The sequence below is a fragment of the Klebsiella sp. FDAARGOS_511 genome (genome assembly GCF_003812845.1).
GTDB lineage: Bacteria > Pseudomonadota > Gammaproteobacteria > Enterobacterales > Enterobacteriaceae > Klebsiella > Klebsiella grimontii.
Window position 1 is genome coordinate 6,005,866 of the sequence record NZ_CP033824.1, and the last position, 57,671, is coordinate 6,063,536.

The 57,671-nt window shown below is 55.5% G+C and carries 41 protein-coding genes and 4 pseudogenes (2 of these 45 only partly in view); 29 read left to right on the forward strand and 16 right to left on the reverse strand.

The features are described 5' to 3' along the window. From irp1 to ybtA, 3 genes and pseudogenes are all read right to left on the reverse strand, one after another. Window positions 1–6,052, reverse strand: partial view of a yersiniabactin polyketide synthase HMWP1 gene (gene irp1, locus EGY08_RS30155; protein WP_123829365.1) — the 5' portion only. Its footprint begins 3,425 nt before the window's first position; only the first 6,052 of its 9,477 coding nucleotides appear in the window; it begins with the start codon at window positions 6,050–6,052; its stop codon lies beyond the left edge, outside the window. Window positions 6,053–6,138: 86 nt separating this feature from the next. Then, window positions 6,139–11,731 (reverse strand): annotated as a pseudogene (locus EGY08_RS30160) (amino acid adenylation domain-containing protein). 183 nt (window positions 11,732–11,914) lie between these two features. After that, on the reverse strand, window positions 11,915–12,874 hold the full coding sequence (gene ybtA, locus EGY08_RS30165) for a yersiniabactin transcriptional regulator YbtA (protein WP_123829366.1): 960 nt from the start codon (window positions 12,872–12,874) through the stop codon (window positions 11,915–11,917). 256 nt (window positions 12,875–13,130) lie between these two features. On the opposite strand from ybtA, the gene ybtP reads away from it, so the two are divergent. From ybtP to EGY08_RS30185, 4 genes are read left to right on the forward strand one after another with little or no spacing between them, the layout of a single operon-like run. Next, window positions 13,131–14,843, forward strand: a complete 1,713-nt coding sequence (gene ybtP, locus EGY08_RS30170; protein WP_185762660.1) for a yersiniabactin ABC transporter ATP-binding/permease protein YbtP — start codon at window positions 13,131–13,133, stop codon at window positions 14,841–14,843. Then, complete coding sequence (ybtQ, locus tag EGY08_RS30175; protein ID WP_123829368.1) at window positions 14,830–16,632, forward strand: yersiniabactin ABC transporter ATP-binding/permease protein YbtQ; 1,803 nt, start codon at window positions 14,830–14,832, stop codon at window positions 16,630–16,632. The genes ybtP and ybtQ overlap by 14 nt, the downstream gene beginning before the upstream one ends. Continuing rightward, a complete protein-coding gene (gene ybtX, locus EGY08_RS30180) occupies window positions 16,625–17,905 on the forward strand; it encodes a yersiniabactin-associated zinc MFS transporter YbtX (protein ID WP_123829369.1) in 1,281 nt (426 codons plus the stop codon). The genes ybtQ and ybtX overlap by 8 nt, the downstream gene beginning before the upstream one ends. Before the next feature lie 27 nt (window positions 17,906–17,932). Continuing rightward, a complete protein-coding gene (locus tag EGY08_RS30185) occupies window positions 17,933–19,243 on the forward strand; it encodes a salicylate synthase (protein ID WP_123829370.1) in 1,311 nt (436 codons plus the stop codon). Window positions 19,244–19,371: 128 nt separating this feature from the next. Here the strand turns inward: EGY08_RS30185 and EGY08_RS30190 are convergent, their stop codons facing one another. The 3 genes and pseudogenes from EGY08_RS30190 to EGY08_RS30205 form a co-directional block, all read right to left on the reverse strand. Continuing rightward, the gene (locus EGY08_RS30190) at window positions 19,372–19,851 is read right to left on the reverse strand and encodes an Hcp family type VI secretion system effector (protein ID WP_123829371.1); all 480 of its coding nucleotides are present in this window, start codon (window positions 19,849–19,851) and stop codon (window positions 19,372–19,374) included. A 238-nt stretch (window positions 19,852–20,089) separates the two neighbouring features. Next, window positions 20,090–20,782: a hypothetical protein gene (locus tag EGY08_RS30200; protein WP_123829373.1), complete on the reverse strand. Its 693-nt coding sequence runs from the start codon at window positions 20,780–20,782 to the stop codon at window positions 20,090–20,092. Between the two features lie 64 nt (window positions 20,783–20,846). Then, window positions 20,847–21,053: pseudogene (locus tag EGY08_RS30205) on the reverse strand (recombinase family protein); the annotation flags it as partial. A gap of 546 nt (window positions 21,054–21,599) precedes the next feature. On the opposite strand from EGY08_RS30205, the gene EGY08_RS30210 reads away from it, so the two are divergent. Both EGY08_RS30210 and EGY08_RS30215 read left to right on the forward strand, forming a co-directional pair. Beyond that, the gene (locus tag EGY08_RS30210) at window positions 21,600–22,883 is read left to right on the forward strand and encodes an HAAAP family serine/threonine permease (protein ID WP_004120369.1); all 1,284 of its coding nucleotides are present in this window, start codon (window positions 21,600–21,602) and stop codon (window positions 22,881–22,883) included. A 62-nt stretch (window positions 22,884–22,945) separates the two neighbouring features. Further along, complete coding sequence (locus EGY08_RS30215) at window positions 22,946–24,313, forward strand: L-serine ammonia-lyase (RefSeq protein WP_087828112.1); 1,368 nt, start codon at window positions 22,946–22,948, stop codon at window positions 24,311–24,313. Window positions 24,314–24,380: 67 nt separating this feature from the next. Here the strand turns inward: EGY08_RS30215 and EGY08_RS30220 are convergent, their stop codons facing one another. Further along, window positions 24,381–24,824: a helix-turn-helix domain-containing protein gene (locus EGY08_RS30220; protein ID WP_004120375.1), complete on the reverse strand. Its 444-nt coding sequence runs from the start codon at window positions 24,822–24,824 to the stop codon at window positions 24,381–24,383. Between the two features lie 327 nt (window positions 24,825–25,151). Between EGY08_RS30220 and EGY08_RS30225 the strand changes: the two genes are divergently transcribed. The 8 genes from EGY08_RS30225 to EGY08_RS30260 all read left to right on the forward strand — a co-directional run bounded on the left by EGY08_RS30225 (window position 25,152) and on the right by EGY08_RS30260 (window position 32,719). Beyond that, entirely contained in the window at window positions 25,152–26,009 is an 858-nt protein-coding gene (locus tag EGY08_RS30225) for a MurR/RpiR family transcriptional regulator (RefSeq protein ID WP_004120378.1), read from the forward strand. A gap of 132 nt (window positions 26,010–26,141) precedes the next feature. After that, window positions 26,142–27,485: an aspartate aminotransferase family protein gene (locus EGY08_RS30230; RefSeq protein WP_123829374.1), complete on the forward strand. Its 1,344-nt coding sequence runs from the start codon at window positions 26,142–26,144 to the stop codon at window positions 27,483–27,485. Continuing rightward, window positions 27,482–28,033: a carboxymuconolactone decarboxylase family protein gene (locus tag EGY08_RS30235; protein WP_123829375.1), complete on the forward strand. Its 552-nt coding sequence runs from the start codon at window positions 27,482–27,484 to the stop codon at window positions 28,031–28,033. The genes EGY08_RS30230 and EGY08_RS30235 overlap by 4 nt, the downstream gene beginning before the upstream one ends. A gap of 132 nt (window positions 28,034–28,165) precedes the next feature. Then, window positions 28,166–28,918 (forward strand): glutamine ABC transporter substrate-binding protein GlnH, encoded by a 753-nt coding sequence (gene glnH, locus EGY08_RS30240; protein WP_004120395.1) that lies wholly within the window; start codon window positions 28,166–28,168, stop codon window positions 28,916–28,918. Window positions 28,919–28,970: 52 nt separating this feature from the next. Then, a complete protein-coding gene (gene glnP, locus EGY08_RS30245; protein ID WP_001008622.1) occupies window positions 28,971–29,627 on the forward strand; it encodes a glutamine ABC transporter permease GlnP in 657 nt (218 codons plus the stop codon). A gap of 2 nt (window positions 29,628–29,629) precedes the next feature. Next, complete coding sequence (gene glnQ / locus EGY08_RS30250) at window positions 29,630–30,352, forward strand: glutamine ABC transporter ATP-binding protein GlnQ (RefSeq protein ID WP_123829469.1); 723 nt, start codon at window positions 29,630–29,632, stop codon at window positions 30,350–30,352. 19 nt (window positions 30,353–30,371) lie between these two features. Then, window positions 30,372–31,394 carry a C45 family autoproteolytic acyltransferase/hydolase gene (locus EGY08_RS30255; protein WP_112165060.1) on the forward strand — a complete coding sequence of 341 codons (1,023 nt, stop codon included), beginning with the start codon at window positions 30,372–30,374 and terminating at the stop codon, window positions 31,392–31,394. A gap of 584 nt (window positions 31,395–31,978) precedes the next feature. Beyond that, a complete protein-coding gene (locus EGY08_RS30260) occupies window positions 31,979–32,719 on the forward strand; it encodes a BPL-N domain-containing protein (protein WP_227635264.1) in 741 nt (246 codons plus the stop codon). Between the two features lie 26 nt (window positions 32,720–32,745). Here EGY08_RS30260 and EGY08_RS30265 read toward each other — a convergent pair whose 3' ends face one another. Then, window positions 32,746–33,333: a TetR/AcrR family transcriptional regulator gene (locus EGY08_RS30265; protein ID WP_123829377.1), complete on the reverse strand. Its 588-nt coding sequence runs from the start codon at window positions 33,331–33,333 to the stop codon at window positions 32,746–32,748. 235 nt (window positions 33,334–33,568) lie between these two features. Further along, window positions 33,569–33,670 (reverse strand): annotated as a pseudogene (locus EGY08_RS31350) (amino acid ABC transporter substrate-binding protein); the annotation flags it as partial. Window positions 33,671–33,746: 76 nt separating this feature from the next. Between EGY08_RS31350 and EGY08_RS30275 the strand changes: the two are divergent. Further along, a complete protein-coding gene (locus EGY08_RS30275; RefSeq protein WP_004137050.1) occupies window positions 33,747–34,100 on the forward strand; it encodes a nuclear transport factor 2 family protein in 354 nt (117 codons plus the stop codon). A gap of 120 nt (window positions 34,101–34,220) precedes the next feature. Here the strand turns inward: EGY08_RS30275 and EGY08_RS31205 are convergent. Both EGY08_RS31205 and EGY08_RS30285 read right to left on the reverse strand, forming a co-directional pair. After that, window positions 34,221–34,795, reverse strand: a pseudogene (locus EGY08_RS31205) (ISNCY family transposase); the annotation flags it as partial. Between the two features lie 292 nt (window positions 34,796–35,087). Further along, entirely contained in the window at window positions 35,088–36,053 is a 966-nt protein-coding gene (locus tag EGY08_RS30285) for an AraC family transcriptional regulator (protein ID WP_004120423.1), read from the reverse strand. 401 nt (window positions 36,054–36,454) lie between these two features. On the opposite strand from EGY08_RS30285, the gene EGY08_RS30290 reads away from it, so the two are divergent. From EGY08_RS30290 to EGY08_RS30330, 9 genes are all read left to right on the forward strand, one after another. Then, a complete protein-coding gene (locus tag EGY08_RS30290) occupies window positions 36,455–37,348 on the forward strand; it encodes a transporter (RefSeq protein WP_123829378.1) in 894 nt (297 codons plus the stop codon). Window positions 37,349–37,402: 54 nt separating this feature from the next. Beyond that, window positions 37,403–37,885, forward strand: a complete 483-nt coding sequence (locus EGY08_RS30295; protein WP_049112087.1) for a group I truncated hemoglobin — start codon at window positions 37,403–37,405, stop codon at window positions 37,883–37,885. A 135-nt stretch (window positions 37,886–38,020) separates the two neighbouring features. Further along, window positions 38,021–39,535 (forward strand): amidase, encoded by a 1,515-nt coding sequence (locus EGY08_RS30300; protein ID WP_004120430.1) that lies wholly within the window; start codon window positions 38,021–38,023, stop codon window positions 39,533–39,535. Window positions 39,536–39,558: 23 nt separating this feature from the next. Further along, window positions 39,559–40,167: a nitrile hydratase subunit alpha gene (nthA, locus tag EGY08_RS30305; RefSeq protein WP_004120432.1), complete on the forward strand. Its 609-nt coding sequence runs from the start codon at window positions 39,559–39,561 to the stop codon at window positions 40,165–40,167. A gap of 15 nt (window positions 40,168–40,182) precedes the next feature. Next, window positions 40,183–40,836: a nitrile hydratase subunit beta gene (gene nthB / locus EGY08_RS30310; RefSeq protein ID WP_123829379.1), complete on the forward strand. Its 654-nt coding sequence runs from the start codon at window positions 40,183–40,185 to the stop codon at window positions 40,834–40,836. Next, window positions 40,833–41,300, forward strand: a complete 468-nt coding sequence (locus EGY08_RS30315; RefSeq protein WP_032742121.1) for a nitrile hydratase accessory protein — start codon at window positions 40,833–40,835, stop codon at window positions 41,298–41,300. Before nthB ends, EGY08_RS30315 begins: the two co-directional genes overlap by 4 nt. After that, window positions 41,297–41,506: a CbtB domain-containing protein gene (locus EGY08_RS30320; RefSeq protein WP_004120437.1), complete on the forward strand. Its 210-nt coding sequence runs from the start codon at window positions 41,297–41,299 to the stop codon at window positions 41,504–41,506. Before EGY08_RS30315 ends, EGY08_RS30320 begins: the two co-directional genes overlap by 4 nt. 10 nt (window positions 41,507–41,516) lie before the next feature. After that, on the forward strand, window positions 41,517–42,272 hold the full coding sequence (locus EGY08_RS30325; RefSeq protein WP_123829380.1) for a CbtA family protein: 756 nt from the start codon (window positions 41,517–41,519) through the stop codon (window positions 42,270–42,272). A 4-nt stretch (window positions 42,273–42,276) separates the two neighbouring features. Then, on the forward strand, window positions 42,277–42,846 hold the full coding sequence (locus EGY08_RS30330; RefSeq protein WP_123829381.1) for a histidine phosphatase family protein: 570 nt from the start codon (window positions 42,277–42,279) through the stop codon (window positions 42,844–42,846). A 51-nt stretch (window positions 42,847–42,897) separates the two neighbouring features. Here the strand turns inward: EGY08_RS30330 and EGY08_RS30335 are convergent, their stop codons facing one another. Both EGY08_RS30335 and EGY08_RS30340 read right to left on the reverse strand, forming a co-directional pair. Next, a complete protein-coding gene (locus EGY08_RS30335; protein ID WP_004120443.1) occupies window positions 42,898–43,269 on the reverse strand; it encodes a DUF2255 family protein in 372 nt (123 codons plus the stop codon). 89 nt (window positions 43,270–43,358) lie between these two features. Next, window positions 43,359–44,447: an alpha/beta hydrolase gene (locus EGY08_RS30340; protein ID WP_162626000.1), complete on the reverse strand. Its 1,089-nt coding sequence runs from the start codon at window positions 44,445–44,447 to the stop codon at window positions 43,359–43,361. A 209-nt stretch (window positions 44,448–44,656) separates the two neighbouring features. Between EGY08_RS30340 and EGY08_RS30345 the strand changes: the two genes are divergently transcribed. Then, the gene (locus EGY08_RS30345; RefSeq protein WP_123829382.1) at window positions 44,657–45,571 is read left to right on the forward strand and encodes an AraC family transcriptional regulator; all 915 of its coding nucleotides are present in this window, start codon (window positions 44,657–44,659) and stop codon (window positions 45,569–45,571) included. 178 nt (window positions 45,572–45,749) lie between these two features. Here the strand turns inward: EGY08_RS30345 and EGY08_RS30350 are convergent, their stop codons facing one another. Beyond that, window positions 45,750–48,503 carry a LuxR C-terminal-related transcriptional regulator gene (locus tag EGY08_RS30350; protein ID WP_123829383.1) on the reverse strand — a complete coding sequence of 918 codons (2,754 nt, stop codon included), beginning with the start codon at window positions 48,501–48,503 and terminating at the stop codon, window positions 45,750–45,752. 242 nt (window positions 48,504–48,745) lie between these two features. Between EGY08_RS30350 and EGY08_RS30355 the strand changes: the two genes are divergently transcribed. Genes EGY08_RS30355 through lpdA form a run of 4 tightly spaced genes read left to right on the forward strand, consistent with a single transcriptional unit; the run spans window position 48,746 to window position 53,650 of the window. After that, window positions 48,746–49,705: a thiamine pyrophosphate-dependent dehydrogenase E1 component subunit alpha gene (locus EGY08_RS30355; RefSeq protein ID WP_172880201.1), complete on the forward strand. Its 960-nt coding sequence runs from the start codon at window positions 48,746–48,748 to the stop codon at window positions 49,703–49,705. Window positions 49,706–49,716: 11 nt separating this feature from the next. Further along, entirely contained in the window at window positions 49,717–50,736 is a 1,020-nt protein-coding gene (locus tag EGY08_RS30360) for an alpha-ketoacid dehydrogenase subunit beta (protein ID WP_004120454.1), read from the forward strand. A 3-nt stretch (window positions 50,737–50,739) separates the two neighbouring features. Further along, window positions 50,740–52,269: a 2-oxo acid dehydrogenase subunit E2 gene (locus tag EGY08_RS30365; RefSeq protein WP_123829384.1), complete on the forward strand. Its 1,530-nt coding sequence runs from the start codon at window positions 50,740–50,742 to the stop codon at window positions 52,267–52,269. Further along, window positions 52,253–53,650 carry a dihydrolipoyl dehydrogenase gene (lpdA, locus tag EGY08_RS30370; protein ID WP_123829385.1) on the forward strand — a complete coding sequence of 466 codons (1,398 nt, stop codon included), beginning with the start codon at window positions 52,253–52,255 and terminating at the stop codon, window positions 53,648–53,650. The genes EGY08_RS30365 and lpdA overlap by 17 nt, the downstream gene beginning before the upstream one ends. A 43-nt stretch (window positions 53,651–53,693) precedes the next feature. On the opposite strand, the gene glgX is transcribed toward lpdA, so the two are convergent. Together glgX and treY are read right to left on the reverse strand one after the other, a co-directional pair. Next, window positions 53,694–55,769 (reverse strand): glycogen debranching protein GlgX, encoded by a 2,076-nt coding sequence (gene glgX, locus EGY08_RS30375; protein ID WP_123829386.1) that lies wholly within the window; start codon window positions 55,767–55,769, stop codon window positions 53,694–53,696. Window positions 55,770–55,771: 2 nt separating this feature from the next. Beyond that, window positions 55,772–57,671, reverse strand: the 3' portion of a protein-coding gene (gene treY / locus EGY08_RS30380; protein ID WP_123829387.1) for a malto-oligosyltrehalose synthase. 641 nt of this gene lie beyond the right edge of the window; the window shows 1,900 of its 2,541 coding nt (coding positions 642–2,541); its start codon lies beyond the right edge, outside the window; its stop codon occupies window positions 55,772–55,774.

Sequence of the window (57,671 nt, forward strand, 5' to 3'; positions counted from 1 at the left end):
GTAAAACGCGATAGCTCAGTTCATGGCGCCGTTTTTCCAGCGCCTGACACTGCTCTTGCGGGGAAAGCGCGCGCAGATCGTCGCGCGGGATACGATACGTCGGGGCTGTCGCCAGAACGCGCTGTTGTCCATCGGCATCCACCACCATCCGCAGCATATCGTGGCGGGCAATGAGCTCGTTCCATGCTTTCTCCAGTATGGCGAGATCGAACTCATCGTGGCGTTTATCCCATTCAAACAGCACGTGACAGGCAACGCCGCCATAGCCAATAAGATGGGTTCTGCCCAACCAGTAGGCATGCTGAATCGGCGTCAACGGGAAGGGCGCGTAACGCTTAGCGGCATCGTGCTGCAACATTTCTGGCGGCGATACGGCAGGCGCCATCTCTGCCTGAGAACAGATAAGCTGTGTGAGCCCGTGCGGCGAGAGATCCTGCCACGCCCGTTCCGCGTTGATGCGTACGCCCAGGTCATGTTGAATATCGCTACTGAGTTCCAGAAAGAGCAGCGAGTCCATTCCCAGCTGTAACAGATCCTGATCTGCGTTCAGCGAAGCAGGATCGTTCAGTCTTAGCTGCAGCGCAATGCGATTTTTCAGCCATGTCATCACCGCCGCTTTATCGCTGATGCTACCGTGAAAAGCATGGTTATCAGCGGGAGTCGCGGCCGGAATCGCGGCGTGTTCTGTTGCTGCGGCGTTAAACAGAGCCTGCTGTAGCGGAGGCATTTTGTCGGTGAAAACGCGCATGGCCAGTCGCCAGGGGGCGCCGCGCATCACCGCTTGTTCAAGGTGCCAGCGTCCCTCGGCATCGCTTAACGCGCCCATGCCACGATCGGCAAGGGTCGTCAGCATCTCCGTCGTAGCCGCCCGGCCGCTTTCTCCCCATGCGCCCCAGGCGATGGAGAGCACTTTCGGCGTAGCAAGGGAGGAGAACTGCCGGGCGAGTCCGTCAAGATAACCGCAGGCCAGCGCATGGGCGCTCTGGCCTGGCGCGCCGAGGGCGGCGGCGGCGGACGAATAGAGAATCAGATAACGGGCGTCGTGGTTGCCCAGCGTTTGTAATAGCTGGCTTGCCGCCTGCGCTTTGACCGCGAAAACGGCGGCCAGCTGGTGTTCATCGAGTTCCTGTAAGGGCCCATCAGCCAATACGCCAGCGGTATGAATTGCGCCGGCAATGCCGCCGCTGGTCGCCAGCTCATCAAGAACACGGGCCAGCTCTCCGACATCACCCACATCACAACGGCAGACGCGAATCTCCACGTCCGCTGTGTCGCCTGGCCATGACGCATCCACGCGCGGCGCCAGTAGCGCGATGCGGCGCGCCCCTTTTTCTCTGAGCCAGTTCACGGCAAGACGGCCCAGTCCGCCAAACGCCCCGGTCACCAGATGCCAGCGGTTATCGCCGGCAAACACCTTCGCCGGTAATTCGGCGGCGCATCCCGCATTGGGCGCCAGCGAAGGGAGCCAGAAGCCGTTATCCCGGGCGGCTAGCCAGCGCTGTGACAATGAAACAGCGTTTAATCCTTGACGCAGCGTTTCCCACGAGGCGTTTTCAGCCATATCGATAGCGGCGATTAACCGTTCCGGCTGTTCGTTGGCCGCGACGCGAAGCATAGCCCACAGCGCGTGATGGGCCGCTGATAGCGCCTCGTTTTCCTCGATTTGCCACGCGCGGCGGGTGACGACAATCAAGCCGCCTGGGCTGACGCTGAGCGCCTCTTTCACCTGCATCGCTAACGCCAGCGTCTCCTCGCTCTCGTCGGCAATCATCAGGACAGAAGGGGCCTGCGGATCGTGAAGAATGCCGTATTGCGCCAGCGCCTCTTCGTGCGCAAGGGTACCGGCGCTGAAGCGGAATGCCAGCGGGCGGCTATTGCAGTCAATACTGAGGGGCCTCCAGCGCCAATGATAATGCGTCTGCGGCGCAGGAAGTGGCGCGTCGGGCGCCAGCGGCAGCCACTTGCCGTCTGGATGACGGGCTTCCACGCGCATCTCGCCGCGGGAAAAGGCTGCGTTTCGCCAGCTTAAGCGCACCTCTCCCAACCATTGTGGGGCGGTAACGAGGGGCGGTTTCACGGGGGAATCGTCGCCATGCCGCGCGGAGAGTCGCCGCCAGGCCTCCTGCCAGCGGGCGGTAAACCGTTCCGGCTGACCTGCGCAATCGGACCAGTCGGCGAGATAATCAGGGTTATCCGGCAACGTCTGTTCCAGCGCGGGGTCTGGTGACGTGGACACCCCCTGGCCGGGCAGGGTGGCGAGAATGATATGTTCGCTCATCGCGGCGGTTGGGCTGCCGTCCTGCGGTAGCCACGCCACTTTGCTGAATCCGGCGCGGCGGCACTGCTGCTGCCACTGATGGGGGGTGAGGAAGAGCTCGCCTTCGCGGGCGTCGATATCCTGTAGCGGGAGGACCAGCGGGCCGAAAACGAAATCAAACAGACGCATTGGCTGGGTGATTTCGCGCATCAGCAGGCGCCCGCCCGGCTTGAGCAAGGGACGCAGATTATCGAGGGTTCGACCGATATGGCGCGTGGCATGGATCACGTTAGCCGCGACGATAAGATCGAAAGACTGCGCCGCAAAGCCCTGAGACTGCGCCTCTTGTTCGAGATCCAGCTCGTCGTAATGGACAAAGTCATAGTCGGCGAATTTCTGCTGCGCGCGGCGGGTGAACAGCGCGGAGATATCGGTGAAGTGGTACTCCAGCGCCGGTACGTCTTTGAGTTCCGGCAGCAGCCATGCGGTGGTGCCGCCGGTTCCGCCGCCGACTTCAAGAATGCGCAGCGGCTGATGGGGCTGACGCGCCTGGACGATACCCCGTAGTACCCCGGCGGCAATCTGGTTGAAATAGCGGCCGAAGCTGAATTCCTGATACAGCACCTCTACGCCGTCGGAAGCGCCTTGCGGGAAGATAATCGCCACCGGCTCTTCCGCGCCGCTCATCATGTCGTATAACCGATCGCCGGCACGGGCGATGGTATCGGGGATAGCCTGATAACCTTCACAATGGTCGGCGAGTTCCGTCAGCAGGATTTCCCGTTGCTGATGTTCAATGGGGCGGGCGCGGTAGTAGCGTCCCTCAGCGCAGCGGTAATCGCCGTCGACAACGCAGTTATTTAGCAGGCGCTGAAGCAGCTGCTGGTAGCGGGGCATCAGTCGTCCATGGCGCATAATGGTGATGGCGTCCACGCCGTTATCTATCGCATCGCCCGTACAGCGTTGTACCAGCCGATCGACATAGATGGCGTGCAGCCGCGTGGCGCACTGTTTAAGCGCCTCCAGACGGGGGAGTTCGAGCGCTGTCGCGGCGCTGCTGGCCACCTCGAGTCCAGCGGCAAACACAGCATCGGCTGGCTCGCAGGCAGAGGTGGCGGGTTCTTTCCAGTAACGCTCGGCCGCAAACGGATAGCATGGCGCGGAGATACGTTGCCCATCGCCTGCCAGAAGATCGGCCCACGGTAAGGTGACGCCGGCCGCGTATAGCTGGAGAAGCGCCTGATTCAGGACCGCGCTCGCCTCCTGGTTACGCCGGGCGCTGGCTATCCAGTAAGCGTCATCGCGGTATTCGCGCTGTCCGGAGGCAATCAGCTGGGCGTCGGGCCCCATTTCAACAAAAACGCGGGCGCCGAGCTTGCGCGCCGCCTGAATACTCTGAATAAAACGTACCGGCTGGCGCATATGGCGGCGCCAGTAATCCGCCTGGTTGAGTGTCGCCTCATCAATGACTTCAGAAGTAAGCGTGGAAATCAGCGGTGTTTGCCCCGGCTCGGCGAGCAGACCCGCGCAGGCCTCCTGGAAGCGATCGAGTATTGGTTCAAGTAAAGCGGAGTGCGCCGCGCCGGTTACGCTCAGGCGACGATAGTCGATCTCATGTTGCGAAAGCGCGGCGCAAAACTCCGCGATACGGACTTCCGGCCCGGAAAAGACCGTATGCCGGGTGCCGTTGTTGGCGGCGAGATTCAGCTCGAACTGACGGGCCAACGGCATCAACGCCTCTTCTTGCGCAAATACCGCCACCATCGCGCCGCTTGCGCACAGCTGCATCAGCGCGCCGCGCCGACATACCAGCGGCATGACCTGCTCAATGGTATAGTGTCCGCAGACAACGGCAGCGGCAAATTCGCCAACCGAGTGACCGATGGCGTAGTCCGGCTGCAATCCCTCGGCGCGCCAGTGGGCCGCCATCGCGATTTCGAACGCGACAATCGCCGGCTGGGCCCAGGCCATATTGTCAAGCTGCGCTGAATCGGGATTAAACATCGCTTCCCGTAGCGAAGGCGTGAGCATGTCGCGACAGGCGGCAAAACAGCGCTCCAGCGTATCGGCAAACGCCGTTGAGTGCTGGTACAGAGACTGGCCCATAGTGCGCCAGTGCGAACCCTGCCCGGTAAACAGCCACACCTGTTTGCCGCTGGCGCCGTGGCCGCTATAGACCGGCGAAGTCGATTTCGCGCCAGCCCAGGCGCTGAGCGCGGCGGCGGTGTCATGATTTAATGGCGCCGCCAGGCGGAAGGGAAGATCGAGACGGCGCGCGCGTAATGCCGTGAAGGCCAGATTGTTGGCATCCGCGTTCTCCCTCAGCGCCGTGGCATAGTCCGCGGCCAGCTGCCGCAACGCGGTGTCGCTGGCGGCGCTGAGCAACAGCGCGGAACTCTTGCTGCCGTCATCCGCGGTGGGGTAGCTTATATTGAGTTCGTCGGGCAGCGAAGCGACGATCATATGGCAGTTGGTGCCGCCAATACCGAAGGAGGAGACGCCCGCGTAGCGCACTTCGTCCTGCCACTCCTGCGCCGTCACCGGCACGGTAAAGGGGCTTTCCTCGAGCTTAAGCGCCGGGTTTGGCGTATGAAAATTCAGCATTGGCGGAATTTTTCCGCGACTGACCGCCAGAACGGTTTTCAGCAGTCCGGCAATGCCCGCCGCGGTATCCAGGTGACCAACGTTGCTCTTCACGGAACCCAGCGCGCAGCGCTGTTGCGGCGGGCGGGGAGCGTAGACGTTGCGCAGGGCTTCTATTTCAATCGCGTCCCCCAGCGGCGTGCCGGTACCGTGGGTTTCAATGTAGCCGATCTGCCTGTCGTCGATGGCCGCCAGCATTAACGCTTCTTCGATGACCGCTTGCTGTCCTGCCACCGACGGCGCGGTATAGCCCACTTTTCTGTTTCCGTCGTTGTTGACTGTGCTGGAGAGGATCACCGCGATAATCGGATCGCCTGACAGCAGCGCGTCCTTCAGGCGACGCAGCACCACGCAGCCGAGACCGTTGCCGGCCCAGGTGCCCTCTGCCGAGGCGTCAAAAGGGCGACAGTGGCCGTCGGGAGAGAAAATCATCCCGGGCTGGTAGCGATAACCCGCCTGCTGGGGAAAGGAAAGCGCCACGCCGCCGGCTACCGCCATATCGGATTCGCCTGCGCGCAGGCTTTCGCAGGCCAGATGGACCGCAACCAGCGAACTGGAGCAGGCGGTCTGTACCGATAACGCCGGGCCGTGCAGATTGAGTTTGTAGGCCGCGCGGGTGGCTATATAGTCCTTGTCATTGCCCATCAGAGACTGCAGGCCCTTAACCTGTGCTACCTCTGTCACGTTCAGGGCTTCGCGGCCGGGATAGGTGCTCATCCGCGAAGAGGCGAAAACGCCGGTCTTATGGGGGACGGCGCCCGGGGCGTAACCTGCATGCTCCAGCGCATGCCAGACCGCCTGTAAAAACAGGCGCTGCTGGGGATCTATCGACTCCGCTTCCTGCCGTGAATAGCCAAACAGGGTGGCATCGAAGCAGTCAGCGTTGTCTAAAACCGTTCCAATATTGACGTAACAAGGATCGTCAATAATGGCGGTATCCAGCCCGGCGGCCAGAAGCGCTTCGCGCGTAAAGCGTCGGCTGCATTCGCGGCCTTCCAGCAGATTCCGCCAGAAGGTTTCGCCATCCGGCGCTTCAGGAAAATGGCAGGCGTAGCCGATGACTGCGACAGGTTCGCAGTCCGGGTAGCGTTGAGCGATCGATGCATCAATGGAATCTGCTGTTGGCGCAGAAGAGAAGCGCAAGTTATCCATAATCGGTCCCGTTTCCTCAAATTGACAAAGTCAGTGGCGCGCCATGCGTTGGCGATGGCGTCCGGGAAAAGTCAGTTTGTATCGCGTCAAAGGCGCCGCTGACGCCGGCGAACCGGCCGCACGCGTTTGGTTTGCTCCTCCAGGGCTACGCCGGCCAGATAATTGGCCAGCGCGACAGGAGAAGGGTGAGTGAACAGGTCAAGCAGCGTCAGGGCAGCGAATTCGTGACGTTGTAACAAAACGTGCAGCTGCACCAGATTCAACGACGTGGCGCCCGCCTCAAAAAAGTTCTCTGCGGGTGCGACAGGTTCGCCAACCACCTCACGAAAGGCGTCGCAAATCAGGCTGACGCTGCTCTCGTCCGCCGCGACCCGCGGCTGAGTGCGCTCAGGGCGCAGCCGGTGGGCGCGTTGCTCCGTGACCTTAAGCGGGGGAACCAGGTCGGCGAGCGACAGCTGCCAGCTGCTGTCATCCTCCGCCATTCGGTTAAGCAAGGCGCAATACTGTGCAAACTGGCGCTCCACCTGCCCGTGAGGAAACAGGGCGGCGACAAAATCCCAGTTAAAGCGCAGTTCCCCTTCAGATTCATAAACCTGGTGATCGAGCCAGACCTGCGGCGTCTGGGATATACCCCACACCGGTTTGAGCAGATTGCGCCGGGCAAGGAAGTTATCCTGCTCAAAGCCCAGCGCGCTGGTAAAGACGACGGGCATTGGGACAGCCGGTACGTTTTGCCGCCGCGCCAGTTGCCGCATCACGCGTATTGCCGATACATCGCGGTGGTTGAGGCTCTCGCTTAGTCGCTGCTGCAATAACCGCGCGCTTTGCAGCCAGCTCTCGCCGGGATGCCAGCTCAGCAGCATCAGCGAAGTAAAGTCGCCCAGGATCTGGTTGATTTGCGGGTGCAGCGGTCGTCTGTCGAAAAGCGTAAGGTTAAGCGTGAAATCGGGCTGTGCGCTCCATGCAGCAAGAACCGTTGACCACACGGATAACAGTACGGCCGACGGGGTGAGATGAGCGTCAGCCGCCCGCTGTTTCAGGCGACGCCAGCGCGCGCTGTCCATTGCACCATTGAGCCGTGCGAAGCGCGGCGTCTCAACGTCCTGAGGCAAGCAGCGTAGCGGTAACGCAGGCGCCGGAGGAATATCATCTAGCTGCGTTTGCCACCATGCCAGAGAGTCGGGATTGGGCGTCTGCAGCGCGGGTTGCTGCAGATAATCCCTGAAGGTAACGGGAAGCGGCGGCGGCAGCTGCTGCGGATAGCGATAGCCGTGTTCCAGTTCCGACAACAGGATCTGCATGCTCAACCCGTCAATTATAACCCGCCTGGTGGAGCTGTCCGATCAGCCTGGTGGCTAGCAGGCTATCACCGCCATGCTGGAAGAAGTCGGTTTCTCTGCTGACGGCGCCCATCGACAAGAGCGGCTGCCAGATGACGGCAACCTGCTTCTCAATATCGCCCAGGGGTAAATCCGCTTCAGTCCGGTTTTCAGCTTCCGGGGTATGACAGCGCTTTAGCGTCTGATAGTCAATTTTGCCGTTCGCCGTCAGCGGTAAGGCATCAAGTAAGACGATCCGTTTCGGTACCATCCACCCCGGCAGACGTTCGGCGAGAGCGGACTGCAGCTGACGAGGATCGCGGCGCACCTGGCTAACGGGGCATTGTACGAGGAAGCGCTGCAATCCCTCGACTTCATCGCCGTGCTGGCAGTTGAAAGCGGCGGCGGTAAATATCGCCCCCCAGTCAGCGCTATTGTGAAGCAAGGCTTCGGGCTGACCATCGGTTAACAGAAGCGTGCTGAGCAGGGCGGAGGGCGTTAACTGACGAAACTCCAACACGTAGAGCAGCGCGCCTGGAACGGCCAGCTGCTGTAATGCCGCGAGGAGCCCGGGGTCTTCCGGCAGCAGACGATGCAGGGCGTTATTCAGCCAGATAATGTCCGCCGAATGAGCATGCGCCGCCAGCGTGTCTGCACTCCAGAGGGCGAGACGGGCGTCAGACCACGGTGCAAGCCGCTGTCGGGCGCTCAGCAGCAGCTCCTGGCTGTGCTCGAGCCCGACATACTCAATCTCGTCAGCGCTAAGCCGGGTTAGCAGGCACTCTGCGGCGCGGGCGGTGCGGACACCCACCTCTAGCAGGCGTACCGGGCGCTGTAAACGCCGGGAAAGCTGTTGACAGATTTTCGCCAGTTCCTCGATATACAGGGCGCTGGCCGGATGGTCGAATGCCAGACTTTCCGGCGACCACCGCGCATCGTTCAGTAATGACAGTTCGTGGCGAGCGCCGCGAAGGATCTGCGTTAAGGTGAGGTCATGCCCGCTGAAAGAAGGAGGGTTATTCTCCGGCGCTTCCCCCGCACAAACCTGATAACCCTCAGCGGCGGGCCGCAGCCGCTGTTGGGTCACGAGAAAAGCTAACCAGCTTTCCACCACGGTCCGCCAGCGAGGCTGGATAGCGAGAGCATTCATCAGGGGAAGCAGATCGGCGCCAGGAGTTTGACCCGGTTTCAGTTTTAACAGGCGATGCTGAAGAAAATCAGCGACCTGGCCGGCGGAGATTTCTGGGGGGCAGACACTGCAGGGCAGCGTTCCGGCAAGCCCGCGCCACTCCTGGGGCAGCGCCGGGTCCCGATGATGGGTAACACAGAAAGCCGAACCCTGAGGCACAACCCAGGCCGCCAGGGTCTTTTCTTTTTCGCCGATCGCCACAACGGTTGACTGTTTCACTCCCGCCAGCTGGCTGAGCGCACTTTCGATTTCACCCAGCTCGATGCGATATCCCCCGACTTTGACCTGCTTATCGCGACGACCGAGGAACTCTAACGTACCGTCCGGCCAGTAGCACCCGAGATCGCCGGTGCGATACCAGCGCGCGTTCGATTGCGTCACAAACTGCTGCTCGCTGCGTACAGGATCGTTAAAGTAGCCTTCCGCGACTCCGATACCGCCAATCCACAATTCGCCCGGAACCCAGTCCGGGCAGTCCCGGCCCAGTTCATCCACCACCCGGTAACGTTGGTTGGCCAGCGGAAAACCATAAGGGATGGCGCGCCAGTGGTCAGGGACCCGGTTAATTTCACAGGCGTTAGACCAGATAGACGCCTCGGTGGCGCCGCCCATGGCGATAAACTGTCCCTGAGGGCGGAAGGCGTGATAGCGGGCAGGGAGATCGAGGCCGATCCAGTCGCCGGAAAGCATGACCGCCCGCAGTTTCTCCGGCGCGGCGTCGGCGAAACCTTCACACCAGGTCAGCAGCATATCGAACAGCGCCGGGACGCTGTTCCAGAGCGTAACCTGATGACGCTGGATCAATTCGCACCATGCGTGAGGATCGCGCCGTTGATTTTCCATAACGATAACCAGCGCGCCGCCGGCGCTCAGAACGCCAAAAATGTCGTAAACCGATAAATCAAAATGCAGGGCGGAGAGGGCCAGCACTCTGTCTCCGGGACCCACCTGGTAACGAGTATTGATATCGCAGCAGGTATTCAGCGCTGCACGGTGAGAAATAACCACGCCTTTCGGCGTGCCGGTCGACCCGGAGGTATAGATAATGTAGGCCGGCTGCGTCGGCGCGCGCGCCGCCTGGTCGGCTAGCGGCTCCGCCTCAATGGCCTGCTGCCAGGTCAGGTGGGGAATATCGTCTGACCTGGCGCTGGCGTCGTGCTGGCAGGTGAGCACCAGCCGGACGTTGGCGTCGGCGTAGATTTTCCCGCGCCGCGCGGCGGGCTGGTCGAGCGAAACCGGAACGTACACCGCCCCGGACAGCAGAACGGCGAGGACCGCAACCAGCTGTCCCGCGCCTTTCGACATTGTAATAGCGACATTGTCGCCGGGCTGAACCCCGCACGCGATTAACCTGCCAGCGCAGCGGCGCGCATTCTCGGTCAGCTCACGATAATTCCACTGATAATGCGCGTCCGTTACCGCCAGCGCCTGCGGCTGCCGGAGGGCGATGCGGAAAATGCCTTCATGCAGCAAGCCTTGAGGAACGGGGGCGTCGGTTGCGTTAACCCGTTGACGTATCTCCCGCTGGCTTTGGGGCATCCTGTCCGCGAACGGCTTCTTCCAGGCGCTTTCATCATCGCAGAGTTGGTTAATCAGCTGGCAGTAGGCGTTGAACAACGTCTCGACCAGCGCCGGAGGGAACAACGCGTCATTGCTATCCCATTGTAGCCAGACCTCGCCCCGATGCTCGAACGCCAGATGATCTATCCAGACCTGCGGCGTCTGCGAGATGCCCCATTCCGGTTCGCCCAGCGGCGACTCAGCGCGGCTGCTGTACAGGGAGCGCCCAAGATTGCTGGTAAATACCACCGGGGCGCCGTGGGGATGGCTTTGCTGGCGTTTGAGTTCACGAAGGAGCTCGACGCCGGACCAGTGGCGATGCTCCCAGTCCTCAGTAAACGTGAGCTGGTTTTTACGCGCCAGGTTGCTGACGGTATCGCCATCGCAGGCGGTATCCAGCAGAAGAATATTGGTGAAGTCGGCAAGCATTGCGTCAACCGCCGGGTGCAGCGGCTGGCGGTCAAATAACGTGATATTGAGCAGCAGCCGGGTCAGGCCGCCCCAGCGCGCCAGAACGGCAGCAAAACAGGTCGCCAGCGCCATTGTCAGCGTCACGCCATTCTCACCGGCCCGTTGGCTAAAGGCGTTCCAGCGTGTTGTCGGGACAATCATGCGGCGTCGGGTATTACGGACTTCACGCAGCGTTGCGGGTTCGCAGGCTAGCGGTAAAACCGGCGCGGGCGGCAGCGTCGATGCTTTCGCCAGCCAGTAGGCGCGCGCTTTGTCGAGCAGCGGCTGATTGATCTTCTGCTGATGCAGCAAATAAGCGCGGAAATCATAGCGGGCGTCGCCGGGCGGTAGCGACTCTCCGGCCAGCAGGGCGTTAAGTTCATCGAAGAACAGCGTAAAGCTGGAAGCATCCATAATCAGCAGGTCGATATTGACATGGAGGCGGTGGCGATTGTCCGGCAAGAGCGTCAACTGGAAATCGAAGGTTTCGCCCATTTCCACGCGTAAAAGACGGTGGCTCAGGCGCTGGCGCAATGTTTCCAGATAGGCCTGGCGGTTTGTCTCGTCGGTCTGGCGTAAATCATGAACGGTGACGCCGTTCCAGTATGGCTGCGGTAGCCAGACCTGCTGCCCGTCAGCGCGAAAGGCTATATGCAGCATCGGGTGGCGTTGCAGTAAGATCGTGATGGCCTGTTCCAGCTGTGGCGCCGTGAGATAATGGCCGACAAACTCCTGATACAGATGGCAACCGACGCCGCCCAGCGTCTGTCCGGGCATTCGGCCCGTCAGATAGGCATGCTGTACCGGCGTCAGCGGGAAGGGGGTACGCTCGCTCATGACTGGCCACGCCGCGTCAGCCGGGGAGCTTGCATTATCCGGTTTTTCACCCGAACGGCTGCGCATCAGCTGGCGCCATGCTGCCAACGTGGGGACGGCATACAGCTCGCGAAGGGTGAGGCGGTAGCCCTTTTTACGAAACCAGTGTAACCATCTCATTAATCTTATGGAGTCCAGGCCCGCCTGGATCAGATTGCTCTCTTCTTGTAACTGCTGCGGCGCTAAATTCAGTTCCTGTATTAACAGTTCGCGTAATTGTTGATAATCAGCCGCTTCGCCGTTGTCCGATAACAGCGGATCCTGAGAGGGTGCGCCAGAAATCATTCTTCCTCCTGATGGCACGTCATACCAAAAGCATTGCGTATATGAGAATAATTATTATTAACAATTGAGCGCTACCCGAATCGGGTTTATTTATGCCCGTTTCGGTTTCACGGTCGGCAAAAAAAAGGTCCGGATGGCGAATCCGGGCCTTGTTAACGGAGGGGGTTCTGGGGTGAGTCCTGGTTAGATCACACGTTTGAAGGTCGACGGGGTGACGCCAAACTGCTTCTGAAATGCGGCGGAGAAATGGCTGGCGTTGGCATAGCCTAGATCCGCCGCCACCGTCATAACGGAAGTATTGCCATTAGCCAGCCGTCTTCTTGCCTCCTGCATGCGTTCGGCCTGAAAAAGTCCGTAGACGCTGTTGTTGAACAGAACGCGAAATCCCCGCTTAATTTTAAGCACGCTTAAACCGGACTCTCTGGCGAGTTCGGTGACCCCCGGCGCCTGCGTCAAATCGGCCAGCAGCAGATCCTTTGCCCGCAGCAGTTTCTGGCGTTCCATCGGATTGAAGTGGCAGGAGGAACAGCTGGCGTCCTCGCGATGTTCATCCAGCACCAGGCTGAGCATCACCAAACTTTGTCCCTGTAGCCATAACGTCGACGGTTTTTGTTCATGAGTGAAGCCGCCGTGCATCCGCATCAGCGCATGACGCAGGGCCTGAGCCGTTAGGTGGGTTTCGGCATTACAACGTTGCTGCTGGCAACAGCAGTGGGAGTCGATCTTATTTTTAATGACCGAGCTAATATCCGGCACCCACAGCGCGAGGGCTTCAGGGCTGAAAGAGAGCGTAATGCTCTCGAACCGGCCGCAGTAGGAGGCGCTGCCGCGGCAGTCCGGCGTATGGGTAATGTAATGACGATCGCGCGCGAGTTCCCAGTCGGTGTGGCGGCTGAGTCCCTGGATCGCAAAGCGCGATGTGCCTTCCAGAATGCAAGAGAAGTTAATCCTGCCCAGGTCGTCGTGCAGCTGCAACGTCTCGGGCTGAGCAAAGTGGCCCCGCCAGAGCAAAATATCCATACCTTCCTGCAGCGAGCAGCGCAGCAGCTCACACTGGGCAGGAATAGTGCCGTCGTTCGCGGGTTTTCCAACCACTAGCTGGTGAATAGAGATGGCAGATTGCGTATGTGGTGACTCCGTCATGACCGGGTTATCTCCCTGTGGCTTAGACCAATGCGGGTATAAATAGAACCGAATGGGGTAGATGAGTAATTGATAATGGTTATTATTCACATTAATTCCCGGAACGCCACCTTGAAATAGTGTTTTTGGCGTCCATAAAAATTCATCAGGAAAATCAGCCACTCCCATGTCATCTCACTCATCCAACACTGAATCGCTGTCCCGATTTCCTCTTTGGCAGGTGATTACCCCGGTTCGCCGGAAGGTGCTCCTGGCTATGGCGCTGGCAGGGCTGGCGGCCTTAACCAGCCTGGGGGCGCTGCTTTTTCTGGCATGGTGCCTGCGCGATCTGCGCGGGGCGCCTGACTTCATCCCCGTCTGGCCGCTGAGCGGCGTAGTTGGCTGCGTGATAGCGACCTTTATCCTGCGCCTGCAGGCGTTCAATACCTCTCATTATGCGGCTTTCCATCTGGAGAATATTCTGCGCAGCAGATTAGCCCACAAGACCCTACAGCTTGCGCCGGGCGCGTTACAGCAGATGGGCAGCGGATCGGTGACGAAAGTGATGCTGGATGATGTGAAGTCGTTACATATTTTTGTTGCTGACAGTACGCCGCTCTATGCCCGCGCCATAATCATGCCGCTGGCGACTGTTGTTCTCGTATTCTGGCTGGACTGGCGACTGGCCATCGCGACGCTGGGGGTACTGGCGTTTGGTTCGGTGGTGCTGTTACTCGCCCGGCAGCGCTCGGAAAACATGGCTCAGCGTTATCATCAGGCGCGTGAACGGGTCAGCGCCGCGGTGATTGAGTTCGTACAGGCCATGCCGGTTGTGAGGACCTTTGATAGCGGCAGTACCAGCTTTTTGCGCTATCAACATGCCCTCGAAGAGTGGGTCGATGTGCTCAAAAGCTGGTATCGACAGGCCGGATTTTCAGCGCGTTTTTCATTCTCGATTCTGAACCCGCTGCCGACCTTATTCGTTCTTATCTGGTGCGGATACGGCCTGCTGCACGCTGGTAGTCTCGATTTTATCGCCTGGGTAGCCGTATTACTGATAGCCAGCGGAATGGCCGAAGCGGTAATGCCGATGATGATGCTTAATAACCTGGTCGCGCAAACGCGTTTAAGCGTTCAGCGTATCTATCAGGTTCTCATGATGCCGGAACTTTCGCGCCCGCGAGCCGATCGACAGCCGAAAGAGGCGAGTATCACCTTTGAGCAGGTAAGCTTTCATTATCCGCAAGCGCGGACTGGCGCCGCGTTGCAGGAGGTGAGCTTTCACGTGCCTGTCGGGCAAATTGTGGCGCTGGTAGGGCCAAGCGGCGCCGGGAAAAGCCCCGTGGCGCGGCTGCTGCTACGTTATGCCGATCCCGACAAAGGCCATATTCGTATTGGCGGCGTGGATCTGCGCGATATGCGGATAGAGACCCTGATGAAGCAAATCTCGTTTGTGTTTCAGGACAACTTTCTTTTTGCCGACACGATCGCCAATAACATCCGTCTGGGCGCGCCGGATACGCCGCTGGAATCGGTGATAGCGGCGGCCAGAGTGGCGCAGGCGCATGAGTTTATTAGCGCGTTGCCGGAGGGTTACAGCACGCGAGTCGGGGAACGAGGGGTATTCCTCTCCGGCGGGCAGCGGCAGCGCATCACCATCGCCCGGGCGCTTTTGCAGGACCGTCCCATTCTGGTGCTTGATGAAGCGACGGCGTTTGCCGATCCGGAAGGTGAAGCGGCGCTTATCAAAGCCCTCGCGGCTGCCATGCGCGGCCGGACGGTCATCATGGTCGCGCATCGTCTCTCCATGGTGAGTCAGGCCGATGTGATATTGCTGTTTTCCGACGGTCAGCTTCGGGAAAGCGGGAGCCACGGGCAGCTATTGGCGCAGGGTGGCCTGTATCAACGGCTATGGCAACGCTATCAGCAGGCGCAGCAGTGGGCGCCGGGTGGAACGCAGGAAGAGGCGGTGCAAAATGAAAGTCACTAACCCGGCGGATAATCTGGCCTGGCGCGCGATCTGGCGCCAGCTTATCTCCAGCGTGGGCAGTCAGGTGGGAACGCTGCGGCGCAGTCTGGTTGCTCTGCTGCTGGCGGCATTGATGCAGGGGATCGCCTTCGCCTGCCTCTATCCGATCGTTGATGCGCTGCTACGGAATGAGGCATCTCGACTTCTTCACTGGGCTTTGGCCTTCAGCATTGCGGCGTTTGTGACGCTGGCTCTCCGCTGGTATGGGCTGGGCTTTGAATACCGCGGGCATCTGGCGCAGGCCACCCATGAACTGCGTCTGCGCCTGGGCGAACAATTACGCCGCGTGCCGCTGGAGAGGCTCCAGCGCGGCAGAGCGGGCGAAACGAACGCCTTGTTGCTGGGCTCCGTGGATGAAAACCTCAACTATGTGATTGCGATAGCCAATATTTTACTGCTGACCATCGTTACGCCGCTGACGGCGTCGCTGGCGACATTGTGGATCGACTGGCGGTTGGGGCTGGTGATGCTGCTGATCTTCCCCTTGCTGGCGCCGTTTTATTACTGGCGCCGCCCGGCGATGAGGCGACAAATGCAGACCTTGGGCGAAGCGCACCAGCGGCTGAGCGGGGATATTGTTGAATTTGTGCAGGGGATGATGATATTGCGTACCTGCGGTAGCGATGCTGATAAAAGCCGGGCGCTGCGGGATCATTTTAACGCTCTGGAAAACTTACAGACCCGCACTCACCGCCAGAGCGCGGGCGCGACGATGCTGATCGCCGGCGTTGTGGAGCTGGGACTACAGGTGGTGGTGTTGTGCGGAATCATCTGGGTGGGCACGGGCACATTGAACCTCGCCTTTCTGATTGCCGCCACCGCGATGATTATGCGTTTCGCTGAACCGATGGCCATGTTTATAAGCTACACCTCGGTGGTGGAACTGATTGCCAGCGCCTTACAGCGTATTGAGCAGTTTATGGCGATCGCGCCGCTTCCCGTTGCAGAACGCGGAGAGATGCCGGAACGTTACGATATCCGCTTTGACAATATTCATTACCGCTATGACGACAGCGGCGATCCCGCGCTCAATGACCTCTCTTTGACCTTTCCGGCGGCCAGTATGAGCGCGCTGGTGGGCGCTTCCGGCGCAGGTAAAACCACGGTCAGCAAACTGTTAATGCGCTATGCCGATCCGCAGCAAGGGCGGATTTCTATCGGCGGCGTCGATATTCGTCGCCTGACGGCGGAACAGCTCAACAGCCTGATTTCCGTCGTATTCCAGGATGTCTGGCTGTTTGATGACACATTGCTGGCGAATATCCTGATTGCGCGCCCGCAGGCGACCCAGCAGGAAGTAGAAGAGGCCGCCCGCGCGGCGCAGTGTCTTGAATTCATTACCCGCCTTCCTCAAGGCTGGCTGACGCCAATGGGCGAGATGGGCGGACAGCTATCGGGCGGCGAGCGCCAGCGGATTTCCATTGCCAGGGCCTTATTGAAAGATGCGCCGATCGTCATTCTTGATGAGCCGACCGCCGCGCTGGATATCGATAGCGAGCTGGCGGTACAGAAAGCTATCGATAACCTGGTTCACAACCGGACGGTGATTATTATCGCCCATCGCCTGTCTACCATCGTCGGGGCAGGAAATATCCTGGTGATGGAGGAGGGCAAAGTGGTTGAACAGGGCACCCATGCGCAGTTGCTCTCTCTTCATGGGCGTTACCAGGCGCTGTGGCACGCGCAAATGGCCGCCCGCGTCTGGCGCGCCGAAGGGGTTTCCACGTCAGAGGAGGTGGCGCATGAGTGACGTTCCGTCGAATGTGAAACCGTTGACGTTAACCACCGGGCGGGTGATTTTCGCCATTGCCGGCATCTATGTGACACAGAGTCTGGTATCGGCGCTCTCGATGCAGTCCTTACCGGCGCTGGTGCGCGCTGCTGGCGGATCGCTTGCGCTTGCCGGGGCCACAACCCTGTTTATGCTGCCCTGGGCGCTGAAGTTTATTTGGGCGCCGTGGGTCGAGCGCTGGCGGCTACCTCCTGGCAGCCCGCAGCGCCGTTCCCGCATGCTGATCCTGCGCGGGCAGGCTGCGCTCGCGGCGATCCTGGCGATTGCCGCCGCGATTGGCGGGACAGGGCGAGAAGGCGTATTGCCCGAAACGATAGTCGTCGCGCTATTTGCGCTGTTTATGGTGGCGGGTACGGTCGCCTCCACTATTGATATCGCCAGCGATGGTTTTTGCGTCGATCAGCTGACCCGCGCAGGGTACGGTTGGGGAAACAGCGTGCAGGTCGGCGGCAGCTATCTGGGAATGATGTGCGGCGGCGGGGTGTTTCTGATGCTGTCGGCGACCGTCGGCTGGCCTGCGGCCATGCTGATGATGGCGGCGCTGATCCTGGTCTTATCCGTACCCCTGTGGCGCGTTGCCGAACCAACGCGCGCAGCATCTGTTCCGCATGTTCCGGCATTGGGTTATGCGCTTAGAAGGCGACAGGCTCGTCTGGGCTTAATGCTGGTAGTGATGCTGAATTCCGGCATGCGGTTTGTGCTGCCTCTTCTGGCGCCGTTGCTGTTGGATCATGGTCTGAGCATGTCAGCGCTCGGCGCGCTGTTCAGCGGCGGTAATATTGCGGCGGGCATAGCCGGAACGCTGGCGGGGGGATTGCTGATGAAATACCTCTCACCCGGCAGAGCGCTGTTTACGGCTTATGGCGTGCAGGGCATCGCGCTGCTGGCGGTAGTGATGACGCTGAAGATAGCGCCGGGTCCTCTACTGCTGCCGATTCTCCAGGTATTGATCGTTGTTCAATCTGTTTCGCTGGCCTGCGCGTTGGTCTGTCTTTACGCCACGCTGATGGCGCTTTCTTCTCCTTTGCAGGCCGGTGTCGATTTTACGCTCTTTCAATGTACTGACGCCGCCATCGCCATTCTGGCCGGCGTAGTCGGCGGCGTTGTCGCGCAGCGCTTTGGCTATACGGCCTGCTTCCTGTTTGCCGGCTTATTCACGTTGCTGGCGTCGTGGATTGTTTCTATCAGACTGCGTTCGGCAAAAGAACTGATGACAAGCTCAATTGATTGATTCGGGAATAACACAGAGAGGTAAGGGATGAAAATCAGTGAATTTTTACACCTGGCGTTACCAGAGGAGCAATGGCTGCCGATGATTTCTGGCGTCTTACGTCAGTTCGGAGATGAAGAGTGCTATGTCTATGAGCGCCAACCTTGCTGGTACATAGGTAAAGGATGCCAGGCGCAACTGCAGATTAATGCCGACGGCACCCAGGCGACATTCATTGATGATGCCGGAGAACAAAAGTGGGCGGTAGATTCGATTATCGACTGCGCGCGTCGTTTTATGACGCATCCGCGGGTAAGAGGATGCCGGGTATATGGCCAGGTTGGGTTCAACTTTGCGGCCCATGCGCGGGGAATGGCCTTTGATGCCGGCGAGTGGCCGCTGCTAACGTTAACCGCTCCCCGTGAAGAACTTATTTTTGAGAAGGGAAATGTTACCGTTTACGCGGACTCCGCCGACGGATGCCGCCGTCTGTGCGAGTGGGTAAAAGAGGTCGATACGGCGACACCATGCGGGCCAATGGTTGTGGATACCGCCCTGGACGGTGAAGCGTATAAACAGCAGGTTGCGCGCGCCGTTTCGGCGATCCGCCGCGGCGATTACGTTAAAGTCATCGTCTCACGCGCGATTCCTCTGCCTGCGCGAATTGATATGCCCGCTACGCTGCTATATGGACGGCAGGCCAACACGCCCACCCGTACGTTTATGTTTCGCCAGCAAGGACGCGAGGCGCTGGGTTTTAGTCCGGAACTGGTGATGTCGGTGACGGGAAACAAAGTGGTCACTGAGCCGCTGGCGGGCACCCGCGATCGCATGGGCGATACGGCGCATAATCAGGTAAATGAGAGGGAGCTGCTGCACGACGGTAAAGAGGTGCTTGAGCATATCCTCTCGGTCAAAGAGGCCATTGCCGAACTGGAGGCGGTTTACCAGCCCGGCAGCGTAGTGGTCGAGGATTTGATGTCGGTTCGCCAGCGCGGCAGCGTCCAGCATCTGGGGTCTGGCGTCAGCGGCCAGCTCGCGGAAGATAAGGATGCCTGGGATGCGTTTACCGTGCTGTTTCCGTCAATTACCGCGTCAGGTATCCCTAAAAAAGCGGCCCTCAACGCGATCATGCAAATTGAAAAAACGCCGCGGGAGCTCTATTCAGGCGCAATCCTGCTTCTGGAAGATACGTGCTTCGATGCGGCGTTAGTGCTGCGTTCCGTGTTTCAGGATAGCCAGCGCTGCTGGATACAGGCGGGGGCGGGTATCATCGCGCAATCTACGCCGGAGCGCGAACTGACGGAAACCCGGGAGAAATTAGCGAGCATTGCGCCCTATTTAAAGGTGCCCGCATGACGGTCATCGACCCTGTTTAAGGTGAAAAGTGCCAGCAAGCTGGCACTTTCTTTCCCGGATTCAGGCGTTTATCGTGCGTCGGCCAGCGCCAGCATCCATGGGCTGCACGGAGGTCAGAAACTTCGTCATTAGGCACAACAACGATCGTTCCATGAATCACGATAAATAATATTACCCTCCGTATACTTCCAGGTAATCGCCTCATAACGCAATTCGATTGTTTCCAGATGTGTGCTACTCATGCCATTAGGGGCAAGGTATGGGGAAACCGTCGTGATTTTGACGTTTTCCAGGATGATATTGAAATATTCTGATTCAATGCCCGATTCCAGTATTCGGTACATCTTGATTGTTGCTTTTTTCAGTGTTCGGCCTTCACATACGGCGCGATACAGAACAGGTGTCGTTTGGTCAAATTCTTTCACTATCGTGATCGGGCTATGAACGCGCGTTCCAGTAAGTTTGCCCCAACTGGGGTCTACTGGAATGGTTACACCGTGCGAAAATGATTTTAATTCGATAGAACCTAAACGCAGGGGCATTAAACAACTGCCAACAATCGGCGATCCGTTTTCATCTTCAAGCCATAAATGAGTGGGAGTAGCCATATAATTTCCTTATCAGTGATGATTTAATAACAGTGATCTTCACCCTGTCACCATCTACAATAACGCGTAAAAACAACAATCATAATCATGGCAAATACGCCTATAGGCCAAACAGGGCTCTCAGGAAAAAAATACCCCTGAAGCAGCGCAAAAATAATCGTGAGGATCACAGGTCCGTACAACGATGATAAAAACCTGAGTTGCCACAGTAGAAATTTCTTTAGTGATTGAATCATGATTATCTAATCATCCGGGTGATAATATTTGCTATGCCAGAATCAGACATCCATTGCGCTTCAAAGGCACCTGCGCGCTCGAATAGGGGTTCAATCAAAAAATACATCATTTCTAGTTGTTGCATGTAAAGTGCTGAATAATAGGCTGGGTATTGGACGTGTAAACGATGGGCGCTATCCGCCGCTTTCTGAACCAGACCATATGTAGCCAAAACCCCCGCAACCGTACCCGCAGCGCGTCCCGTAAGGGCACTGAGTTGCATATTTAGATTCAATCCAATACGAATGCTGGTAGCGACCGCTAAAGCGTACCCTGCACCTGTAAGGGTGTTGGCAGCGATATGGATATTCACGGCCATAAGCGCTTTTTTAATATGCTCTAATTGAGCATTAGTTTTGTATTTGAATATTTCCTCAAAGTAGGCCCGAAGCATTTCAAAGACAACGTCACCATGCTGGATAATGCGTATAACAGCATTCCTGAAGCGCAAATCTTCTGTCTTTTGCTGCTGGCAAACATCGTTGTATTCATCGGTGAAACAGGACGTGTAATACAGCAGGCGGGTTGCCCCCTTCCCTAATGCATCAACCTGGTTTCTGACCTTTTCGCCGACAGCAGAAACAGCATGATCGAGCTTCAGTGCAAGAATCTTGTTGGCTTGTAGGTAACTGATGACTTCATTGTTGTTGTACATAATCGCTCCTTGCTGATTTTCATTAAATCCGGTTTTCCATTATTTTCCACAGGAAAGCGTCCGATAGTTTCGGTACGACCAGCGCATCTCCCTGGCGAACAGACGCCAGAGCCTGAACCAGACCGCGTCGCTGGCGATTTGAACCAGTCAACCCCTTATCGGAATAAATCCGGTCCGGAGAAACGCCCAGACCGATGAGGACCTCTTGCTGTGCAGCCAGATCCTGTCGGTCAGTTGAACATCGGGCATAGCCAATGCGTATTTCTGTCATAGATATGTACGTATAAGGGGCCGTCAAAGAGATTGATATCGTACCAGTTATATAAAACAGCGTCAGCAATGAATTTCTCCAAGATACAAAACTCATTTTCACTGTCCGCTAAACGATCCTCTTACGGAAATAATTAATCGGGACAGGATGACTACTCATGGTAAAACGACAGGCAAAAGTTGACGACTGATTGTTTTAAATAATTGAGGGGGAGGGCGTTTATTTCCTTGCCCCTGATTTTTTGCGTTTTATTAATCGTATGACAAATAGTGGTTGTTATCTCTGCACGTGAATTATATAAATATCCAGCACCTTAAGCACACCCATATAAATAATAACGTCTTAAAAATGATACTTTAAAAAATATAAAAATTTCAGTATTAATTTTGATGCGTTAAAAGTCACCGCTATCCATCAGGTTATGTGATCGCTGTTAGCGAATTAGCATAGTCGCATTTAATAAAATAGCCAAATAAACACAGCGTTTTTATTACCTGCATCAGAATCAATAAATTCTGACCCTATTTTTATTACTGAGGCCATATTATGGAAACCGTTCAAAATACCCTCGTCGCTCGCGAGAGCAGCGGCTGGAGAAAGAGTGATACCGTCTGGATGCTGGGCCTGTACGGTACCGCGATAGGCGCAGGGGTGCTTTTCCTGCCGATTAACGCCGGGGTTGGCGGCTTAATTCCGTTAATTATCATGGCAATTCTTGCCTTTCCAATGACCTTTTTCGCCCACCGCGGTTTAACCCGTTTTGTGCTGTCAGGAAAAAATCCGGGGGAAGATATTACCGAAGTGGTGGAAGAGCATTTCGGTACCGGGGCAGGTAAACTCATTACGCTGCTCTATTTCTTTGCTATTTATCCGATTCTGCTGGTCTATAGTGTCGCCATTACCAACACGGTCGATAGCTTTATTACTCACCAGCTGGGGCTGGTGTCTCCGCCGCGCGCCATTTTATCGTTGATTTTAATTGTCGGGATGATGGGTATTGTCCGCTTTGGCGAAAAAATGATTGTTAAGGCCATGAGCGTACTGGTATTTCCGTTCGTGTTTGCGTTAATGATACTGGCGCTGTATTTGATACCGCAATGGAATGGCGCGGTTCTGGATACCCTGTCGCTGAGCGGCGCTTCGGCTACGGGGAATGGGCTGTGGATGACCCTGTGGCTGGCTATCCCGGTGATGGTTTTCTCCTTCAACCACTCGCCGATTATCTCCTCTTTTGCAGTGGCAAAGCGTGAAGAATACGGCGAGGACGCCGAGCGCAAATGCTCCCGTATCCTGGGCTTTGCCCACATTATGATGGTGCTGACCGTGATGTTCTTCGTGTTCAGCTGCGTGCTGAGCCTCTCCCCGGAAAACCTGGCGGAAGCGAAAGCACAGAACATCTCCATCCTTTCTTACCTGGCGAACCACTTTAACGCGCCGGTGATTGCCTGGATGGCACCGATCATCGCGATGATTGCGATTACCAAATCCTTCCTCGGCCACTATCTCGGGGCGCGTGAAGGTTTCAACGGCATGGTGATTAAGTCTCTGCGCGGTAAAGGCAAATCGATCGAAATCAACAAACTGAACAAGATCACCGCGCTGTTCATGCTGGTGACCACCTGGATTGTCGCGACCCTGAACCCGAGCATTCTGGGCATGATTGAAACGCTGGGTGGCCCGGTCATCGCGATGATCCTGTTCCTGATGCCGATGTATGCCATCAACAAAGTACCGGCTATGCGCAAATATAGCGGTCACATCAGCAACGCGTTCGTGGTTGTGATGGGACTGATTGCCATCTCCGCCATTTTCTTCTCTCTATTCAGCTAAGTTTCAGCGCCGCCGCTCACCGGCGGCGCATTCGTTTTGCTATGTAACCGCATGGGTGCCACATGATTAGCGTTTTCGATATTTTCAAAATCAGCATCGGGCCGTCCAGTTCCCATACCGTTGGGCCGATGAAAGCAGGAAAACATTTTGTTGATACCCTGCAGGAAAAAGGCCTGCTGCATAAAGTCACCCGTCTGGTGGTGGACGTGTATGGTTCTCTTTCATTAACGGGTAAAGGCCACCATACCGATATCGCCATTATTCTTGGACTGTCCGGGTATTTACCGGATACCGTGGATATCGACGCCATTCCCGGCATTATTCGCGATGTCAACGCCATGCATCGTCTGTTTATTGAAGAAGGCCAGCGCGAAATTGAGTTTCCGGTGGCGGAATGCATGCGTTTTCACAATGAATTTCTGCCGCTGCATGAAAATGGCATGAGCATTACCGCGTTTTGCGACGGCAAAATCGCCCATTTCCAGACTTATTATTCCATCGGCGGCGGTTTTATCGTGACCGAGGAAAACTTTGGCAAGAGTCAGGGCGCGGATGTCGATATTCCGTTCCCGTTCTATTCCGCTCGCAACCTGCTGGCGCACTGCCAGGACAACTGCCTGTCGATTTCCGCGGTGATGATGAAAAACGAGATCGCCCGCCACGGCAGGGAGAGCGTTGAGCAAAATATGGCGAAAATATGGGAGACCATGAGAAACGCCATTAATCGGGGGATGAATACGGAAGGTATTTTACCGGGGCCGCTGAAGGTGCCGCGCCGCGCTTCTGCGCTGCACCGTGTGCTGGCGCCGCAGAGCCAGTCGATTACGCCGCTGAGCGCGATGGATTGGGTCAATATGTTCGCCATGGCGGTCGGAGAAGAGAACGCGGCGGGTGGGCGAGTCGTGACCGCGCCGACCAACGGCGCCTGCGGCATTGTCCCGGCGGTGCTGGCCTATTACGATCGGTTTATCAAAGAGGTGACGCCGGAAATCTCTATGCGCTATTTCCTGACGGCGGGCGCGATCGGCATTCTTTATAAGATGAACGCCTCCATTTCCGGGGCTGAGGTCGGTTGCCAGGGCGAAGTGGGCGTGGCCTGCTCGATGGCGTCCGCCGGACTGGCCGAGCTGTTGGGGGGCAGTCCGGAGAAGGTGTGCATCGCCGCGGAGATCGGTATGGAGCATAACCTTGGCCTGACCTGCGATCCGGTGGCCGGCCAGGTCCAGGTACCCTGCATTGAGCGTAACGCGATTGCGGCGGTGAAGGCGATTAACTCGGCCAGTATGGCGATGTACCGTACCAGCGATCCGAAAGTCTCACTGGATAAAGTCATCGAAACGATGTTTGAGACGGGCAAAGACATGAACGCCAAATACCGTGAAACCGCCCGAGGCGGTCTGGCGATTAAAGTCGCGGTGTGTGAATCCTGAGTCCCATAAAAAACGCCTGTTTAACGACAGGCGTTTTTTCTTTCCCCGGTGGTGCAGGCCCTACAGTTTAGGGCTTTTTTTTCTCTCCGTCAGGCGGCTGAAAAGACCATACCACGCTGTTAGAAGCCGATGAGGTGTACCATTCGTTAATGGTGGCGTTTGACTCGCTGGTCTGCGCCGCGGCGGCCTGTTTCTCTTTTGGCTGATGCGTTTTTTTCCGAATACGGATACGGGAAGGGGCCCCGGAATTAATTTGCGCTTTAAAGGTGCGCATATGTGAATCAAATAAAATTGACTCCAGTTGATGTAGTCGGTCGAGGCCGCGCAAAATACCAATCAGCGTACTGAGAGTGACGGACTCACCTAGTTCAACGCGTTTAATGGTTGCCGCGCCGACCTGGGCGCGTTCGGCAAGCTCAATCTGTGATAGCCCCAGCTGTATACGCGTTTCTTTAATTCTTCGGCACAGTTCAGAAATAATTTCACTGTCGGGCATGGTACTGAAACGCATCTTAATTCCTCTACTGCGTAATAAAACCTGACTAATTATTCCGCAAGCCAATTTATAAATAAAGCGAATAATTTCTCTTTTGCGATAGCGACGACAATGTTTTTTACCAATGCCATCAACGAGTTGGATATACGGTCGTTCCCGCGAATCCAGTGGATTCAGGCGCCGAATAAAGGGACTTCGGATTAATCGCCTGGGGCGATACACCGTGGCGCAGGGATGCGCCTCTCTCTGCCATAATGCAATTACGGCGAATTGCGGTTATATATATCCCTTTCTGCGGCCAGGTTTCGCCGCAGCCACTCTTACGGATGATAACGATACGCCATGAATCTTCGTGAAAACATTGTGAGCCAATTCAGCCTGCTGTCGCCCGAACTCCAGCGCGCGGCGGAATTTTCCCTGCAAAATGCCAACCAACTGGTGGTGCAATCAATGCGTGCCTTCGCCGCGGAAGCCGGCGTTAAGCCTGCCACGCTACTACGCCTGGCGCAGCGTCTGGGCTATAACGGTTGGCGGGAACTGAAAAGCGCATTTATCGACGATCTCGGCTTAGGAAATGATACATATGTATCTAAGGCTGAAAAATTGATCGCTAAAGGAACGCAGCCCGAGCTGTACGAAGAGGTTTTCCTCGCGCATCAGGCCAATCTGGCATTCACTCAGGCAGAGAATCAACACGCTATGCAGCAAGCGATTACGTTGCTGGATGAAGCGAAGCAGGTCTATATTTGCGGCTTCCGCGCCAGCTTTCCTATTGCCTGGTCGTTGTTTTATGTCTACCGATTGTTCAATCGCCAGGTGTCGCTGATTGACGGATTGGCCAGTAATATCGAAGTATTCACCCGTGAGATCAACGCGGAAGACTGTCTGCTATTGACCAGCTTTTCTCCCTATTCCCGTGAATCTCTCGACGTTCTCAATGCAGCCAGACAGGCCGGGGCGCGGATTATCGCCATCACCGACTCACCGGTTTCGCCGCTGGCGCAAACGGCGGACTGCACGTTGCTTTTCTCCCTCAGCAGCCCGTCTTTTTTCCCTTCGATAGTTTCCGGTATGGGCGTTGCCGAGTGTTTGCTGGCGATGCTGGTTGCCCGCCACGGTCGGGAGGCGGTGAATAAGATTGAGAGCGCAGAACGTTATCTGCAACGCTCCGGGGCGTATGTGATGCCCGATAAACCCTGATAAATGATTCATTTGCTTTTATCATAAGAAAATTAAACACATTTGAATCATTATTGAATTGACGAGATTCAAATGGATCCTGCAAGATGCTTTCAATTTACGCGAAAGCGATTTCTAAAGCAGGGTAAAAGCATGAGTCATATCATTCACCGCAGCCTCCGTACTACCCCGGCAGTGGCAGTCAGTGCCCAGGGCGCTTACATCACGGATGCCAGTGGTCATCGCTATCTGGACGCCTGCGGCGGGGCGGCGGTTTCTTGTCTGGGGCACGCCCACCCGGATGTGCTGGCGGCGATGCATCGGCAGATCGATCGGTTGGCCTATGCCCACACCAGTTTTTTCACCACCGATACGGTGGAACAACTGGCTGAGCAGCTTGTCCGCACCGCGCCCGGTTCGCTGAACTATGCCTATTTCGTCTCCGGCGGATCGGAAGCGGTTGAAACGGCGCTGAAGCTGGCGCGCCAGTACTTTGTTGAGATCGGGCAGCCGGATCGCACGCTGTTTATTGCCCGTAAACAAAGCTACCATGGCAATACGCTAGGAGCGCTGGCCGTTGGCGGTAACGAGTGGCGCCGCCGCCAGTTCGCGCCGCTGCTGATGGATGTGGTGCGCGTATCGGCCTGTAATGAGTACCGTGACCGTGAGGCGGGCGAAAGCCAGCAGCAATACACCGAGCGCTTACTTGGCGAACTCGAAGCGGCAATTCTGGAGGCCGGGCCGCAAAAAATTATCGGTTTTATCGCTGAAACTGTGGTTGGCGCAACCACCGGCGCAATGCCGCCTACGCCGGGTTATCTGCAAGGCGTTCGTCGGTTGTGTGATAAATACGGCATTCTGTATATCGCCGATGAGGTGATGTGCGGCATGGGCCGTACCGGTACGTTGCACGCCTTTGAACAGGATGGCGTTGTCCCTGACATCGTGACCATCGCAAAAGGTTTAGGCGGGGGTTATCAGCCCATAGGCGCAGTGCTGGCCAGTGAGCAAATCGTCGCCGCGCTGCAAGCCGGTAGCGGTATGTTCCAGCATGGTCACACCTACATCTGCCACCCGACAGCCGCAGCCGCTGCGCTGGCCGTGCAGCAGGTTATCGAGCGAGATCGTTTGCTCGAGCAGGTGCAGCAGCAGGGCGCGTATTTGCAGCAGGCGCTGCATGATGTGCTGGGCGGATTACCGTATGTCGGTGATACGCGCGGTCGCGGTTTATTCGCCGGCGTGGAGCTGGTATGCGATAAAGAGCGCAAAACGGCATTCGATCCGATACTGAAGCTGCATGCCGCTATTAAAGCGCAGTGCATGGCGCACGGGCTGCTGGTCTATCCGATGGGCGGAACCATTGATGGCCAGCGGGGCGATCATATCCTGATTGCGCCGCCGTTTATTGTCAGCCGGTCCGAACTCGATTTTGTAGTGGATACCCTGCACAAGGTCATCAGCGAAGAGACGCATAAACTGATGAGACGTCAGCCATGAATCGTTTACCTGCACTGACAAAACAGCAGTGGAGCGATGAACAACGCCAGCTTGCGGAGGAGATTATCAACGGGCCGCGCGGCGCGCTGCTGCCGCCGTTTGAACCGTTGTTGCGCAGCCCGGAACTGATGGCCCATGCGCAGCGAATGGGGGAGTATCTGCGCTACCGTAGCGCGCTGGGGCAGCGGTTGTCGGAATTGGCCATCCTGCTGACCGCACGTCACTGGTCGCAGCCGGTTGAATGGGCCATTCATGCGCCAATAGCCAGGGAAAAAGGGATCCCGGCGCAAGCGGTGCAGGCAATTAATGAACAGCGTCAACCAGAGGCGCTGGCGGCTGATGAATGGGTGGTTTACCATTTTTGCCAGCAGCTGCATCAGCATAAAAAAGTCAGTGATGATATCTGGCAACAGGCAATCGATCTCTGGGGGGAAAAGGGCGTTGTCGATCTGATTGGCATCAACGGTTATTACAGCTTTCTTTCAATGATCATGAACGGCGCGCAGACGCCAGTACCCGACACCAGGGATTTTATTCTTCCCGCATAAATAATTCGCACGCCTTTATTTTTATATCGCGTGCGAATGTAGGGATACTGTTTTAATTCTCAACGCCAATATCAGTTTTAGGGTATTGCGCGAAAACTCCTGTCTGCTGTCTTAATTACGCTGAGGATTATTATGTCTGCATTATTGAAAAAATTAAAGATTACCCTGGCACTGGTTGCCTGTTCGGCGAGTTTTACCGTCATGGCACAAGATAAATTATTAGTCGGTGTGGATACTGCCTTCGTTCCCTTTGAATTTAAGCAAGGCAATAAATATGTTGGTTTTGATATCGATTTATGGCAAGCCATTGCGAAGAAAATGAATGTCAGCTACGAATTACGCCCTATGGATTTCGGCGGCTTAATTCCTGGTCTGCAATCGCGTAATTTAGATGTGGCAATGGCCGGGATCACCATTACCGATGCTCGCAAACAGGTCGTTGATTTCAGCGAGGGTTACTACGATGCGGATCTCTTAATGGCGGTGAAGAGCGGTGATAATTCCATTACCAAATTCAGCGATCTGACCGGTAAAAAAGTGGGGCTGAAGCAGGGCACCGCCGCGGCGAGTTTTATGAAATCCAAATATAAAGCCAACTATGTCGAATTCCCCAATATTGATAACGCCTATCTCGACCTGCAGGCTGGCAACCTGGACGCGGTCGTTCACGACTCCCCGAACGTACTCTACTACGTGAAAACAGCAGGTGGCGGTAAGGTAAAATCCACCGGTGAAACGGACAGCATTCTGCCGCAGAAATACGGTTTTGCCCTGCAGAAAAACAGCAGCCTGACGCCGAAGGTCGATGCCGCGTTAAAGGCATTACGCGCGGATGGCACCTATGACAAGATTTATTTTAAATGGTTTAACAAACAACCTAAATAATACCAGCCGGGCCGGGTAACTCCGGCCAGAACCGTGAGTAATAGACCGCATTATGAATTTCGAAACGAAATATATATGGGAATCGCTGCCGCTATTATTACAAGGGCTGCAGCTGACAATATTGATCTCTATGGTCGGTTTGGCGGGCGGCTTTATCATCGGTCTGCTGGCAGGAATCTGCCGTGCGCTGGGAGGCGGCATCGCGAAAACGTTATCATTAATTTTTGTTGAGTTGATTCGCGGTACGCCAATTATGGTACAGGTGATGTTTATCTATTTTGCCTTGCCAATGATTCTGCCCGTTCGTATCGACCCCATCACGGCCGCGATGGTCACCATTATCATTAACTCCGGCGCGTATATTGCGGAAATTACGCGTGGTGCAATTTTGTCCATCAATAGAGGGTTTAAAGAAGCCAGTCTGGCAATGGGATTATCGCAGCGCGCAACGCTATGGCACGTGATTATGCCGCTGGCCCTGCGCCGCATGATCCCGGCGTTGGGCAACCAGTGGATTATCAGCATTAAAGACACCTCGCTGTTCATCGTTATCGGCGTCGCGGAATTAACGCGCCAGGGGCAGGAGATCATCGCCGGGAACTTCCGCGCCCTTGAGGTCTGGACAGCGGTAGCCCTGATCTATCTTGCCGTCACCCTGTGCCTGAGCTTCCTGCTGAAGCAACTGGAGAAAAGGATCCATATTTTATGAGCATGGTTGAATTTAGCGCGGTCGCTAAACATTTCGGCACCACGCAGGTGCTGCACGATATCAATCTGAGAATTGATGCCGGTGAAGTGGTCGTGATTATCGGTCCTTCAGGTTCAGGTAAATCGACGCTGCTGCGTTGTATCAACAAGTTGGAAGCGATCTCCTCCGGCACCTTGCTGGTTGCCGGGATGCACCTGACCGATCCTCACGTCAACGAGTGCGAAATCCGCCGCGAAGCGGGGATGGTATTCCAGCAATTTCATCTGTTTCCGCATCTTACGGCGCTGGAAAATGTGATGTTTGGACCTATCCGCGTACGCAGAATGAGTCAAGCGGCAGCCCGCGAACAGGCGCTGGCGCTGCTGGAACGTGTCGGCCTACGCGAACGAGCCGAGCACTATCCATCAGAGCTTTCAGGCGGCCAGCAGCAGCGCGTGGCTATCGCTCGCGCGCTGGCGGTGAAACCGAAAATGATGCTGTTTGATGAGCCAACCTCTGCGCTCGATCCGGAGTTGCGCCACGAAGTATTAAAAGTGATGCATTCACTGGCGGATGAAGGGATGACCATGATTATAGTGACGCACGAGATTGGCTTTGCACGCGATGTGGCCTCTCGATTGATTTTTATCGATGGTGGAACCATTGCTGAAGATGGCCCACCTGATATCCTGCTGAATGCCAGTAGCAATCCGCGCCTGAGAGAATTTTTACAGCACGTTTCATGAACATAAGTGAATCCATTACATGAAGAAAATCGACATCAGTGGTTCCCCGTTTGAGATTGGCCTGCGCCTTGGCGAGCTTGGCCGTGAAGCATGGCATCAGAAACTGAGGCTCACGTCATTGTGGCAAACGGTGATGACTCTGCAGGCATCCCCTGAGACCCGGTTAATGCGCGCCGAGGTACAGCGGCATTATCCGCACATCTGGCAGGAGCTGCAGGGGTTGGCGCAGGGGCTGGAGGCCACTGTTGATCAGGTCTTTGCCTGGAACTGCCGTGGCGATCTGGTGCGCTCAACGTCGGATGGCTGTACGACGGTGGCCGGGGTAAACGCCGCAGGCGAGCGGATTATCGCGCACAATGAAGACGGTTTTCCTCAGTTACGGGATGAATGCTTGCTGGCTACCATTACCCCGAGTCGCGGTCTGAGCTTTACGAGTTTTGCCTATCCGGGGTCGATTTGCGGCCACACCTTTGCGGTGAATGAAAAAGGTGTCGTTAACACGGTGAATAACATCCGTGCAGTGCATCGTCCGCAGGGATTACCGCGTCAGATCCTGGCTCGCGCCTCGCTGAATGCGAACACCCTCGACGAGGCAATCACTATACTTACCGGCCAGCCGCGATCCGGGGCGTTTCACCATACGCTCGGGCAACTGGGCGATGCGCGGCTGTTCAGCGTTGAGGCCACCGGTCAAGGCTGTTCCGTTCTACCCCTGACGACGGTAACGGGGCATGCCAACCATCTGGTGCATGCGGCACTGGCTGGCGTTGAGCAGATCGTTACTGACAGTTCAGCGTCGCGGCAGTTACGCCTTATGCAGTGGCGGGAAACGCAACCTCCGTTTGACGCCGCGGCGGCAAAAACCATTCTCTCAGATACCCATGACGCCGAACTGCCAATTTATCGGCTGGCTGCCGACGATCCGGATGAGGAGAACACCCTTGCCACGGCAGTTTTCACCCTCGATGCCAACCACGTCAGGTGGCAAATTTTCGACATTAACCGCGACGATGCTAAATTTCAGGGAGAAGTGCGTGGGTGAGATAGCCGGTCGTCAGTCATAAAGGGCAGGGTAGTACCGTTGCCCCGGCGTTCAATAGTACCGTCCGGATACTGCCCGCTATCGGCGTCTTGAGCGATGTCCTGAAGCGCGGTGTCCGGAATATTCAGGTTTGCGTCTCTATACGATTCGGGCCATCGCCGTTTCTCATCTGCCTCGTGCGCGCCGATGCATACTCTCGCGGACATACACGAAAAACAAAATGTCTTGTTCAGTTAAGTATGGCTTACAGGACAGCGCCTGTTAATTAGCCCTTATACCTTAGTTGATTATTTCAAGGTTACTGCTGTTTCTGCTTTTTTATCCTTTCGTATGTCGCCTGCATCTCTCTAAAAAATTTATACAACTTTGTCAGAGTTACACTTTTTTACGTATTAACTTTTTTTTCTGCGCTTAAAAACGCTTGACAAAATCAACGCCAAAGTTAAATTTGAGCGACTGCTCTAATTTTATGTCATGCATTTAGAATGGTAAAAATGGTTCTTAATGATTTACAAAACACTCTATGACAAGGGGAATAGCGTAATGCCACTTTTTTCCAGGACACTCAGTTGATGAGAGCAAATATGATTACCCTTGCTCTGGCTTTTACTTTCTCTATTTTTTCTACACCAACCTCAGCAAATGCCTCACCATCAAAAACTTATCGTATCGCTGTTTATAGGGGAGACGCCGGGTGCGCGGGGTGTTCAGAAATGGTGGTGAAATCGCTCGTCGGTACTGGCCTGCCCCTGAATATCGCTTATGTGGGTGAAAAAGAAACGCTGAAAGTGAATGAGCAAACGCTTAAAAAATTCGATATCTACATTCAACCCGGCGGCGGTCAGGATATACCCGGTTCTTATGACGTCATTGGTGATGATGGCGCTGAGGCTATCCGTCAATTTGTGAAAAGCGGCAAAGATTTTATTGGCATTTGCATGGGGGCGTATCTTGCCGATAAAGACTGGATTGGGCTCATTGATGCTCCCCTTGAGTCAGAAGTGGGAAGACCTGGTTCACGCGCCTATGATGAGGGGGATTACACCTTGCAAGTGAAATGGAATAATAAACAGGAACCTTTTTACTATCAGGATGGCCCCTATCTGAATAACACAACCTCAAACGCTGGGTTCCAGGCGATAGCTTATTACGACAATGGGGATGTCGCTATCGCCAGATATAAATATGGGGAAGGGCATGTCATATTATCAGGCCCTCACCCTGAAGCCGATGAGACATGGATAGATGCCCGAGTTGCGGGTAACACCACCGCGGAAAGTAAAATGAAACGCATTTTAAGCTATCTGGGCATAAACAAGCGCTAATTTCTACTGCGGGTTTTTCATGCGTTTCAGAAGGATTTGCCAAGGATTTTAAAAGAAATCTCATATATTTCATTAAGAAAAGCGGTTCTTTTTTCTTTTGAATAATCGAGGATCAGCATACTCGAGTATCCATCTATTAATGCATTTATTTGTCTGGCGGATACCGAAGCGTTTATCGAGGAAAACTCGCCCTCATTAATTCCGGAGTCGATGATTTCTTCGAGTATATTGATCCATTGGAGTGATTGATTATGGACCAAATTAGCATAATCATCGTCGCGCGCGGCCATCGGCCAGAGTTCAAGGTAGAGCAGCCAGTGCGCTGATGGCGCATCAGGTAACAGCGTTTTGATATACAGCCTGACCCTGTCAGTTGGGCTCATACTTTCCGAGGCATTAAACGTTGCATGATATTCCTCGATGTCATTATCAAACATATATTTTATGGCCGATTTTTTTAATGTTTCCCAGTTACTATAATAATGATAGATGTGGCTCCTTGAAATATTAAGCTTTCGTGTAAGATCGCGGGTGGAGACATTGTTGAATCCTTTTTCTCTAAAAAGCTGCAGAGCGGCTATCTTTATTAGTTCCGAAAAATTTGTTGCTTTCAAAATTTAACCTTCATAGTGCGTAAAATTATCGTGTCGCAGAAAACGCTCTATCATTGCTCTGCACCTAATCAACAGCCAAATTTACTACACAGTCATGACCAGAGGCAATGACTGGGTTTTACACAGGACGGTGAACGTTACCATCATGGCGTGGCGGTTTCTTACATCTGCGATTGTTCCCTGAACGATTTCCGAGAGGCGTTCGTAGGTAGAGCAGGGAAGCCAGCATGGTCAATGGCGCGTCGAAAGAAGGGATATTCGCCGACGTGACCAGCCTGAAGCGGGTCGCATAATCTTTGGCCGCTTCGTAGTCGAGGAACATGGCATCGTGCGTGCCAATAAATTTTGAGCTTGATAGGATTTTGATGTTATGCTATGGAAAAGAATTAGTTACAGGTCTGGAGGTGATTTATATGACGCCAAAAGAAATACTTTGCCAATGGGTTGACGCATTTAATAATGCAGATGTAGAAATTATTTCAGAATTATATGATGATAATGCAATAAACCATCAGGTAGCCAATGAGCCAGTTATTGGGAAAGAGGCTATAAAGAAAATGTTTGAACAAGACTTTTCTATTCCAGAAATGGTTTGTATCGTTGAAAACATTTTCGAAGATGGACAATGGGCAATTTTAGAGTGGCGTGCCCCATCAGGTTTAAGAGGTTGCGGTTTTTTTCAAATAGTAAATAATAAAATTATATTTCAAAGAGGCTATTGGGATAAGCTATCTTTCTTAAAACTGCACAATTTACCTATTGAATAAAATTCATATATACTTTTTATGAGTAGTTTGCAAATTGCTTGAAGTATGCATTAAGGGAAGCATAATAACTTCCCTTAACCAATCTGTGGAATCTTTACGCCATCGTATAATGTGATCCTGCTTTTCCAGGTAACCCCGGATGGCCTCAAAATAGGTGAATGTCGATTCCGATTTTACAAATCGAAGCTGCATCAGGTGGCTCGTCGCGTCGTCGACGTAGACCAGTGCGGTACAGTCGGGTGCACGGTTCTCGAACCAGTGATGGTCGCAGCCATCAATCTGGATCAACTCACCACAACAGGCAAGACGATTGCTGAATTTTCGGCGCACGTTGTTTGCGGGGGATCGAGAGACCGGCTTTAACCATAAGCGACCGGACAGTTTCTTTGTACAGGTGGACATCGTGCAGTTCTGCAAGCTTTTCACACGCCAGCATCGGCCAAAGTCGGTATAGCGTTCTCGGATAATATTGAGCGCGTACTGTGCAAGGCCATCAGGCCGCTGGTTATTGCTGGGTTTTACTCGACGGCGGTTTACCAGGCGGGCCAGATTCACGGTAACGCGAGAAGACGTCGGCGCTGACGAGCGGAGATACCCAGGCGCTGCGCGGCCATCTGCGTTGTTAGGTGCCGGTCGACAACATCTTGAATGGGGTTAACTTCATCCAAAGTAAAAAACTGCGCTGAATGGGCCATGAGCAGAATCCCAGGATGGTTAACTGAGTTCTGATCAAAATCGCATAATCTTGCGGCTTCTATCATGGTGCGCATAATGTATATTATGTTAAATGCCATTCGAAAGGCCGAGTTGCCGCAATTCGCCCCAGTAGCCATATCGCCCGCCTAACCGGGATTATTCAAATCATTCTAGTTTCTCAAGAACTAACACCATCTTGTCATCCACCTGCCGCCGCAACGCCTGGATATAGCCCCTTTCGTCACGCGCAGTTTCACTCATCGTTATGGATCAGCACTGCGCAATAGCGCATCACAAATTTTGCCGCTCCCTGGGCAGCAGTGAGCGAGGCGAGATACCGAAGGCTTTGCGGAAGGCATGGCTAAAATGAGAGAAATCGGAGAAGCCAAAATCCAGCGCTGCCTGGGAAACGCTACTGACTCGTCCGCGTTCGAGGGCCTCCCGGCTCGCTCGCAACCTCTCCTGCCAAATTACGGCCATCGGCGTTTTTTTGTGACGGGCGAAAGCCCGCGTGACGGTGCGAACGGAAACGTGGTGCGCCTGCGCCAGGCTCTCAATGTTCAAATCTGGATCGACAAGTTGCCGCCGAATGTAAATCATCATCCGCGCGTAGAGATCGCGCTCAGCGCTAACGTTATCCAGATCCTGCAATTCCAGACTCAGCACCAGCAGATCCAGCATTGTCTGGGAGAAACGACCAGAAATATCTGGATTGACCAGGCAGTCTGGCATCGCTGTTGCCTGACGCAGCATTTCGCGCAGTGGGATCACGCCGGGGCGACCGTCGTCCAGTACCATCGCGGTGAGGTTTTCAATTCTCGGCAAACGACCGCTCAACAGATGCCGCGGGACCCGTACCAGATGGTTATCGCGCCCACCCAGGCTAAAGCTGAAAGTCTGGGCGGCATCGTATAGCACCAGACTATCCGCCGTCAGCGCCGCCCTGCGTCCCCCCTGTTCAAGCTGGCCGTACCCTCCCTGCATATAGCCCAGCCACAGATCGTCGTCTGGGCCCTGTCTCAGATAACGCGCGGTGCGTTCCCAGCGGTGCAACGGCGCAGACAACGAACAGATATCCACCATACCCACACCGCGTACCGCAAGCCGGGCATCAAAGTCGACCCCAGCCATGGGCACACTGGCGGCCGGGATGCAGTGACGCAACACCACATCGTTCCAGTACTCGAAGCGGCGCGACTCGGCAACGCCAACGGTCGAATAGTGGGAGCTGCCCGCAGATTGCATGATGCTATTCATTATTACTCACCTCGCGCCTTGATTCCCGCATAAACAACAGACACGGTGTGACGGGCAGCAACTATCGTGCCAGCACACAGATTTCGCCTCCGTCTATCACGAGCATCTGCGCTAAGGCTGCGGAAATATGGCGGAAAATGCGTCGACGCGCCTGGCGTCCCACGTCGCGAATGGCGTCGAAATAGCGATAATCGCACTCCAGGCGTGCACATCTGCGCTACGACGGAGCATCACGCTATGAACCTTTTCACCCTGCCCGCCCGTTGTCCCTGCCAGCCAAACGACTGTCCTTATGAAACAAGTACGCCGCAAATTTCTCCCTAATATCAGTAACCGTAATGTCGTCCGGCCACGTTGGTACCGGGAAATAAACAAGAGATATCAGACATGAGGGTAACGTTATGACTGTTAGTGGCACCACATCTCGCATCAGCCTGGTCGCCTGCACGCTCTGGCTGGCGACGAGCCCGGCCCATGCGGTCGATCTCAACTCACAGGATCTCATTCCGGCGCCTGCCGGTACCGATGCCATTCTGGCGTATTTCACCTACGCCACGCGAGACAGCTTTACCCCCACAGGCGGCGACGAAATTAAGCAAGGCACCGGGCTGGATTCCTTCGTCAGCATCTTTCGTTACGTCCACTATATGGATGTGGCTGGCTTCACCGTCGCGCCGCAGGTGCTGATGCCCTACGGACGTCTTTATAACGGCTCCCTGGGCGGCGCCCGCCTCGATTCCGCCAGCGGCCTGGGCGACCCTATTTTGACCGCCCCTGTCTGGCTGGTGAACAACCCCGGCACCACCTTCGCCCTCGTGCCCTACCTGTACGTCCCTGCCGGTTCCTACGATGCCGGGCGTACGCTCAACGTCGGTGAGAACCGCTGGAAGTTCGACCTGCAGCTTGGCGGCGTGCAGCAGCTTGGTAACGGTTTCGCCACCCAGCTGTCTGCTGATGCGCTGTGGTATGGCGACAACGACGATGCCACGGGCATCGGCACCGGCCGCCTCAAACAAGACAACACCTATCAATTTCAGGGCTGGATAAGCTGGACGCCGCCCGCAGACAACACCTGGACCGTCTCTGCCGGTTACGCCAAATCGTGGGGCGGTAAACAGCAGATTGACGGCGTCGAGAACGGACAAGCGACGCGTTCGGATCAGGTAAGGCTGGAATTGTCGAAATTCATCACCCCTACGGTGCAAGTGCAGGGCTTGCTCCAACGCGATATCAACGTTGATGGCGGTTTTAAGGAAGATCTCCACACCACCCTGCGCGTGATGAAACTGTTCTGATTGAACAGAGACCGCAACATCCCCTTCCACTCACATGTTACGGAGAAATCCACCATGAACGAACAGCAGCAAAAGCCGTCCCTGTATGAACGTCTCGGCGGGTATGACGCCGTCTACGCCTTCGCAGGCGAAGTGTTGAAGACCTGTATGAAGCATCCCGACATCGGCCATATCTGGGCGCACGTGTCCGAGTCTTCATTCCAGAAAGAACATATCAACTTCGTTGATTTCTTGTGCAAGCACTGGGGTGGCAACACCGTCTATCGGGGACGAGATATGGTGACCGCGCACCGCGGCATGGGGCTGACCGAGGTGCACTGGAAAGCCGTGTTCGAATCTATCGATGAGTGTTATGAAAACTTCAACGTGCCGCAGGATATTCGTGAAGAGGTCACTGCCTTCCTGACCCAGTTCAAGCCCGCCGTTATCGGCAGTCCTTCGTACCGCGATGTAGTGCTCTCACACCCTGACATGGACGTGACCAAGGGCATGAAAAGTGTCGGTATCCACTGGCCTAAAGCCGATAAGCCGTCTTAACACCTTACGGACACCCACTGGCTGGGTGGGTGTCCATTTCAGCCAAACGACTGACCCGGATAACCAAGTCTGGATGGCATTCCGGGCTTATGTTCAAGACTGATGCATGAGCAAACACAGGAAAAAGGAAAAAACATGGCTATTCAACGTCCCACTGCCGAAGAACTGCAAGAGCTTGCCAGTCGGCTGCATATCAACCTGACGCCGGCGCAGGCTGAAGAATATCTCGCGCTGATGCAGGCTAACTTCGACGCCTACGATCTGGTCGACTCTCTTCCTGACGACATCCCGGAGGTCCGCTATCCACGCGCCGCCGGATACCGTCCCACTGGCGAGGACAATCCGCTCAACGCCTGGTATTACAAAACCGAGGTAAAAGGTGCGGCGACTGGGGCGCTGGCCGGGCGGACCATCGCCCTTAAAGACAATGTCTCGCTGGCCGGCGTACCGATGATGAACGGAACCTCCACCCTCGAAGGTTTCGTCCCATCCTACGACGCAACCGTGGCCACCCGCCTGCTGGATGCCGGGGCGACTATTCTCGGCAAAGCCACCTGCGAGCACTTCTGCCTCTCCGGCGGCAGCCACACTTCCGACCCGGCCCCGGTACACAATCCCCATCGTCATGGCTATTGCTCCGGCGGTTCGTCCTCAGGCAGCGCCGTACTGGTAGCGATTGGCGAAGTGGACATGGCGATAGGCTGCGATCAGGGTGGTTCCATACGTATCCCTTCCGCCTTCTGTGGTACCTACGGCATGAAACCGACCCACGGTCTGGTGCCTTATACGGGCATCATGCCGATTGAGGCGACCATCGACCACGCCGGTCCCATCACTGCCAACGTGCGCGACAACGCGCTAATGCTGGAAACCATCGCCGGGAGTGATGGGCTTGATCCGCGTCAGTACGCGCCGGTTGTAGAAACTTATACCGCCGCCCTCAGCAAAGGCGCGCACGGCCTGAAAATCGGCATTCTGACCGAGGGATTCCAGTTGCCGAATATGGACCCGCAGGTAGAAGCGAAGGTACGAGCCGCTATCGCCCGCCTGCAAGCGCTTGGGGCCATCGTTAGCGAAATTTCCGTGCCGGAACACAATCTGGCGGGCGCGCTTTGGTCGCCTATCGGCTGCGAAGGTCTGACCGCCCAGATGATGCACGGCAACGGCATGGGCTTTAACTGGGAAGGCCAGTACGACGTCGGCCTGCTGGACAAACACGCGCAATGGCGCGACTGCGCGAATGCCCTCTCCCCATCGCTCAAAGTCTGCATGTTCGTCGGCCAGTATGGGCTGGAACGCTATAACGGTCGCTACTACGCAAGGGCGCAGAATATTGCGCGTCGGGCCCGTGCCGGCTACGACCGCGCGCTGAGCGATTTCGATCTGCTGGTGATGCCTACCGTACCTATCCTCGCTCAGCCGATGCCAGACCCAGACTGCTCAATCACCGAATATATTTCGCGCGCTTTCGAAATGATCGGTAACACCGCCCCGCAGGACATCACCGGTCACCCGGCGATGTCTATTCCCTGTGGCATGGTCGACGGACTCCCGGTGGGCATGATGCTGGTAGGACGTCATTACGCTGAAAACACTATCTATCAGGCCGCCGCCGCTTTCGAGGCCTGCGGTGACTGGCGGAATTTTTAACCTTAACTCTCGGGAAGCATAAAATGAGCCATAAACACGACCACGACCATACCCAACCACCTGTAGACATCGAGCTACGTGTCCGCGCACTGGAATCCTTGTTACAGGAAAAAGGCCTGATCGACCCGGCTGCGCTGGATGAGTTGATTGACACCTACGAGCACAAAGTCGGCCCCCGAAACGGCGCACAGGTTGTCGCCAGAGCGTGGAGTGACCCGGAATACAAACGTCGTCTGATGGAAAACGCCACCGCCGCCATTGCTGAACTTGGCTTCTCCGGAATACAGGGCGAAGACATGCTGGTCGTGGAGAACACGCCGGACGTGCACAACGTCACCGTTTGTACGCTGTGTTCCTGCTACCCCTGGCCGGTTCTGGGGCTGCCGCCTGTGTGGTACAAATCAGCGCCCTATCGTTCACGTATCGTCATCGACCCGCGCGGCGTTCTCGCCGAGTTCGGGTTACACATTCCAGAAAGCAAAGAGATCCGCGTCTGGGACAGCAGCGCCGAGCTGCGCTATCTGGTCCTGCCAGAACGTCCGGCGGGGACCGACGGCTGGAGCGAAACGCAGTTAATCGAGCTGGTCACCCGCGATTCGATGATTGGCACCGGTGTGGTTAGCGCACCATAACGAAAGGAGAAAACCATGAACGGGATACATGATTTGGGGGGAATGCACGGCCTTGGCCCGATCCCTACTGAGGAAAACGAGCCCTATTTCCATCATGAGTGGGAACGCAGGGTATTTCCTCTGTTTGCCTCGTTATTCGTCGGCGGACACTTTAACGTCGATGAATTCCGCCACGCTATCGAAGGTATGGCGCCGACAGAATATCTGCAGTCGAGCTACTACGAGCACTGGCTGCATGCATTCGAAACGCTGCTGCTGTCAAAGGGGGTGATCACCGTTGAAGAGTTGTGGGGAGGCGCGAAGCCTACCCCCTGTATGCCTGGCACGCCTGTGCTGACGCAGGATATGGTATCGAAGGTCGTTAGCACCGGCGGGTCTGCTCGCGTCAGTCATGATGTTACGCCCCGCTTCCGGGTGGGCGATCGGGTACGAACGAAAAATTTCAATCCGACCACACATACCCGTCTGCCACGCTACGCACGCGATAAAGTCGGTCGCATAGAGCTCGCTCACGGTGTGTTTATCACGCCAGATACTGCCGCGCACGGCCTGGGTGAACATCCCCAGCATGTCTACAGCGTCAGTTTCACCGCACAGGAACTGTGGGGCGAGCCGCGTCCGGACAAGGTGTTCATCGATCTGTGGGATGATTATCTGGAGGAAGCATGAATACTGCGACTCAACACGATTACGCCGCCATCGGGTTACCGCGCGATGAGGAAGGGCCGGTGTTCGATAAGCCCTGGCAGGCAAAAGCATTCTCTCTGATAGTCCATCTCCACCGGGCCGGGCTGTTCCCGTGGGCAGAATGGGTACAGACATTCAGTAAAGAGATCAAAGCGGCGCCGGCGCAACCGGGTGAAAGCGTGAATGATGCCTACTATCGTCAGTGGACGGCGGCGATGGAAAACATGGTGACTGCACTCAACCTGGCTGTGCCGGATGATATCAGCCGACGGACGCAGGAGTGGCGCCAGGCGTATCTCAACACGCCCCACGGTCAGCCGATTGTACTGGCGAACGCCAGTTGCCCGCCAGCACATAGCCATCATCACCTTTCGCTGGGCGTGCCGGTAACGGTGAGTCCGGCTCTCGTTTCCAACAGTAAAATCGATAACGGAGTTACACCATGAGTGATATCACCCTTAACACCCACATCCCGGCCGCCCCAATTCCTGTTGCGAAACTGCTGCCCTGGGCGCTGTTCACCGCCCTGCTGGCGCTGCTGGCAATCTATTTTGTTGGCGCGGAACAAGGCGCGACGTCGATGTTTTCCGGCACTCAGGTGCATGAATTCTTCCACGACGCACGTCATCTGCTGGGTTTTCCCTGCCACTGAGGAGGCGGAAATGATTGGGAAACTGTTATTTAAAGGGATGATGGCCGGCATTCTGGCGGGACTGATGGCGTTTGCTTTTGCGCACCATTTCGGCGAGCCGCAGGTCGACCGCGCGATTGGGCTGGAAAAAAGCATGTCAGCTCATGCTCACCAACACGGCGCGTCAGCAGACAGCGAAGAAGAAGAGGTGTTTAGCCGACAGACCCAGTCCGGGATCGGCCTGATGACCGGCATGGCGCTGTTTGGCGCAGCACTGGGCGGCGGTCTGGCGCTGGCGTGGGCCTTTAGCTACCAGCGCTTTGGGCCATCGAACCCGCGTGTGCTGGCGTTGTGCCTGGCGCTGGGTGGCTTTCTGGCAATGAGCCTGATGCCAGGTCTGAAATACCCGCCCAATCCGCCCGCAGTCGGCAACCCGGAAACCATCGGCTATCGTACCGGGCTGTACTTCGTCATGATGTTACTTTCCATCGGCATCGTCATCGCGGCCGCGTGGTTATCACATCAGCTAATGCCGCGCCTCGGCAGAGCAGATGCGATGATGTGGGCAACGCTGTTCGCCGTGGCGCTGATGCTCGTGGTTTGTGCCCTGATGCCGACCGTGAACGAAGTATCCGACCACTTCCCGGCTGACCTGCTATGGCGTTTCCGCATAAGCTCCTTCGGCACGCATCTTGTGCTCTGGAGCGTCATCGGTGTGGTTTTCGGCGCCTTAGCCGAACGCCCGCCGGCGACACGCGGACAGCGACTGGCCTTCTGGCGCGGTTAACATCATGAGAGCGTCGCTAACGCTAATTTGCCAGGGAGAAACGGCAGCTTCCAGAGGTTCACACTTCCCCTGTGATGATCCTCTGGAGGCACGGGAGTGGCAACGGGCACATCAGTTACAAAGCGGTACTGCCCGTTATCAACGCGTCTGGATCTCCCCAGACACCGCCGCCCGGCAAACCGCAGCTGCGCTCTCTTTACCGGGTACTCAGGTAACGGAACTGGCCGAACCCGACTACGGCATCTGGGCGGGTCGGTCATTACGTGAGGTGATGACGCAAGACGCCGAAGCATTCCGGGCATGGCTTGAGGGTGACTCTCCGCCGGGCGGAGAGTCGCGCGCACAGCTGCTGGCGCGCTGTGGCAGCTGGCTGGCTAAACACGTCGATATTCAAGGTCGGCACTGTGCCATTGCGCCAGCCGCCATAATCCGCGCCATGATCGTCGATGTTCTCGGCGCCCCACTTCACTCATTTGCACGCATCGACATCCACCCGCTCAGCATCACCGAGTTGCGCAGCGACGGACGGCGCTGGAATTTATGTTTATTGAAGGGCCACATCAATGGTGAATAGACCACGTTCAGCCAGCGGACGGAGGTCTGTCACATTTCTGCGGCATGGCATTCACGAAGGTAATATCTCAACCGTGGCCGCTCTGGCGCGAGCTCCCGTCATTGCGGAAACATAGCTACTGCTGGAATATTTTATCTGGTAGGCCCGATCGATTTTACTTTCAAGAACCGGGTCCGACGGTTTTACGAACCGCACGTCGAATTCCTGTCCGATAGCCACTATCTTACCCGCCCGTCGAGTTAGTGCTGCCTGATACCATTTTGAACGGGTACCACTATAGGCGCGGACAAAAAGTCGGTTATCCACCGTCACTTCCCAAATCCATGTTGGCGTGCCGGTGGTATTCATATCGGGACGGTACGGCGCGATTTTTAGGTCGTCCGCTGCATCTATTTTTGCTAAGAGCTCGCGGTTCCAGAGCATAAACTTTTCCTCTTTTGTCTACGTTATTTCGTATATTAAGGACATAAAACGATAACACTGATTCGTAGAATATCGGACGGTGTTATGATTTATTTATTAAGGTATTTGTTAAAAAATGCCGTGATGTTATCGAACGGGATCTTGTCCATGCGATCATATAAATCAACATGGGTGGCATCTTTTACAATCAAAAGCTCTTTTGGCTGATTTGCCGCTTCATAAGCCGTTTTGGAGAAGTACAGCGAATGCGCTCTTTCGCCATGAATGAACAGGATCGGGCGCGGAGAAATTTCCTTAATATAGGTCATGAGCGGGAAATTCATAAATGCCATCGGCGTTGTCACGGACCATGAATTGCCGGAGTTGACGGCTCGTGGATGATATCCGCGTTTGGTCATGTAGTAGTTCGCATAGTCCACGAGAAACTGTGCTTCACCGCCCTTCAGTTTATTATAGTCTGGCTGGTATGCAGGTTTGCCGTTTGCCGCATCCTCCCAGCGCTGAAGACTCATCTTCTCCAGCGCCTGCTCGCGTTGCTCCGTCGTTACGCTGTCATTGTAGCCTTTCGACATCACGCGGCTCATATCATACATGGTGCTGGCAACGACCGCTTTTACGCGTTTATCCACGGCAACAGCGTTCAGGGCAATCCCCCCCATGCCGCAGATACCGATGACACCGATACGTTCACGATCCACATAAGGTTGCAGTCCAATAAAATCGACGGCTGCCATAAAGTCTTCGGTATTGATATCAGGTGAAGCAATATTGCGCGGTTCACCACTGCTTTCACCGGTATAAGACGGATCAAATGCCAGCGTCACGAATCCGCGCTCTGCTAAGGTCTGAGCATACAGACCTGATGCCTGCTCTTTTACCGCACCAAAAGGCCCGGAAATAACAAGCGCAGCAAGCTTCCTGTTTCCGCGATCTTCAGGAAGATATACATCTGCGGCCAGCGTAATGCCGTAACGGTTTTTAAAAGTCACTTTTTGATGATCCACTTTGTCGCTCCTTGAGAAAGTTTTATCCCACGTCTGAACCAGATGGACTGAAGAATCAGCTGTGCCTGCTGCCGGCTGGGCGACCGCAGCTTCTGTTGAAATCATGGCCAGCGTTCCGGCAAGGAGTGCGCCATTAAAAAAACGGGTTGAAGTTTTTAGCGTCATGATAGTCATACCTTCATTCAAATTGGATGCGGATTGGGTTGTAGTCAGCGTCTCATTTCGGTATGTCTATTTTGGATGTCGCTAATGAAATCTGTTATTAAAATACTCTGCATTATTTGCCTGATCCTATTAACATGATGCCAAAGCGTATATTTCACTTTTCATAACGGGTAAGTTGGCAACGTCGCACAGACTTAACAAATATGGGGGGTGATGGAATGATTTCAGACAAATCGATTGATAGACGACTCGGCGAGCTCTCCCGGGATATTGCTCAGCGCACGCCCGGCACCGGTGATTTCCCTACAGCCGTAGAAGGACTGGAATTATTCCGCCGAAACGAACCCGCTCCTCCGGTGAGCTGCCTGGTTCCTCCGAGTATCGTTCTGGTGGCCAGTGGCGCGAAGATCATGTGGGTTGGCGGTGAACCATATGAATATAATGCGGAAAAATTCCTGATCACGTCTCTTGATCTGCCAGCCAGTTCGGAAGTATTGCAGGCTTCGACATCCCGGCCCTGTGTCGGCGTCGCCTATAAACTTGACCAGCGCGTGCTGATGGAATTAATTGCACAGGGAAGCCTGCCGCCGGTCAAAAAACGAGACGCGGGAACGGGTGTAGGGATAGGGACCATGACTGATGTATTGCTGGAGCCTTTCTGCCGTCTGCTTTCTTTGCTTGACGAGCCTGAAGCCATTCCTGTTCTCGGGCCGCTGATTCAAAGAGAGATACATTACAGGCTTTTGATGAGCGATCGGTCCGATCATCTCAGACAGATTGCAGCAGTAGACGGCCATGGCTACCGTATCGGTAAAGCTATCGACTGGTTAAAGACCAATATTGCATCACCTTTACGTGTCGAGGAGCTGGCAAACCGCGTGCAAATGAGCACGCCCTCTTTCCACCAACATTTCAGGCAGCTTGCGGGAATGAGCCCGCTCCGGTATCAGAAATGGCTGCGCCTCAATGAAGCCAGGCGACTGATGCTGAATGAACATTACGATGTTACCACAGCAGCCTATGCTGTCGGTTACGAAAGCTTATCTCATTTCAGCCGGGAATATACGCGGATGTTCGGGGAATCACCTAAGAGGGATATTACTATGCTGAGAAAGTCTGCTGGTAAGCTTTAGTAAATTCTGCTTTGCTCTGCCTCCCCCGGTAAAATCTATTGTACGTAAAGGCTGTAGGAGAAGTTAAAGACCTGAACTCAAAATCAGACAGCCCTCGTCGGGCAGCCCGTAAAAAGTCAGCTAATAGATGCCATTGACATATTCACTTTTTGATTAGATTTGCACATTACTCACATTATTAATCCAGTAACTTCATTTCCAGAGCCCGACTCATGGCTTGCGTACGACTATTGACTTTGAGCTTGGCGTAGATGTTCTTGATGTGCCATTTCACCGTCTCAGTAGAGATAGTCAAAGAGCGAGCGATTTCCTTGTTCATCTGACCATCAGCAATCAGCTGTAATATCTGCTGCTCTCGCTCACTGAGATCCAGGTTAACATCACTATTTTCACGCTGAATCCGCTTGCCTTCAGACTCGCTCCTTTTCATGGGCAAATGGTCATCCCCTTCGCTGGCTGCTGAGGTTTCGCGTACATGGACAAGCAGAAGCTGCAATGCCTCGCCAGCATCAAGAAAAATTCGTTTGAGATGCTGTTGTGCCGCTAATTGCAAGGTGGGCTGCAATGCAGCCACGGCAGCCGCGTTTTCGCCACTATCCCACAAGGATAATGACCATAGCGTACGAAGACGCGCTGCGGATAGCCGGTCGCCCCGACGCTCCTGCTCAGTCACGAGTTCGCCCAGTAAAAGTCTGGCTTGTGGGGCCTGGCCTGACGCCAGAAGAAGGCGGCTGCGGCTGACGATTGCATGCTGAGCTATTGCGCGTTGACAGGGATTTTCGGCATCAATTGTGGCATGGGCGGCCAGTTGTTCGAGTTGCCGTTGCAGCTGCTCTGCGCCTGGATAATTCGCGCGCTGTAGGCGCACTCTCGCCTGCTCTGCTAACAATAAAGCCTGCGGCCGTTGCCATCCGCGAGACACCGCTAGTCGTTGCGCGTGTTCCAGCAGCCGTTCTGCCTCATGCGGCATATCGTCATTTAAGGCCTGGCGCGCAAGATAGGTATAGCAGCGACTCAAGGCATCGGGTGGACCAAACCGATCGATAAATTCGAGTCTGTCTGCTAACAGCGTATTTAATGAGTCCAGGTTCTTACGTTCGTAAGCTATTTCCGCCAGCAGCGGCGCAAGCGTCGCGCCGCTGGTCGACTGAGGGCCGGTAAAACGCTCAGCCTGGCGCAATGCATTCTCTGCATACCCCCAGGCGTTCTCCAGGTCACCCTGACCAAGATGGCACTGAGTAATGATAAAAGCGCGATAAACCGAGACAAACAGATTGTCGAGCGGGCTTTCCGGGCAAGGCATATGCCGTTGAACCTCAAGAGCGTCGGTATAGCGCTGGTTAACCACGTGGCAGTAGCTCAGAATATTGCAAATGAGGCCATCGACCCAGGTGTCTCCGCAGGGCACTTTAGCCAGCAACGGCTCAACAATCGCCAGGCTTTCCGGGATTTTCTCGGCAAAAGCTTCGCAAATTGCGCGCACGACACGTAATTTGAGCCAGGCGTTGGGGGTTATATCATCACGGTGATTAACGACCATTTGGTCAAGATTATCCAGCAACTGCCTTGATTCATCGAAGCGGAAATAGTGCGCCAGCGCCCAGGCCAAATTGATTTGCAGGTCAATGCGCGAAGGGTCAGTACTTGCGGGTAAGTGATGCATCCAGGAAACCAGGGTATCTATATCCCCTTCTTCCGCCAGTGACTGCGCTCCTGCACCATCCTGCCCGGGGTTATGGATCGGCTTGCCCGCTGCAAGTGCGTGGCGTACCGCTTCGGACCACAATCTCTGTTCAACGAACCAATGACTGGCTAATTCATGTAAATGCTTGAGGTTGATATCGTTGTTCTGCTGCAATATCGTTCGCAGGGTTTCCTGCAAAAGAGGATGGTAGCGAAACCAGCAGCCTTGTTCGTCAAGGGCTGACAAAAAAAGATTGTGCCGCTCAATCCATGCCAGTATCGCTTCACTATCATCACGCCCTGTAACCCCATTACATAACCCGGCATTTAAACGATTAAGAAACGATGTTTTGACAAGAAAATCAAAAATTTCCGCAGGCAATGGGTCAAGTACCACCTCTTTCAGATAACGGGCGATGGCGCGGGTTCCACCACGAATATTGCGCAGCAGATGTTCTGGATCATTGAGCAATTCTGGGGACAACGAAGCGATTTTCATGCCGGCGATCCACCCCTCTGTCGCGGAACGTAGCCGCTGTACATGCTGATTACTGAGTGGTACATCAATCGTCTGGCTGAAATAGTTTCTGGTTTCTTCGAGCGTAAATTGGAGGTCTCGATCATAAATTTCCACCAGCTGGTCCTGCGCCTGAAGCAGGCTCAGGGACAGACTGGGGTGGAAACGGCTGCCAATGATTAGATGCAAGGCGGCAGGAGCATGCTTGAGCAAATATCCCAGGGCTTCATATACACCGGCATCATTGATCATATGGAAGTCATCAACGATCAGATACAGGTCGTGCGGACAGTAATGCAGTTGGTTAATCAACCCGGCCAGCAGCTGTTGCGAACTGGAGGGCGTCTGTTCTTCTATGTTGCGCCAAAAGTCGGCGTCCCAATCGCCATAGAGCGGCCGCAATGCTTGCAGTAGATAAGGAATGAACTGCCATACGCCATCATCATCCTCATCGAGGCTAAGCCAGGCAACGCGTTCGCCCTGGGCAATCATTTGCTGATACCACTGCGCCAACAGGGTGGTTTTGCCAAATCCAGCTCCCGCGCAAACGACACCCAGACGGCGTCGCTGCATGCGATCGAGGAGCAGAAGAAGCCGTGAGCGCTGTAGCAGCCGTATCGAAGAGCGTGGTGGGACGAATTTGGTCAGGATTAGCGGCAAATCTCTCGTCAGCCGCAATGGCCCGGAGACCAGTGAAGTTGCCTGACGACTTTTAAAATCCGATGGCTTCATCCGTAGTTATCTACTCGTATTTTTTTATCAATTGTACGCCAGAGCCCGGGATGACATGGAACCGTCCCTCTCGATAGATACATAAAATTTATAAAGTTTGACCTCAAGCATGTAAACCCCCTCCTACCCCCCCATGAAGGTGGCTTCGCACCTCCTCGTCACACTCGTAGATTCATTGCATCGGCGTGGTTAAGGGCTTTCAGCCTGCCCGCCTGACGACCGTTACTGAGGAGAATTAAGTGATGCTTAACAAACAGGCTTTACTCCAGGCTTACCGTAAGATGCGCGAAATCCGGACGTTTGAGGAGCGTTTGCATCAGGAAAACACCAGTGGTGATATTCCGGGCTTCATTCACCTTTATACCGGTGAGGAAGCCATTGCGGTGGGGGTCTGCGAAAATCTGACTAACGCTGATTTTATTGGGTCCACGCACCGTGGACATGGCCACTGTATTGCCAAAGGCTGCGATATTCACGGCATGATGGCTGAAATATTCGGTAAGGACAGCGGATTATGCCGGGGCAAGGGGGGCTCTATGCATATTGCCGATCTGTCGAAAGGTATGCTGGGTGCAAACGCTATTGTGGGTGGCGCCCCTCCGTTAGCCATCGGCGCTGCGCTGACGGCCAAAACCCTTAAGACCGGGAACGTTGGGGTCTCTTTTACTGGTGACGGCGGTTCTAATCAGGGTCTGGTATTTGAAGCCATTAACATGGCAGTCGTGCTGCAACTCCCTGCCATCTTTATTTTCGAGAACAACGGTTATGGCGAAGGAACGGGCCATGACTACGCCGTCGGTGGTCGTGATATCGCCGGGCGCGCCGCGGGCTTCGGTTTACCGGCAGTGACGGTTGATGGCACCGATTTCTTTGCCGTTTACGATGCCACCGCAGAGGCGGTCAAGCGCGCCCGAGATGGTGGAGGCCCAAGCGTCATTGAGGCCAAAGCTTTCCGCTGGCACGGTCACTTTGAGGGCGATCCGGCGCTTTACCGTGCTGAGGGCGAAGTTCAACGTCTGCGCGAACAACATGATCCGCTGAAGATTTTCACTGCCAGGGTCGAACAACACATCTCCCTTGAGGAACTGGCGGCGATCGATGCGGCAGTTGAAGCACTTGTCGATGATGCTGTATTCAAAGCCCGCGCCGCTGCCTACCCGGCTCCGGAAGACCTGCTTACAGACGTTTACGTCTCATACTGAGGGTGATCACAATGCCTATAAAAACCTATCGAGAAGCGGTCAAGGAAGCCCTGGCCCAGGAAATGGAGCACGACGAACGTGTCGTTCTGATTGGTGAAGACTTGCGTGGCGGTCACGGCGGAAATGCGCCCGAAGAAGCAAGGATAGAGGCCTTTGGAGGCGTGCTCGGCGTTACTAAAGGGCTGTGGACGCAGTTCGGCTCCGAGCGGGTGATCGACACCCCCATTACGGAGTCGGCGATCGTCGGCATGGCTGCCGGCGCCGCAGCAACGGGTCTGCGGCCGGTGGCAGAGCTGATGTTTATGGATTTTTTCGGTGTTAGCCATGATGCACTGTACAACCAGGCCGCAAAGTTCCGCTATATGTTTGGCGGCAAGGCGAAGGCGCCGCTGGTGATGCGGGGCATGATCGGCGCTGGTTTTTCTGCTGCAGCCCAGCATTCGCAGTCACCCTATAATATTTTTGCGACCACACCGGGGCTCAAGGTGGTCGTGCCATCGACGCCTTATGATGTCAAAGGGCTGCTGATCCAGTCGATTCGCGACGACGATCCGGTGGTGTTCTGCGAGCATAAAATGCTTTATGACCTCAAGGGCGAGGTACCGGACGAGATTTATACCATTCCCCTGGGCGTCGCCAACTATACCCGTGAAGGTGAGGATGTCACCATCATCGCGTTGTCGGCAATGGTACATAAAGCAAACCAGGTCGCCGACAAACTGGCCAGCGAGGGGATCTCGGTGGAGGTGGTCGATCCACGTACAATTTCGCCTCTGGACGAAGAAGGTATTCTGGAATCAGTGGCTTCTACAGGCCGCGTGGTCATTGTCGACGAGTCAGCTGCGCGTTTTGGCTTTGCTCATGATGTCGCCGCGCTGATTGCTTCCCAGGCATTCCATTTCCTCAAAGCGCCTATTGTTCTGGTAACACCACCACACACCCCGGTACCGTTCTCCCCTGCTCTCGAAAAACTCTGGATCCCTGGCGTTGAACGTATCGAAGCTGCCGTCCGTCAAGTGCTGGAGGATTAAGCTATGAGCGATATCAGGACACTTGAAATGCCGAAGTGGGGTCTTTCAATGGAGGAAGGCGTGCTCGCACGGTGGGCCATCCAGGAGGGTGACAGTTTCGCCAAAGGGCAGGAAATCTGTGAAATTGAGACCAGTAAAATCGTCAATGTTCTGGAGGCCCCCTTCGCCGGTACGCTACGGCGGATAATCGCCCGAGTGGGAGATACCCTCCCGGTCGGCGCTGTTTTAGCGTTGGTCGCTGACTCTTCGGTAAGCGAGGCTGAACTGGATGCCTTCGCGGCCAGTCTGGGCGCGGCGCAGCCAGCAGCTCCTGTCATGCAGACAACCGAGCCTGCTGTAGCGACCGCGGCGCCCTCCTTTGTACCGGCCCCCGCCAATAAGCCTGCGGCATCCATTGGGCTGACCGAGGTACCCATCAGCTTACAAGGCAAAACCGATCCGACTCAGGTGAATGCCACTCCCCATGCGTTACGTCTGTCCGCGCGGTTGGGCGTTGACTTGAAAAAGGTCCACGGTAGCGGGCGCGGCGAGCGTATCTCCGTGGCTGACCTGGAGAGCGCGATCGTTGCCGCAGGCGGCCGCATCGCCTCTCCGCCGCCGCCAGTTCGTTCCGGCAAAGCGCCGCGTTCGCATACCGATGATAGCCAGGTATCGGCAACCCCGTTGGCGCGCCGTCTGGCCAAAAAACTGGGGATCAACCTGCACGACTGCCGCAAAAGCGGTTCACTTGGACGGGTGAGTCGCGATGATGTGCTGGCGGCCGCTTTGCTGCTGGATGGGCTACCCCAGACCGGGGCTCCACAAACCACGTCAGCGACAGCCTTTGAGACGTTGCCGATGTCCAGCATGCGGCGAGCGATCGCTGGTCGTTTGCAAATGTCCAAGCAAAATGCACCTCATTTCCGTTTGACCGTCGATCTCGACCTGGATCGACTCTTAGCCTTACGTAAGGAAATCAACAGCGAAGTACCCGGCGTCAAGATTTCGGTTAACGATATGCTGGTTAAAGCCTGCGCCATGGCGCTGATAGCCGTGCCGGACGTTAACATACAGTTTGATGAGGCTACCCAGAGCATACGCCGTTTTGCCGATGCCGACATTTCCGTGGCGGTTGCGCTGCCAGACGGGTTAATTACTCCTATCGTACGTTCGGCCAATAGCAGGTCGATAAGCGACATATCAAACGAAGTTCATTCTCTGATAACCAAAGCCCGGGCGGGCATGCTCAAGCCCGAAGAGTTCCAGGGCGGCACCTTTAGCGTGTCAAACCTGGGCATGCTCGGAGTAAGGCAGTTTGACGCCATCATCAACCCACCCCAGGGCGCGATCCTTGCGATTGGCGCAGGTGAGCCCCGAGCGGTAGTTCGCGACGGACAGATCGTCGTCCGCCATCAACTGACCGTATCGCTGTCCTGCGATCACCGGGTCATCGATGGGGCGTCAGGCGCGGCTTTTCTCCAGGCGCTCAAGCGGTTGGTGGAAACACCGACGCTGTTGTTTATCGGGGAGACGAGCTATGCACGACAAATATGATGTACTGATAGTAGGTGGCGGGCCTGGGGGGTATGTCGCCGCCATTCGTGCCGGCCAGCTAGGGCTTCGTACCGCATTAGTGGAGAAGCAGCATTTAGGGGGCATCTGCCTGAACTGGGGATGCATTCCAACCAAGGCGCTGCTGCATGGCGCAGAGGTGGCGCACAGTATTGCGCATGCCGATCGGCTGGGTTTTAGTCTCAGCGAGGTGAGTTTCGATCTGCAGAAACTGGTGCAGTTTAGCCGCGCCGTGTCGCAACAGCTTACCGGAGGTGTCGAGTACCTGTTGAAGAAAAATGGCGTGACGGTCATAGCCGGCACCGCCCGGCTGCGTGGTAAGGGGCAAGTCACGGTCGCCTATCCCCAGGGGGAAGAGCGAGACTATCGCGCAGATCATGTGATCCTTGCGACTGGCGCCCGGCCGCGAGCGTTGCCCGGAGTAGAGCCAGATGGCGAGCGAATCTGGACCTATTTCGAGGCCCTGCAGCCTGAGCGCTTACCGGAGTCTCTATTAATTATCGGGTCAGGGGCCATCGGAGTGGAGTTCGCCAGCCTTTATAACGATCTTGGCAGCAAAGTGACGCTGGTCGAACAAGCCGCGCAGATTCTGCCCCTTGAAGACGCCGAAGTATCCGCGACCGTGCGTAAATCGTTCGAACGACGCGGTATACACGTCCATAGCCAAACTCTGCTGACGCAGGTAAAGCGCACCGATACGGGCGTGCGCTGCGCCCTGAAAACCACCGGCGCCGAACAGACCCTGGAAGTCGAACGTGTGCTGTTGGCAGCGGGCGTACAGCCTAATGTGGAAGGCCTGGGGCTGGAAGCGCTGGGAGTCGAGTTGGACCGCGGGTTTATCAAGACGGATGCCGCCTGCCGAACCAACGTCTTTGGGCTCTATGCTATCGGCGATGTGGCCGGCCCGCCGTGTCTGGCGCACAAAGCCAGCCACGAAGGCATGATCTGCGTCGAGGCGCTGGCTGGTATCGAAGGCATACGCCCTCTTAACCGCGACTACGTGCCCGGTTGTACCTATGCCCGGCCGCAGGTTGCCAGCCTGGGCTTGACAGAGGCGAAGGCTCGCGAGACGGGACGGCCGATCAAGATTGGTAAGTTCGCGTATCAGGGGAATGGTAAGGCGCTGGCCAGCGGTGAGACGGAGGGTTTTGTTAAGACTATTTTCGACGCCGAAACCGGCGAACTGCTGGGCGCGCATATGGTTGGCGAGCAGGTCACTGAACAGATCCAGGGTTTTGGTATCGCGCATCATCTGGAGGCCACAGATGAGAGTCTCTTATCGATGATCTTTGCTCATCCCACGCTTTCTGAAGCCATGCATGAATCCATCCTTGCTGCCAGTGGTCATCCGCTGCATCAATAATGACAATACAAACCCGGCATTCAACGCCGGGTTTATCTGTGCGCTAAGGCCGTCTGAATAGCGCAATGCTGCGCCCGGCCAGAATAAAATCAATCGCTTCCGTAATAGTGACGCCGTCACTTTTCTCTTCAGCGGTCGACAGCTCAAGAACCCAGCCGCCTTCGCCGAACTGCGGTATCTGGAACGCAACATCGCCCTCAAAGGGATTGAAGAGTATCAGAACGTCGTGCCAGATCCCTTTCTCCTCTTCGAGGTCGGGTCGACTGATGGCAAGGCCTAACGTTGACCCTTCATCCCACTGCTCAGATTGCTGCAAGCCGCCGCCGGCGTTAAACCAGCGTATCCCGAGCCCATCGCGCCAGCTTTCACGCCGTAAAAGCGGTTGTTCCGCGCGTAGCGCAATCAGGCGCTGGGTGAAATGGCGTAATGCGTGGTCATCTTCGGACAGCGCTTCCCAGTTGATCCATGAAATCTCGCTGTCCTGACAGTAGCCATTATTATTTCCCTGCTGCGTACGGCCAAATTCGTCCCCGGCCAGTAGCATCGGGGTGCCGTGGGAGAACAATAGCGTGGTGAGGAAGTTACGCTTCTGGCGTTCGCGGACCGCGACGATAGCCTGATTTTCCGTCGGCCCTTCCTCGCCATAATTGCAGGAACGGTTATCATTGTGCCCGTCGTTATTACCCTCACCGTTGGCTTCATTATGCTTCTCGTTATACGAAACCAGATCGTTTAACGTGAAGCCGTCATGAGCGGTAATAAAATTGACGCTGGCCCACGGGCGGCGGCCGCGTAAATCGTACAGATCCCCCGATCCCAGCAAACGGGCGGCAAAATCGGTAGATACGTTATCTCCCTTCCAGTATTCCCGCACCGTATCGCGGTATTTGTCGTTCCACTCGCCCCAGCCTGGCGGAAAACCGCCAACCTGATAGCCGCCGGGGCCGATATCCCAGGGCTCGCCGATCAGTTTAAGTTTTGCCAGCACGGGATCCTGGGTTATGGCGTCAAAAAAACCGCCTCGCGGATCGAACCCTTCCGGTTCACGGCCTAGAATAGTTCCAAGATCAAAACGAAAGCCGTCAACGTGCATGGACTGAGCCCAATAGCGTAGCGAATCCATCACCATCTGCAGTACCCGGGGATGGGACGTATTCACCGTATTTCCCGTCCCGGTATCATTGATGTAATAACGATGCCGATCCGGCATCGTCCGGTAGTAGGAGAAATTATCGATGCCCTTAAATGAGAGCGTCGGGCCCAGCTCATTTCCCTCCGCGGTATGGTTGTAAACCACGTCAAGGATCACCTCAATACCGGCATCATGAAAAGCGCGCACCATATTGCGGAATCCGGCAATACCTGCGGGCCCATAGTAACGGGACGCGGGGGCAAAAAAGCCCAGCGTATTGTAACCCCAGAAGTTTTTTAGTCCCCTGTCAAGCAGATGCTGGTCATCGGGAAACCAGTGAACGGGCAGCAGCTCAACGGAAGTGATGCCGAGGCTCTTGATATACTCGACGGAGGCCTGATGCCCAAGCCCCTCGAATGTGCCGCGCAGCTCGGGGGGGAGCGCCGGATTAAGTTGGGTAAACCCTTTCACATGCGTTTCGTAAATCACCGTATTCGGCCAGCGAATGTCGGGGCGATTTTCCCCCTGCCAGTCGAACGCATCCGGGTCGACAACCTTACATTTTGGCGTAAAAGGCGCGCTATCGCGGGTATCAAAGCTGAGGTCTTTCTCCTCATGGCCCAGCTCGTAACCGAAATGCGCCTCGTTCCACGCGATATCGCCTGCCAGCTCCCGCGCGTAGGGATCGATAAGCAGTTTATTTGGGTTAAAGCGATGCCCGTTTTCCGGATCGTACGGGCCGTAAACCCGATAACCATATAACGCCCCAGGCTGAAGATCGGGCACGTAGCCGTGCCAGATTTCGTGCGTATATTCCGGCAGTTCCAGCCGGGCTATTTCCGTTTTCCCTGAAGGATCAAACAGGCACAGCTCAACCCGTTCAGCGTGCGCGGAGAAGAGCGCGAAGTTAACGCCTTTTCCGTCAAAATTAGCCCCCAGCTGCTGGCTGACACCGGGCCGTATTTCAAAAGCTTTTTCCTTGCGCATCGTTATTCTCCCCGTTGCTCATCGCTAATAAGCGTCAACAACCACCCGGAAGTTGACGCCAGATCTAGCGACGTTTCCACCAGGCGGCGCTCGCCGCTTAACACATCGCGAAAACATTTCCCGGCCAGATCGTCTGGTATTGTTACCGCAGTATTGCCCCATAACCTTGCGGAAGATTCCGCCAATCCGTGCGCCGCAACGTCAAACGCCAGGCGAGGAACCACCACGATCAGGGCCTCCTCTTCGCTGATGCGCGCGTAGGCAATAAGATTATCCTCCCTCTCCCCGGAGACTTTTAATGGTACCCAGTCACCATAATGGAAGAGCGCTGAATGCCGCTGTCTCAATCGGAGAAAAGAAACGGTAACGTACTGTTTCAGGCGCCCGTCTCGCCAGGCGGATTCGCGGGTGAACAGATCCGCATTCCCGGTATGAAGGTTTTGCGCAAGGACGGCGAAATCGGGTTCACGTCGGTTATCCGGATCGACAAGGCTGAAGTTCAGCGCCTCGCTCCCCTGATAAATGTCCGGCACGCCGGGCGCGGTCAGTTTTATCACCGTCTGGCTGAGGCTGTTTACCAGTCCGGCACGGATAAAAGGCTGTAAGGCGGTGTGAAAATCGTTGAGAAAACGCGAATTATCCGCAGAAAATAGCTGCTGCGCATAATTAAGCACCACGCTTTCATAGCTTTCATTGCTGTCGATCCAGTCGGTTCTCTGCTTGGCCTCGCGCAGCGCTTTTTCCATAAAAGCGAGAAAACGCGCTTCGAGCGATTTCAGCCCTTCGGCATCGTCCGGCAACAGCGTTGCAGGCCATGCGCCCGCCAGCGCCTGATAGATCATCCACGTATCCGCCGCGTTCGGCGCCGTGCCGTCGTTCAAAAAACGCACCTGGGTTTGATTCATCTGACGCCAGCGCGCAAGGTTTTCCCCCCACAGCTGCGGGGCTTCCGTTAAGGTGTAAAGCCGGGCGCGCGCATCTTCCCCGCGTTTCGTATCGTGCGTCGACGTCCCCAGCAGCGCATCGGGCTGGCGGGCAAGACGGATGCGCATCTCCTGATGAAAGCGAGACAAAGAGAAGGCGCGAGGCGTAGGATCGGCCCCAACTTCATTCAGCGCCAGGTCGAGGTTATGGCGAAAGAACAGCGTATCCTCGACCGATTTCGCCATTAACGGCCCGGTGAGCTGCTGAAAACGGGTCCTGAAGTGTGAAGCGATGTCGAGGCAGCTCTCCTGCAGATTGCCGGTCAGGATAGCGATAATAACGTTAAGCGCGTTGGCATCGGGGCGGTTTTCTTCGGCGTTCACCTGGTCAACCACCCGGTTTAACAGCGTAATATCGCCTGCGGTCAGCCCTTCGGCGGTGCCGTAGGTACGATAGACCGGGAAGGCCAGCAGCAGTTCGCGCAGGGCGTGGCGCAGCGCGTCGCTCTCGACCGCCATGCCGTTACGCTGCGCCAGTTCGCGAGCCAGGTTCAATAAGGTGGTAAATTCCCCCTCAAAATTGCGATCCGCCATCAGGCCTTTCGCCTCGCGCAGCGCTTTGCGGCGATCCACCGTTCCGCCGAGCGCGTCGTCATGTACCTGCTGCAGCTGGTCGAGGTTATTGTCATCCACCAGTACTTCCGCCAGCGAAGCGATAAACTCATACCCTGTGGTGCCGGACACCGGCCAGTCGGCGGGCAGCTGTTCGCCCTTCGCGAGGATTTTTTCCACCGTAATGTAGCACTCTGGCCCGGTTGCCTGGCGCAGTCGCTGCAGATACCCCAGCGGGTCGGCAAGGCCATCGATATGGTCAATACGCAGACCATCGACGATGCCGGAATGCACCAGTTCAAGGATAAGTCGATGGGTGTCGTCAAATACCGCCGGGTCTTCAACCCTGACGCCAATCAGGCCGGTA

What these genes read in the sequence shown, in the direction of transcription:
- ybtA (WP_123829366.1), bottom strand. Translation starts at nt 12,874, where the DNA reads ATGACGGAGTCACCACATACGCAATCTGCCATCTCTATTCACCAGCTA.
- ybtP (WP_185762660.1), top strand. Translation starts at nt 13,131, where the DNA reads ATGGCGCTGGCAGGGCTGGCGGCCTTAACCAGCCTGGGGGCGCTGCTT.
- ybtQ (WP_123829368.1), top strand. Translation starts at nt 14,830, where the DNA reads ATGAAAGTCACTAACCCGGCGGATAATCTGGCCTGGCGCGCGATCTGG.
- ybtX (WP_123829369.1), top strand. Translation starts at nt 16,625, where the DNA reads ATGAGTGACGTTCCGTCGAATGTGAAACCGTTGACGTTAACCACCGGG.
- EGY08_RS30185 (WP_123829370.1), top strand. Translation starts at nt 17,933, where the DNA reads ATGAAAATCAGTGAATTTTTACACCTGGCGTTACCAGAGGAGCAATGG.
- EGY08_RS30190 (WP_123829371.1), bottom strand. Translation starts at nt 19,851, where the DNA reads ATGGCTACTCCCACTCATTTATGGCTTGAAGATGAAAACGGATCGCCG.
- EGY08_RS30200 (WP_123829373.1), bottom strand. Translation starts at nt 20,782, where the DNA reads ATGTACAACAACAATGAAGTCATCAGTTACCTACAAGCCAACAAGATT.
- EGY08_RS30210 (WP_004120369.1), top strand. Translation starts at nt 21,600, where the DNA reads ATGGAAACCGTTCAAAATACCCTCGTCGCTCGCGAGAGCAGCGGCTGG.
- EGY08_RS30215 (WP_087828112.1), top strand. Translation starts at nt 22,946, where the DNA reads ATGATTAGCGTTTTCGATATTTTCAAAATCAGCATCGGGCCGTCCAGT.
- EGY08_RS30220 (WP_004120375.1), bottom strand. Translation starts at nt 24,824, where the DNA reads ATGCGTTTCAGTACCATGCCCGACAGTGAAATTATTTCTGAACTGTGC.
- EGY08_RS30225 (WP_004120378.1), top strand. Translation starts at nt 25,152, where the DNA reads ATGAATCTTCGTGAAAACATTGTGAGCCAATTCAGCCTGCTGTCGCCC.
- EGY08_RS30230 (WP_123829374.1), top strand. Translation starts at nt 26,142, where the DNA reads ATGAGTCATATCATTCACCGCAGCCTCCGTACTACCCCGGCAGTGGCA.
- EGY08_RS30235 (WP_123829375.1), top strand. Translation starts at nt 27,482, where the DNA reads ATGAATCGTTTACCTGCACTGACAAAACAGCAGTGGAGCGATGAACAA.
- glnH (WP_004120395.1), top strand. Translation starts at nt 28,166, where the DNA reads ATGTCTGCATTATTGAAAAAATTAAAGATTACCCTGGCACTGGTTGCC.
- glnP (WP_001008622.1), top strand. Translation starts at nt 28,971, where the DNA reads ATGAATTTCGAAACGAAATATATATGGGAATCGCTGCCGCTATTATTA.
- glnQ (WP_123829469.1), top strand. Translation starts at nt 29,630, where the DNA reads ATGGTTGAATTTAGCGCGGTCGCTAAACATTTCGGCACCACGCAGGTG.
- EGY08_RS30255 (WP_112165060.1), top strand. Translation starts at nt 30,372, where the DNA reads ATGAAGAAAATCGACATCAGTGGTTCCCCGTTTGAGATTGGCCTGCGC.
- EGY08_RS30260 (WP_227635264.1), top strand. Translation starts at nt 31,979, where the DNA reads ATGATTACCCTTGCTCTGGCTTTTACTTTCTCTATTTTTTCTACACCA.
- EGY08_RS30275 (WP_004137050.1), top strand. Translation starts at nt 33,747, where the DNA reads ATGACGCCAAAAGAAATACTTTGCCAATGGGTTGACGCATTTAATAAT.
- EGY08_RS30285 (WP_004120423.1), bottom strand. Translation starts at nt 36,053, where the DNA reads ATGAATAGCATCATGCAATCTGCGGGCAGCTCCCACTATTCGACCGTT.
- EGY08_RS30290 (WP_123829378.1), top strand. Translation starts at nt 36,455, where the DNA reads ATGACTGTTAGTGGCACCACATCTCGCATCAGCCTGGTCGCCTGCACG.
- EGY08_RS30295 (WP_049112087.1), top strand. Translation starts at nt 37,403, where the DNA reads ATGAACGAACAGCAGCAAAAGCCGTCCCTGTATGAACGTCTCGGCGGG.
- EGY08_RS30300 (WP_004120430.1), top strand. Translation starts at nt 38,021, where the DNA reads ATGGCTATTCAACGTCCCACTGCCGAAGAACTGCAAGAGCTTGCCAGT.
- nthA (WP_004120432.1), top strand. Translation starts at nt 39,559, where the DNA reads ATGAGCCATAAACACGACCACGACCATACCCAACCACCTGTAGACATC.
- nthB (WP_123829379.1), top strand. Translation starts at nt 40,183, where the DNA reads ATGAACGGGATACATGATTTGGGGGGAATGCACGGCCTTGGCCCGATC.
- EGY08_RS30315 (WP_032742121.1), top strand. Translation starts at nt 40,833, where the DNA reads ATGAATACTGCGACTCAACACGATTACGCCGCCATCGGGTTACCGCGC.
- EGY08_RS30320 (WP_004120437.1), top strand. Translation starts at nt 41,297, where the DNA reads ATGAGTGATATCACCCTTAACACCCACATCCCGGCCGCCCCAATTCCT.
- EGY08_RS30325 (WP_123829380.1), top strand. Translation starts at nt 41,517, where the DNA reads ATGATTGGGAAACTGTTATTTAAAGGGATGATGGCCGGCATTCTGGCG.
- EGY08_RS30330 (WP_123829381.1), top strand. Translation starts at nt 42,277, where the DNA reads ATGAGAGCGTCGCTAACGCTAATTTGCCAGGGAGAAACGGCAGCTTCC.
- EGY08_RS30335 (WP_004120443.1), bottom strand. Translation starts at nt 43,269, where the DNA reads ATGCTCTGGAACCGCGAGCTCTTAGCAAAAATAGATGCAGCGGACGAC.
- EGY08_RS30340 (WP_162626000.1), bottom strand. Translation starts at nt 44,447, where the DNA reads ATGACTATCATGACGCTAAAAACTTCAACCCGTTTTTTTAATGGCGCA.
- EGY08_RS30345 (WP_123829382.1), top strand. Translation starts at nt 44,657, where the DNA reads ATGATTTCAGACAAATCGATTGATAGACGACTCGGCGAGCTCTCCCGG.
- EGY08_RS30350 (WP_123829383.1), bottom strand. Translation starts at nt 48,503, where the DNA reads ATGAAGCCATCGGATTTTAAAAGTCGTCAGGCAACTTCACTGGTCTCC.
- EGY08_RS30355 (WP_172880201.1), top strand. Translation starts at nt 48,746, where the DNA reads ATGCTTAACAAACAGGCTTTACTCCAGGCTTACCGTAAGATGCGCGAA.
- EGY08_RS30360 (WP_004120454.1), top strand. Translation starts at nt 49,717, where the DNA reads ATGCCTATAAAAACCTATCGAGAAGCGGTCAAGGAAGCCCTGGCCCAG.
- EGY08_RS30365 (WP_123829384.1), top strand. Translation starts at nt 50,740, where the DNA reads ATGAGCGATATCAGGACACTTGAAATGCCGAAGTGGGGTCTTTCAATG.
- lpdA (WP_123829385.1), top strand. Translation starts at nt 52,253, where the DNA reads ATGCACGACAAATATGATGTACTGATAGTAGGTGGCGGGCCTGGGGGG.
- glgX (WP_123829386.1), bottom strand. Translation starts at nt 55,769, where the DNA reads ATGCGCAAGGAAAAAGCTTTTGAAATACGGCCCGGTGTCAGCCAGCAG.